Origin of the sequence: Bradyrhizobium sp. STM 3561 (assembly GCF_045571455.1) — a bacterium.
GTDB lineage: Bacteria > Pseudomonadota > Alphaproteobacteria > Rhizobiales > Xanthobacteraceae > Bradyrhizobium > Bradyrhizobium vignae.
Genome location: NZ_CP120695.1, coordinates 3,692,886 through 3,747,877 on the forward strand (window position 1 = coordinate 3,692,886; position 54,992 = coordinate 3,747,877).

Below are 54,992 nucleotides of genomic sequence, written 5' to 3' on the forward strand. Positions count from 1 at the left end.
CCGGAGACCCTACCCTCGTCGCTTCGCTGCGCGCCGGCCCGGATGGTGCTTGCCCTTGGGATCGCGGAATTCACTGCGATGGCCGCGCCGGTCCTCGGCGTTGAAGCGCTTCCGCTTTTCCGGTGAGCCGAACTGCTTGATCACCCGTTTGCCGTTGACCTTCTTGATCACGTAGCCGCCCTCGGTCATCGTGAAAGGCGCCTTGAGCGACCCCATATGATCGAACTTGGTGCCGCGGGGATGTTCGAAGGGCTCGAACCAGGACGGATAGACGAAGTTCGACATCGGAAAGCCGCTGACGATGAACGACTCCTCCTCCACGGCGTCGCAAACCTCGTAGGCATATTGGGTGTGCCGGGTCTTGTCGGCCCACAGATTGGCCATGGGGTCGAGCACCATCTCGAACAGCTCGTGCGATGCGGCGAGGCTGACCGGCTCGTCCTCGCCGAGCGTCTTCAGGAATATCTTCGATATCGGCTGTCCCTGATGCGTCAGCTCGTGCCGGCCGAGGAAGTTCTCGTGGGTGGCGTCGTCGAAATAGACCAGCTGCCAGTCCGTCGGCTTCGGCTTGCGGGTGACGTCGAGATCGACGGGATAGCCCCACACGGGGAGGAAATGCTCGTCGTAGCATTTCTGGAGCGCCGCCGTGAGCCTTCCCATCATTCGGTCGCTCATCATCTCCTCTGCGTAGTTGATACAGGCAATCCGGACCGGCTTCATAGACCTGCCGAGCAGTGCACGCCGTGCTTTCGTCATGGACATCACCGTGCTGAAAAGAAATGGGTTGAATGCTCCACTCTAGCACGCAATGGTCAACACACGTCAGGGGTGTGAGTGCTGGAAACTGCTATGAGCGTCGATTGACCACAAAGACCGCTGCGGCACAGAGCGCCATTCCGGCAATGGCAATCGCGTCGAGCTTTTCGCCGAACAGCAGATAGGCCATCAGCGCCGTCACGGGCGGCACCAGGTAGAACAGGCTCGCGACCGAGGTTGCGGCGGCATGGCGGATCAGCCAGTACAATAGCCCGATAGAGCCAATCGAGAGCGCCACGGCGAGCCAGGCGAGCGCCAGCACGAATTCCCGCGTCCAGTGCACCACGCGATCTTCGAACAGGAAGGCGCCGATTGCGAAGAAGATGGTGACGGATAGGTATTGCACGAGATTGCCAGCGCGCCAGTCGATGTGATTGCAGTAACGGCGCTGGTAGAGCGTGCCGAGCGTGATGCTGATCAGGGAGACCACCGAGGCGAGCCAACCGAGCCCGGCCTCGCCGGTCATCGGACGGTTGTGCAGGATCAGCACGACGCCGCCGAGTCCGAGCACGAGGCCAGCCCATTGCACCGGCGTCACCTTCTCGCCAAGCCACCGATTGGCGATGGTCGAAGTCAGGATCGGCTGCAGGCCCGGAATCAGGGCCGAAAGGCCGGCTGGAATCGAATGCGCGATCGCAATCGCGGTGCCGCCGAGATAGAAGCCGTGGACCAGGATGCCGGCGACCGCGCTGTGTGCAATGCCGGCGCGATCAGGCCATTTCGGCCGCGCGATGGCTGCGATGATCGCCATCAAGCCGACCACGATCGCCATGCGGATGGCGAGATAGGTCAACGGATCGGCGTTGTTGACGACGTATTTGGTGCCGATGAAGCCGGTACTCCAGAGCAGCACGAACAGGATCGGCGCGGCGCGGGCGGTCAGGGCTTCTTGATTATGATTCATTGCCGCCCTCATTGCCTCACCGGCGGCTATGCGGCAATGCGAATTTCGTCCTGATGATGCTGCGCTGCGACGGACGACAGCGGCCTAGCTCAGCCGTTCACCACTCTTCCGGACAGGGATTGACGATCCTCCAGAGTTCGACGCCGTTCTTGATCTTCTTCATGTCGGTGGTGAGCCCGCCATTGCGACGAATCCAGTCCTTCACCGTGTCGGGGTAGTAGGACATGAGATCGGAGGTGCCCTCGGCGCTGGTGACCTTGATGCCGAAGGTGAAGGCCTTGTCGTAATAGGCCTGATGGAAGCCGAGGCTGGCGCGCGGCGTCACGCAGATCTTGTTCATCGGCACGATGCCGAGCACGAGCGTGCAGGCCGAATTGCAGATGCCGTCGATGATGACGCGCTCGCCCTTCTCGCGCACGCGCTTGTACTTGGCCTTGTACTCCTCGACGTAGCCGCCATGGTCGCGGGTAATGTGCAGCTCGGCGCGTGCTGGCGCGGCAGCGGCGAGGCAGAGCAACAGCAGGCTCAGAAGCGTGATGTGCATGGCGAGGTGACGGCGATGGCCTTCAGGAATGGATCGGCTCGAAGGACCCCTCAATATGATCCCTGGCGCCGACGACAGGATTCTCAACCGAATAGTCTTTGGTCATACTTGTGTGGGGAATTCGTTAAGCATCCCGAAAAGGCCAAAAATGGGCAGCTTTCGACCGCATGTCCGGCAACTCTGTCACACCTGTCCGGAAATCTGCGGGACTGGTCATGATTTCGGGCCTTCGGAGCGGTGCCTGACTGCCCGAAATTGCTATATATAAATGACTGACTTATTCGAGCGGGTTCCGGAGAATCGAGATGAGCAAGTTGACGCTTGTAGCCGCGGTTGCGGCCCTGACGGCTGCAGTCCTGGCCCCTGGCCTCGCGGAGGCACGCGGACATCACCGGTACCACCGCTCCTACGCCAACCCGCTGCCCTACCCGATCAGCTATCTGCACAATTACGGACCCGGCATCACCCCCGGCACCTTCGCCTATTACGACGGTCCGTCGACCAACCACTGCTACCGCGGCGCGGCCGCCTATATCGGCCAGGACGGCCGGCGGCACCCCTGCTACTGAGGCGCCGCGCGTCCCTTCCGCGGGCGTCCCTATTTCGCGGCGCCAGACCGCAGCAATTGCTTCTCGATCTCGTAGACCGGCAGCTTGACGAGGTCCTTGCTGATCTCGCCCTGAAGCGCTTTGCGCACCAGATCCGAATAGTCGGCGCGGATCATGCCGAGCGCGCGCGGTGAGGCGACCAAGGTCAGGGCCTTGGTCTCGCCGGAGCTGACCGCAGTATCGAGCCGGCCGGCCAATCCCCGCAAGAAGGCGCGCTCGGCCTCGTCGTGCCAATCGGTCTGCTCGACCGAGCTGCGCGACCCGCCGGCCGCCGGGTGCACCCGGCCTGGCGCATCGCTGCCTTGCGCGGCGGTCGAGGGGTTGGACTGCTCGTGCACTTCTCTGGTGTGGAGGTTCGGAAACATCTCGTCGCCGAGGTTTTCCAGAATGAGCGCCTTGCGCCCGTCGCACACGACCAGCCAGTCACCCTTTTCCATTCTCATCTTGTCCATCACAACTTCTCCTTGACGCTTGCAGACGCCGCATCCGGCCTCAGAGCTGTTCTCCGAATTCCTCGAAGGACTTGCCGAACTGCGTCATCGCCTCTTCCAAATAGTCGGCGGGCATTGGCGTGCCGATCGGGTAGGAGGCAGTGCGCTGGTTGTGCGCCTGCGCGGCCTGAGCGCGCAGTTCGCGCCAATCGGAGAGATCGCCGTCGCCGCGGCCGAGCCATGTCAGCGCATCCAGCTCACCTTGCTCGGCAGCAGGCACTACGCCGCCGCCAGGTCGGCAACACTTAGAGCCAAGGCAAACTTGCGAATTGCGCAAGATCAAGGTCTAAGAGACCGCCTGGCCCTGCAGCCTACGCCAGCTGGCGGGCTGGGATCAGGGCCGACCAGCTGGCTGAAGGTTTGTTCATCAGTATTACATTTCGGTTCCGCCACAATTTGAGCAGAACAGCTTCGATAGTCTGCATCGTGCAAGCGGAGGAAGACATCATGAATTTCAAGACTGGCCTCGTCGCCGCGTCCCTGTTCGGCGGCCTCGCGGCAACGTCGGCGGCATCCGCCATGCCCATCGCGCCTGCACCTGCCAGACCGCAGGCCTCCGGCGTCGAGCAGGTCCGCATGGTCTGCGACGCCTGGGGACAGTGCTGGTGGCGCCCGAACTACTATGGGTATTACGGGCCACGGCCATATTACGGCCCGCGGTATTATGGGCCGCGCTATTACGGTCCGCGCTATTATGGCCATTACGGCTATCGCCGCTGGTGACGTTTGAAGGGGCCCGCTGGGCCCCTTCGCTTTTGCGAGTCCTGCGGCCGCCACCGGCCTGGAGCCCTCAGATCTGATCTAGATCAAAGATGAGATCAGCCGACACTGTCGTTCCAAAATAACGAAGCGTGCGAGCGCGCGATCAAGCTCGTGCAGGGCATCGACGACTACGTCGCGACCTATCCGACGGCTCCGATCCATACGGCCGATCTCGCCCGCGAGTTTGACGTTTCAATCCGGACTGTCGGCGGCTACGTTTCGTTACCCATGTCTCCGGGCCGGACAATTGAGCGGCCCGAGACATAGGTGACAGAACGTACCGGGCACATGGGTTACACTTTCCGCTTTTGTTCTGCGGGAGGTGTGGATGCCGTGGAAAGCGAGTTCGGTAATGGAGGAGCGCCTTCGCTTTGTCGCCCGCCTGTTGGACGGGGAAGCCATGACGGATGTCTGCCGGGAGTTCGGCATCTCCCGTAAGACCGGCTACAAGATTTTCGATCGCTACAAGGAACATGGCCTGGAGGCGCTGAGCGACCGCTCCAGGCGGCCGGTTCGCTACGCCAATCAACTGCCGGCCCAGATCGAGACGCTGATTGTCCAGCTCAAGGCCGAGAAGCCGCATTGGGGGGCCCGCAAGATCCGCGAACTCCTGGTGCGACGGCTCGACGGCGATGTCCGGGTGCCGGCCAAAAGCACCATTCATGCGGTGCTCGATCGCCACGGCCTGGTCAGGCGGGGCGGCGGGCCGCGCCATCGCGCGCGCGGCACGTCGCTATCGCAAGGGACTGCCCCGAACGATGTCTGGTGCGCCGACTTCAAAGGCGAGTTCAAGCTTGGCAACAGCCATTACTGCTTCCCGCTGACCGTCAGCGATCATGCCGCGCGCTTCCTGCTGCTGTGCGAGGCGCTCGACTCCACGCGCGAGGAGCCTGCCATGACCGCCTTCGAGCGCCTGTTCCGCGAGCGCGGCCTGCCGCTTGCCATTCGGTCCGACAATGGCGTGCCGTTTGCCAGTCCCAATGCCTTGTTCAATCTTTCCAAGCTCTCGGTATGGTGGCTCCGCCTCGGTATCGCCATCGAGCGCATCAAGCCAGGTCATCCGCAACAAAATGGCCGGCACGAGCGCATGCACCTCACCCTCAAGAAGGAGGCCACCAGGCCGCCTGGCTTCAACAGCCTGCAACAGCAGGAGCGCTTCGATGCCTTCGTGCACGAGTTCAATACCGAGCGCCCCCACGAGGCGCTCGGCATGAAGTGCCCTGCCGAGGTCTACACGGCCTCAGCGCGGGCCTATGCCGGCCTGCCGGAGTTGAGCTATCCCTTCCACGACCGCGACGTCGTCGTCACTGCCTGCGGCCGCCTCTGCCTGCATCGCAAGAGGATCAACATCTCAACCGTCCTGGCTGGCCAGAAGCTCGGCATCAAGGAGGTCGACGAGGGCATCTGGCTCGTCAGCTTCATGCATTACGATCTCGGCTATTTCGATCTCGAACGAAGACCTTGCAACCTCTCGACAACCCGTTCGGTCCGAGGCCCATCACCGATGTCCCCGCCACGACCACGGCGCCCTGACGGAGACGCGCTCTTGTGCATTCTTGGCATGGAAGGCCACTTGCTTGGCTCCGCTGTCGCGGTCAACCCCCGAAGCCCGAAGGGGCGCGGCACGCGCGGGGTTGACGGCGATAGCGCGAGCCGAGCAAAAATAGCCGTGCCATGAATGCGTCACGCTGAAATGCAGCAGATTGCAGGCCATCTCAATTTGAAGCGAACTTGGAGCAGATGACTTTGAAACCCCGCGACAACCCGATCGGCACGAGGTTGTCACCCATCTCTTAGGTACGTTTCGTTACCCATGTCTCCGGGCCGGACACAATTGAGGACTGGCGCGCTCGGAAGGATTCGAACCTCCGACCCTCGGAATCGAAATCCGCCCAGTCGCTGAGCATCGCCAACGATCATTCTGAACTTTCCCGATCCGTTCACGCATTGACGGGATTGGGGAAATTCCAGCGTTCAGAACAGGAGCAAAGCGATGAGCGACAACAGTTCGATCTCTGAGATGGCAGCCGCAAAGCCCGATGAGGCTCCAAAGATCAACCACGTCCTGCTGCAGAACGTCCAGATATTCCGGGAAGGGGACAAGGCCTATGTCGCGTTTCATGGGATGACTGAGCGCATCTGTATGCCGCTCGAGATGTTGGGGTGGCTGCACCAGGAGCTGGATCGTTTGGCAATTGCCCTCGCCGGAACGCTCGACCCGCTCCAGAAAGCAAATATAGCCACCCCGAAGACGTGGCGGACTGCAAGCACACAGGAGGGCCTGCCGACGCTCGTGATTGATCACGGGCTACCTTCGCAACAGGCCTTCGCCATGGATCCCGATGTCGCGGTGGAGTTGGGCGAGCAATTGGCGGCGATCGGTGCTCAGGGCTTAAGGCCGATCCATACCCACTAGATCACTCGGGAACGCTCAAACGAGGACGGGTACGCGGGACGGCGAGACGCCCGCGAGAGCTTTGGTAGTTGTTGTGAGCGTCGGCATGATCTGCGACCGGCAATCCCGGACACGCCATCTTGGCTGCGGTAGAGGCCGCCGTTACTGACTAACAGGACACCCGCAGAGGGGAATTAGGACACTAAGCCCAGGGATGTTTTTGTGAGCGATTGAGTCCGCTGGGTTGAAGAAGTCCGAAGTTCGTGCCTATTTGGTGTGGGTCGGGACGGTATTTCTAGCTTCACTTTCGGAGAGGCTTCTTTTCAGTCTGATATCGTGCCCAGTGTTTTGGATCACGATTCGGTATGCTTCTCCCGGTAACCACGCCTCTGGTGAGATTCCCTCATCTTCGCCCTCCATGGGTTGGCGGCGAAACTGTCTACGTCTGCGGCCGATATGGGCATCTGAACGGAACAGAACTTGAAGGCGGTCACGCAAAAGCTCGCAAGACGTTCTACCAAAAAGCGAAATTCGCTTGTGATTACGAGTCTGCGGACCGGATTGTCGAAGCCATGCTTTCTGACCGGGTTTTGGATCGCCTTATCGATGATCTAACGCCGTATATGGCTAATGGAGTTCCCCTGATCTGTGCGGTTCCCCACCCCCCATTCGATGATGCGCAGGGGGATGGTGCCGATTTGGTCGGCAGACGCAAAGTTCGAAATGCCCTGCCGCTCCAGTACATGGCTAGATTGAGCGTCGAGTTAGGCGCGGACATGGATCAGGAGATCGTTCAAAAAGGCAGAGTAAGCCGCACGAAATTAAAGCATTTTCCACGATTTCTGTGGCAGCCTTGCTTTGATGGTGCGGTGCGCCAAGATGCTGCCTATATCCTCGTTGATGATGTCTTAACGACTGGTGGAACGCTTGCGGCTCTTCGCAGTCATATCATTCGAAATGGTGGCAAGGTGGCTGCCGTTACGACTTTGGCGCATGGTCTTGGCGAGTGGCGCCCCCTTGCACTTCTGGCCGCGACATGGCACGAATTGCAGGCGCATTTTGGTGTCGATTTTAACGCATTTTGGAGAAAGGAGATTGGTCATGACGCGACATGCCTTACTGAAGCCGAAGGCCACATCCTTCTCAAATGGCGTACAGGTGAGCCTGGACCCTGGGACACCCCACTTCAACGACTCCGAGATCGCCTCGCTGCGGCGGCAGCTAAAAACGAATAGTGAAGAGGCCCGAAAGGTCGCGCTGCAAAGGGGAGCGAGGCTCAACCCAAGGGTAGCTGCGATCAAAGGTCAGTAGAAGACAAAGGCCCCTCGATGGGGCCTTTTCGTTTCATGCCGTGTACCCATCGATTACGGTGAAGCTCACTCAGACCGGTCGATTCGGCTCCAGCGGCAGCACCGGATCAATCAGGTCCCAATCGTCCCGCCCTGGACCGAATGAGGCCTACCGCCCTTGCCCTAGGCTGCGCATTCCGACGAAGTCGGCCGCGGATTCCGAGCGAAGCCGGCCGCCTGTACCGATTGAAGCCGGCCAGGGATTCCGATGATCCCGGCCGCCTACCGAGGCGGGCTCTCGCGACGACGTCGTCATCAGGTCAGTTGGCGGGCTCGTCGTCAAGCGTCTGACGCTTGGCGGCGGCTTTGCGTAGGCTCTCGCCCTTGAGGGTGAGCCTGTGGGCGTTGTGCACGAGGCGATCGAGGATAGCGTCGGCAATGGTTGGGTTGCCGATGAGCTCGTGCCAATGCTCGACCGGGAGCTGGCTTGTCACCACGGTCGAGCCGCGGCCATGGCGATCCTCCATCATCTCCAAGAGGTCGCGTTGCTGCTCGGCAGTCATCGGGGCAAGTCCCCAGTCGTCGAGGACCAGAAGCTCGACGCGCGCCAAGGTCCTGAGGAGGCGAGCATGGCGGCCGTCGCCCCGCGCGAGGGTGAGCGCCTCGAACAGCCGCGGCAGCCGTTGATAGAGCACGGAGCGGTTATCCCGGCAGGCCTTGTGGCCCAAGGCGCAAGCGATCCAGCTCTTGCCGACGCCGGTTGGGCCGATGATGAGCAGGTTCTGATGCCGGTCGATCCATTCGCCGGCGACGAGCTTTTGGAACAGCGGCTTGTCGAGCCCGCGCGGCGCCTTCATGTCGATGTCCTCGACGACGGCGTTCTGCCGGAGGCTGGCGAACCGCAACCGAGCGATGAGCCGCTTGTTCTCGCGTTCGGTCGCCTCACGGTCGACCAGCAGTGCGAGGCGCTCCTCGAAGGCCAGCGTGGCGATGTCGGGCTGTCGCTGCTGTTCGTCGAGGGCCTTCGCCATGCCGTTAAGCCCGAGTGCGACGAGGCGGTTGTGGGTTGGATGTGTCAACATCGTCTCTCCTTTCTTCAGTGGTAGTAATCGGTGCCGCGGATATTGCCGTGGCGGATCGGTGGGTCGTCCGGCGGCCTCTCGTTTGCGTAAGCGCGATCGAGCCCGTGCTGCAGGATCGACTTGATCGAGCCGTAGGAGGTCGCGCCGATGTCGTTACCGCGCCGGCAGGCGGCCTCGATGCGGGCCGCGCCGTAACTGCGCGCGAGCCGCAGAATGCCGAGACAAGCCCGGAAGCCCTGCTCGGGATGTGGCTTGGCTTTCATGATCGCCTCGAGGAGAGCGATCGTGGCGGGGCCGATCTTGGCGGCTTCTCGTTTGATCCGTGCTGGCGTCCATTCGGCATAGCGCCGGTGCGCGCTCGGCATGTGCTCCGGGATCGTGGTGTGGCGATGGGGCACGTCAGAGCGGGCGTGGCTGGCGACCCGGACTCCCTTGTGCAGGATCTCGATCGTCCGGTCGGTAATGCGCGCCTCAAGCTCTTCGCGGATCAGACGCGAAGGCACCGAGTAGTAGTGACCGGCGATCTCGACGTGATAGTCCGGCGCGACGCGGCACTTCTTCCATTCGGCGTACTGATACGGCAGCGGCGGCAAGGCTTTGAGCGCCGTCTTGTCGATCTGTGCGAACAACTCGTTGCGGCTCACACCGAGCTTGCGCATGATCCTGGCGTTGAGGTCGGCAACCGCCTCGCGGATGGCCGCGTTGAGCTCGTCAAGCGAGAAGAAGCGCCGGTTGCGCAGCCGCGCCAGCACGAACCGCTGGACGATTTGCACCGCCACTTCCACCTTCGCCTTGTCGCGCGGCTTCCTCGGACGCGCGGGCAGGTGTCAAGCGACGTCCGGATTTAACCCCGTAGCGACGTGAAGAAGTGACCCCCTTGTTGTTTTGGTGGATGTGGCAAGCCGCTCGCGGAGCGCGCCCCCATAGCGCCGTAGCGAGCGAGCGGCTTGCTTCACGGCTTTTTCTCCGATTTAGCTTCTGGCGCGGCGGCCTTCTGCAAAAGCCCGCTACGACGCTTTTCTTTCAAGCGGTAGCTGTCGCCGCGGATTGTGATCACGTGACTGTGGTGTAACAGGCGATCAAGGATCGCGGTGGCGACCACAGGGTCGCCGAAGACTGAGCCCCACTCGCCGACGCTGCGGTTGCTGGTGAGCAGGATCGCGCCTCTCTCGTAACGGCGGCTGACGAGCTGGAAGAAGAGATGTGCGGCATTGGGCTCAAAGGGCAGATAGCCGAGTTCGTCGATGATCAGGAGCTTTGGCTTGGCAAATTGCGCGAGCCGCTCGTCAAGCCTGCCTTCGCTGTGTCCTTTGGCGAGTTGCGCAACGACCGTCGTGGCTGCGACGAACTGCACGGAATGCCCAGCCAGGATCGCTTCACGCCCCAGCGCGACCGCCAGGTGCGTCTTGCCAACGCCAGGCGGCCCAAGCAGCAGCACGTTCTCGCCATTGGCAATCCAGCGCGCACCGGCAAGCTCACGTACCTGCTTGGGGTCTAGGGACGGCTGGGCCGAGAAGTCGAAGCCGGAGAGATCGCGAACGAACGGGAAGCGAGCGAGTTTGAGGGTCATCTCGATGCGCCGCTCGTCCTTGCGGGCGATCTCGCGCTCGCACAGTAGCACCAGGGTCTCGCGCAGGCTCAGCTCTTGTCGGCCGGCCTCGTCCAATAGCCCATCCAACTGGTCGCGGACGGCGGTCAGCTTCAGGCGGGTCAGCATATCGCTCAGGCGATCGGGGACAGCGGCGCGCATCAGAAGCCCCCTCCGACGATTGCCTCATACTCGCCGAGCGGCCGCAGCAGCGCCGGCGAGTGCGGCGCAACGGACGATCCTGCGAGCGCGGCAGCTCGGTTCGATCTAAAGCCAGTCAGGCCCGCAAAATGCTCGGGGTCGACGACGCGGCGGCGACGACCGGCACAAATCGGATGGACGGCCACCTCATGGATCCCATGGTGGATGCGCACCAGCCCGTCGGCGATCATCACTCGCACCATCTCGCCGATTAGCCGCCAGGGCACCGAGTAGGCGTTGCCATCGATCTCGACGGCACAGTCGGCCTGCACACGGCGGATCACTTCACGTGCAGCCTGGAAGGGCGGCCTCCCAACGATGGGCTTGAGTGCCTGCGCTTCCGCCCGCCTGAACCGCTCGATCGGAGGCTCGCCGGTCGTGCCATGCTGGCGCAGGTCGGCGACCTCCCGCGTCCAAGCCTCAAGATGCGCCTCAAGGGCGTCCCAGCTCGGGAAGGCGCGGCCCGCGATCGCGTTTCGTTTTACGTAACCAACGCCGTTCTCGGTCTTGCCCTTGGTCCGGGCTCGGTATGGCGCGCAGGCACGGGGCCGGAAGCCCCAGTGCTTGGCAAATGCGCTCAGCTTGTCGTTGAAGACCACTGTGCGCGTGATGGCGTCATGCTCTACGACCAAGGCACGGGCATTGTCGAACAGCACTTCTTCGGGCACGCCGCCGAACTTCATGAACGCGCTTTCCAGGCCGTCGAACCAGTTCTCTTGCCGTTCGTTGCGGAAGGCTCTGACATGATGCCGGCGCGAGTAGCCCAACGTGGCGACGAACAGGTAGACGCGAACCTTGGCGCCGCCGATCTCAACCAGCCGTTCACCAAAATCGATTTGCAGTTGCTTGCCAGGCGCTGTCTCGAACCGCACCGTCGCGCGCGCTTCCGCCGCAAGCTCCTGGCGATAGCGCTGTACCGCCCGCTCAACTGTGCGCAGGCAGACAACGATGCCTTTCTCGGCTGCCAACTCCTGGCGGATCACGTCAGCATTGCCGCGGTGCTGCCGCAGACGCTCCTTGAGCCAGCTCTCCTGGCCCTCAAGTGCCTTTTTGCGCTGCGGTTGCCGATAAGGTGTCCAGCCGCCGGCCGCGATGTACTCCTTCACCGTGTTGCGGCTGATCCCGAGCTCCCGGGCAATCCGTTTGCTACCCCACCCCAGCTCGTTGAGCCGGAGTATCGCCGAAACCTCGTCCGGCTCCAGCATGGCCTCCCTCCGCGGATCTTTGAACCGCAGAGGACCTGAACTGAGTCGCTGCATAAAACCCCCGTTTTGATCGTGTCGCGAGGGGGTCAATTCCTCGTGTCGTCAGGGGGGCAATTTCCCATGTCGCCCGACAGGCAGGATCGCAGTGCGGTAATGCTCGGCCAGTTCCTGGTAGGTGCGATTGATGCCCGGTTCATAGCGGCAGGTGGCGGTGACGCCGGCCTTCAGATTGTCGCAGACGATCGCCTTCGGCACGCCGCCGATCATGCGCAGGGCATTGACATGTAACCCGATCCAGTCGGCCAGCCCTTCCGACCAGCGCGCCTCGGCAAAGGTGTAGTTGGATGCTCCCAGCACCGCGACGAAGACATGGGCCAGCCGCTGCGCGCCGGTCGCGGCATCGAACACCGGCACGGTATCGCCCGCGAAGTCGACGAACAGCTTCTCTCCGGGCCCGTGCACCTGCCGCATGGTCGGCGAGATCGTCTCGCTCCATTTCCGGTAGAGATCGCAGAACCGGCTGTAGCCATAGCCGTCGGCGTGCTCGGCGCGATATTCCTCCCACAGCAGGAGCAGCGTCACACCGCGCCGCTTCAGCTCCCGGTGCACCGCCGTCCAGTCGGGCAACGGCCGCGCAGGTTTCTCCTCGAACGTCGGCGGTGTGAACAGCCGGCGCTCGAGCTCGCCGTCGTCCATCCTCCGGCACCGGCCAGGTGATGCCGATCACCGCAGCCCGCCGCAGATACTCGCCAACCGTCGATCGGCTGATGCCGACGGTGACCGCGATCTGCCGTTCGCTCACGCCAAGGGCGTGCCGCAGTCTCAAGACTTCTCGAACCTTCCGCATCGGCGCTCTCTCGGCGGGCATCAGACCTCCCCTTGCTTGACCGCAAAGGAGGGCTGGTCCGCGATTCGGTCGCCGTCTTCGAGAGCGTCAGGCTGGTCTCAACAGGGTGGCCGGCTTCGATCGGAATGGGTGGCCGACTTCCGTCGGAATCGGTGGCCGGATTGCCTCGGAATCAGTGGCCGGCTTGCATCGGATTACGCACCCTAGGCCCAAGTCCTAGCGGCTTGCCTCCGACCGCCATCCTCGGAATCAATTGGAACGTGCCGCACCGCTTACCTGCTTGGTCATGCCCCGCCGACGCCATGGGCCCACCCACCCCGACGGCCGGCCGATGAAGATCACGTTTGGCCAGATGCGGGCGATGGGCTTGCGCGGCATCCTGGTCTACTGCCACTGCGGCCACCATGTCGCCTTGGACGGTGCCCCGTGGCCCGACGAGGTGCGGCTGTCGGACATTGAGCCCCACTTCGTATGTCAGGGCTGTGGCGCCCGCGGCGCCGACGTCCGGCCTGACTTTGAGCGAGGTAATCCGAAGTTGGCAATCACGGGCCACCGATCCGAGAGCGATGAAAGATGACGAAGTTCGCTGTCCCACGTGCCTATGCAGATCCCGAAGCCGCCGCCCGGCAGCTCGTCCAGCTAGCCGCCAGCATCGAGCCCGTCCAGGACGGTCGCATTCATATCGAGAAGATCAACGCGCCGTTTCTCTACACACTCAAAGCCAGCGGAGCCGAGTTTGGCGTCGGCATCAAGCACGCGGTCGAACGCGGCTGGCTGATGATCCACGAGAGCGCGACGTACGTGAAGCTACTGACGTGACTGCTCTCGCGGCATCTTCACTATTGCCGCCCTTTTGCTTTTGGGTCATTCATCGTGGCGCCGGGGTTAGCCGACCTGGGACTGCTTGACGCACCTTGGCCGGTAGTGAGAGCCGACGAGTCGGTCTGGCCACCCCCTCCGGCACTGGCTCCGCCGGTTCCGCCTGCTCCGCCGTCTCCGCTTCCACCAGCGCCCGCGCCGGCACCCGCGCCGGCGCCCGCTCCGGCACCCGCGCCGCCCGCACCACCTGCCCCGCCCCCAGCTCCGCCTTGCGCCGAGGCGGCGGCAATCGATCCGAACACCAACGCGGCTGCTAAGGCAATCGTAGCGATTTTCATGTTGGTACCTCCTTGCTGAAGTTTGCAGAAACTGAACGTCGCAAGGATCGTTCCTAAGGCGCGGTATGTGTGCTGCACTTTTGCGGTCGAGGCGATCATCGATAGGTGCCTTGAAGCCACCAGAGCTCGGCCACTTAGGATCTGCGATCGTCAAGTCACCGGTCGGGCCGCTTCCTTGACGGCCTGGCCCGTGGTTGCCACGCCGGCGGCGTAGGCTGCTCCCGCGCCAAGAAGAAGGGCGCAGAAGCTTGCAAACATCGCGTAGGCGAAGTGCTTCCGGGCTGCATCAATTTGAGCGGGCGTTGCAGCTGTCGTTGTCGCGCCCACGGTTTCCCGTCCCGTATTGTGCGTCCAGTACGCGACGCGCGTGCTGGCGGAATATGACGGCCCGACGAGGTTGCTGGCGATGCTGGTCGCCGAAGCCGGCAACATCGCCGCCGCAGCGACCACCACCACGGTTGCGACCGCCCAGGCGGCCATCGCATGCCCGACCCGACCGAGGCCAGTCTGATCCGGCGAATTGGCTGCCGCAATGGCCCCACCTAGAAATGCGGCGATGATCCCAGAGACCGCCCACCACACGAATGCGGCCCAGCCTGCGCCGGCAGGCGCCGATGAAGCAGTGGGAATGTCGATTGCAAGCAGACCGATGCCGAACCCCAACATAGTCAGCAGGATCTGGACAACCAACGAAGTGAACACGCCGGCCAGTACGGCTGACCATGTCCAGGCGAAAAACATATTGGGAAGGGTGCGTGTAGCCATGGCGGACTCCTCGTGCTGCCGGTTCCAACGCGCGGTTAAATCGTCCGTTCCTGTTGCAGGAACTCCCGATGGGTTCTGGATTTGTGTTCTAAGTAACAACAGGAGGATGTGCGCCATGACGTTTGGCAGAGGAGCCTTATTGTGGCTGCTCGGTATTCCTCTTCCGGTGATCCTGCTGCTTGCACTGTTCTGGCGCTAGCTCGCAATCGATCGGAGAAAATGCCGCGAAGCCGATTAGTCGGCTGACAATGCCGCAAGATGAAGTAGGCCAGCCAGGCCGCCCGGCTGGACGCTGTGGGCGGGCCGTTTGTCTGTGAGATTTGCGGCCACCGCGCGCCGGCAGCGAGTTTAGACGGTACCCCACAATAAAGGCGGCCTCAGCTGGGCGGCTGAGGCCGTTGGGGTCCGCTCCGGCGTCGGGGGGGGGGGGTTACTTGGATAGGCCGGAGCAAAGAAGCAATTCGCCAGACTGCCGCTTGTTCCTGCCTCGTAAACGCGGCGCGGCCCGCTAACTGGTCGAACTCGCGAAGAGCATCGAGCCCGTTCAGGACAGCCGCATCCATATCGAGAAGATCAACGCTCCGTCCCTCTACACGCTTAAGGCCACCGGCGAGGAGTTTGGCGCCAGCATCAGGTATGCCGTCGAACGCGGCTGGCTCGAGTTGCACGAGAGCGGCACCTATGTCCGGCTTTCCCAAAAAACAGAGACCGCCAACTGAGGCGGCCTCCGCGTATTCTTATGCTCTTAGCGCTTGAGCTTACCGGGCGCGTAGCCCGAGGCGCCGGGATGGCCAGCTACCGATCCATTCAAGCGCATCTGATGGCCGGGAGAATAACCCGATGCGCCATGATACCCGGAAACGGGACCATTGCTCTGAAACGAATGACCCGGCGAGAAGCTGGAGGCGCCGCCACCAAACCCTCCTCCTGGGCCGCGCGCATGGGCCGCCGATGTGACAGCGACCAATGCAGCCGCGACTACGAACACGCTTTTCATTGCCACCCCTTTTTCTCCTTTTGATCCGCCGTTCGACTATTCGACGGCTGTCCCAGATCGGGAAAAACTAGAAATGGGCTGACGTGTTCAAAATAAGTCGCCGCAATGTCCTCAAAATGAAGGAGACAGTTAGCTACCTCTTGAGCGGCTAGTGAGAAGACACGATGGCCGCTAAACCGAATGCCAGTATACAAGCGGCGGCCAATGACCAGAGGGCAATCGCAATCTGCTTAGGCATGGCGATCTCCAGTTCGCCCTAGGTTCAGGCGTTCCTGGCTCGGCTCTCGACCCGACGCGGCAGCAGTTGCTGCAGGCGTTTTTCGAGCATGACCTTTCTCTTGATAAGGATGCGCGCCAGCTTCGCGTCGACGACTTCCCGCAATGACCACAGCTCTTTGGCGGATAGGCGCCGCAATTCGTGTTTTTGCTCCATGGTTGTCTCCACAATCGGATGACACACGCTGCAACTAACATGCAGGTTAATAGTTCCAGGGACGGAACCCCTCCGGGAGTCGCGGCTTGAAACCTAAAAAATCACATATGAAGGAACGTTCAGAAAGGAACTGATTTCTCCCCGTGGACCCTCCTCCTGACAGACAGCGCGACGAGGCCTCGGCTCTCCTCCCTCAGAGCTGGGGCCTTTTCGTCGGCAGGTGAGGGACTCGGTCAGATTTTTCAGGGCTGTTCCATTGAACCTTTGCTTCGAGCCGCCGGACGAACCCTCAATCGGGGGGAAGCCGGAGCTAAAGGTTTCCCATGCGCACGATCCTAACTGCATTCGCGGCCGTTACCTTCCTCGGTGCTGCAACGACCTTGCTGTGGTCCTACCCGCCGTCGACCAAGCTTCATGTCGCCAGCATAGCCATTGGTCACTGCAAGAATTTCCACAGCCTGGCCGGAGTAAAAGCGCCCGAGCTACTGCCCGACTAAGCAAGGGGACAAGGCTTCCGCCTGGCGGAATCCCCGCGGCCCTTTCCGGAGATTTTGCCGGCATGGAATGGCGGGCTCGCCCTTGCACCGCCCCTGCTCACGCCCGGAGCCGTTTGGATTCGCTTTTTCCGGCGTCTGCGCCTATTTCGTCGTCATGCGGATGGCTTACGAGCTTTGTTTGGCGACGGCCGGCAAGCAGGTCCCCGACGGGCCGGACTGGATTCACGAAGTGAAGCACGACGGCTACCGGATGCTGGTCATCCGGGAGAATGAGCGCGTGCGCCTGCTGTCTCGCAATGGTAGCAACTGGACGAACCGCTATCCTTGGATTGCCGAGGCCGCGCTCAAGAACCGGCAGAAGCACTTCGTTATTGATGGCGAGGCTGTAATCCTCGGCGTCGACGGCATCTCCGATTTTAACGCGCTGCACTCTCGCAAGCACGACCCCGAGGTGCAACTCTACGCCTTCGACATCCTCACAATGGGGAACGACGATCTGCGGTCGCTGCCCCTCCACATGCGCAAGGCCAAGCTGGAGAAGCTACTGGCACGCCGGCCCGATGGGATTTCTGTGGCGCCCTTCGAGCGCGGCGAAATTGGGCCGGACCTCTTCCGGGCAGCCTGCCGGATGGGACTTGAGGGGCTAGTCTCCAAGCATCGCGATCGGCCATACCGCGGCGGCCGGCAAAAGTTCTGGATCAAGGTCAAGAACCGCAGCCACCCCGCGATGGAGCGCGAGCTTTGACGCGCCGTCCTGCTGGGGCCGGAAAACTCGAAATAGGAGGAACAAACAGGGCGCGCAGGAATCGTTAATCGGTCAGCCGACATCCTCTTAGTGTGCAGGACCCATGCGTTACGTGGCATATGCAATCGATCTCTGGGGCGTCGCCCATGCGACCTATGAGCTGGAGTGCGGCTGCGATGATGATGCTAAGCGTCGAGCTGTGAAATTCCTCGACGCGCACCCGGTGATCGAGGTTTGGAGCGGCCCTCGACGGATCGCAAGATTTACCGCCGATACCACGGGCGGGGCGCCGGCTACGGCGGAAGCCAACCAGCGCCGAAGAACCGGGTAGGACTTTGCTTCCTACCTGATATCCTCCCAAGCAGCGGCCGATCCGGCCCCCCGCCCTAACTTTCCTATCGATCTTGAAACCAGATCAGGCCTCTCTAAATCTTGCGCCGGAGGGGGCTCCTCCAACCTCTTTTGGAAAGGATTGCCTGTAACCGTCGAGGACGACGATGATGACACTCGAAGAAAAGCTCGCCCGCTTGCGCACCCACCGCAACAACATTCACCGCTACCACCGGCTGCTCAAGACCCGCCTTTCCGATCTGGAGCGCGAGTACATCGAAAGCCGTCTCTCCGAGGAGCGAGCGGCGCTGGCAAGCCTCGCGCGCACGCCGTTCCCCATTCCTTTCAAAATGCCACCACCAGAGCAGCAGCCCCAGACCTTCAAGCCTGAGGTGGCTTGAGCTTGCCGGTGCGCATCAGGAGGTCGCTCCCGTGCGACAGCGGCCCATTAACGGCGTCGAGCCGGAAAGAACGGAGGATGACATTACGCGTGAGCTGCTCGGCCCGCGGGGCGTTCCGGGCGCTCCCGACCCCGCTCGCATGGTCCCGCAGGTCGAGAAGAACACGCCAAAGTACATAAGGTGGACCCCAAGCTCCGGCAATGAGCCGGGCGCCAGAAACCGAAACCTTGTTGACCTGGTCAAGTGCGGAGAGGTGGAGCAGCCAGGGACCAAGCACCACTATTCCGAATTGCGGGACGCCTTTGATGGCGGTGGAAAGATGCAGAACGCTCAGAAGTACATCAACATCGCCGCTCTAATCGCGCTCGCTGGTTGGTTTGGTCTCTGTTTCAAGATGGGCTGGTACTGATGGAATGGCTTGCGCCCGGCGTAGACCACATCGCCCCCAGCCTGGAGGTCTTCGGTTCGAAAACGAGCTGGGACCGAGCGCTCTGCCGCTGTCTAGATCGGCAAACGCTGTTTCATCCCGCAAAACCATCCCTTGTGCATTCAAATTTGTAAATCGGACGCAAAATGAAGGCCCCAGTCCAGGGGACAAACTGGGGCCTAGTCGGACTCCACGCACGCAAAGACGGATCATAGAACCCGCTGCGGGAGCGCTCGTTCCTAAAAGGCGTGCGGCCAGCGAGCGTCATCCTAAGCGCCGGTGGTGAGGGGATCATGATGGCTATCCGCCCGCCGAAAAAGACCACCAACTGAGGCGGCATTACTCGTTCGGCCCCTCCTGGAACGGTTCTTGAGTCTTGCGGCCCAGGAAGGTGTCCGGCATGGGCTGAACAAGGCCCGCTAGCGTTAACCGGCGAGCCTCAGCGCGTCTACATCGGGGCCTTGTCCCAAATGCTGCGGGTCGCCCGATCCGCTAGGGTTGTTGCCCCGTCATCGTAGACCGGCGCGTCAAGGGACCATGGCGTCTTGATGTCGCCATAAGCCTTCGAAGGATTCTCGCGGTTATAGTCTGCGATGAATTGCTTGATGTTGGCCTTCGCCTTGGTGATGCCGAAAGGTTTTCCGCGATATCGGCGCATGGCGTGGGCCTCGTAAATGGCGCCGATGATCTGGATTTTGATCTTCAGGGGCATGCGCGGCGGCAGCAGCGACATGATCTCGTTGTATCGCTTCTGCTGCACGGTCCTCTTATTCGCCGCGCCGGCCCGAGTCTTCGCGCCCGAGGCCCACACATGGTGCACCTTGGCAAATTCAGGCACTTTGCGAACGGTGCGATAGAATGCCGTCGTGTCGGGTAGGATTTTCTTGATCGCTGCGAGGTTTCGGCCGCGCTTCATCGCGTCGGTCAACTCTGCGAGCTTCTGCGGCGAAGGTAGCGGCCCCGTCTCCATCTGGCGCATGTGCTCGCATTTCTTGCACTGGCGCTGGGTGTAGCCGCGATACCGGCGCACCCGGATGTTGTCGGCAGACAGCTCGTGCCCGCGCGCGCAGTGCGTCATCGCTCTCCGACGAAAAACACCGAGCTTCTCCAGCTTCCGCTTTTTGCCTGCCTCGGCGTTGCGCTCGACCAGAGCCTTCGCCCTCGCGGCCCTTTCCGGGAACAGCTTGCAGTGAGAGTGATACCCCTCATAGGAGGCGCCCGGCATCAGCGCATCCTTCAAAGGAAGACCACTCTCCAGCCGCTGCATGACGGTGTCAGCGTTCGCCATTCCCTTTGGTTCGCTCGGCGAGCGGCCCCTGCGAGATGCGTAAACGTTGGAGAGAAGCTGTTCACATGGTGCAGCACTCGCACACTGAGCGCTTGTCTGTTGTTGGATGTTCATAGCCAAGCCTTTCTCGTTGAGGTGATGTCGGTCCAATCACCGACGCCCCGATGGAGAGCCTGAGTCGGGGCTTGTCGGTGGTGCCGCACGTCATCAGAATGGCGCAGTTGCAGAGGACAGGTTGATGAGTCGCGAGGGCCGAGAGCCCCGCAGCTCATCCCATCAGCGTGTTTGTCCAGTCCCGCATGCCCACCTGCTCCAGAAGGCCTTCCCAGTCGGCAATGCCGGATTCGGTCGGGTCTTCCTCAAGGTCGCTACGGTTACCTGACGCCCAGCGCTCTTGGCTGTGGTTATGGTCGAGACTTCCTAGGGACGGCTCGAGATCGCTGTCGTCGCACTCGGCATCGTCGCAGCTGCCTGCCGACCACCTGGTTTGATCTGGCCCGCGATCAACTGAGCCAAGAGAGGGCTCACGCTCTTCCGGCTCCCGCTCGTCGTCGTCCTCCAGTTCGGTCATGACATAGGGGTCCGACTGATCGAGGAATTGGATCAGCCGCGATATTTCATCCCGGGCTTCGCGCCGAAGCCTCTGGAGCGTAGATATCGCCGCCCGGCGGCGTCGCTCTTGAGCAATCAGGTTTGCGTTCAGCATGACCGCACTCCCGATGGCGTGACGACTAGGCCAAGACGCTGGGCATTTCTGCGAATTGTAATGGAGTCTGCGGGCGCACGGGACACAATTCCCCCTTGCCTCGCGATGGTTACCGCGTTGCTCATTTGGTCTCTCAATTGGGATTGGTGGAAAGTCAGCAGGCGACCGAACGGAAGTCCCGCCCTCGCTCGGCCGCCGAGGTTAGTGGCTAAGGTTGCGTCACCTCCTTTCCGGCCGCCCAACCGAACAGTTGGGGCCACATGGGATCGAAGTGATCGCAAAGTGTCTGAAATGCTTCGCGTGCCGCACTCTCGATCAATTGGATCTGGAGACGCGGCCAAACCGCCGTCTCCTGCACTTGGGGCGTCCAATGGCTGGACATGAAGCCCTTGCGCACCTCTTCAATCGTCTCGTGGAAATACTCCTCACACTGTCCGACCGTGCCGAAGCGGAGCGCGATGATGCCAATCTCCCGCTGTTGCTCGGGGGTAAGGCAATCCCACGCCTTGCCAGCGTCGAAAGATGCCAATTCATGAAAGGTGGGCAAACGATCAGAGAGCGGAATGGCGGTCGCTTCCTGGGTGGTGTCTGCTGTCTTCATCTTTACTGTCTCCCGTTGGATGTTGATGGTTGATCCGGCACCCCAAAGAGCGATTCGGCGCCGGTCGTTCTTTTCCAGCAGGACCTCGATCTTGCCCCTAGGGGTTCGGCTCCCGGTACTCACAGCAATTACGACCTCTCCCGAGCCAACGATGTCTCCACGGAGCAGATGGCGAGCGGGAACCTTCATTTTGGACAGCATTGCCGTGTCCCGCTAGAACGCGGAGCGGCGGACGCCATCGGCGGGAGCGCCGAAGGCGGAAACCAGCGAGGTTTCGACGTGGAGGCCGTTGCGCTGGCGCCAAGCGGTCATTTGTTGGGCTACGTGATCGCGGTACTGCTTCGCAGCTTCGCGGAGATAGCGAGGAGCGGTCGAGCCGAAGGTCCGCATTGCCTCGCGACGCACCAGCGCCTCGTAGACATCGCGGTTGAGCTTGCCTGTCTGGGAATCCGTGAGGTTCGCTACGGTGAGGATTGCTGAAGGCATAGCTCCGCCGTTCACCAGGAGGGTGTTGTTCGTCATGTTGGGTTGCCTTCTGGAATCAGCCGTGCAATACCTGAGGTATTAAATCAACAGCGCATGCCAGTCAATACCTGAGGTATTAAACTTGTGGACCTGACAAGTGAGCAAGTTCGAGCAGCGAGGATGTTGCTACGGTGGGAGCAGAAGGATCTTGCCGAGGCTTCTGGCGTGTCGCTGCCGAGCATAAAGCGTTTGGAGACTCAACCTGGCGCCCTAGGCGCGCAGGAGCGCACTATTGAGGCCCTGGTCGCTGCCCTCGAAAAGGCCGGCGTGGAGTTCATCCCAGAGAATGGCGGCGGGGCCGGGGTGAGATTGGCTAAGCGAGCGAAGCATAAGTAAAGCCGGTTCTCGTTCTCGCCAAGTTGGTTGGTGGGGGCGCGCGACGCCTACCATGGGTTGCTCGGGATGGTGGTGGGTGGTAGACCTCCTCAATGGGCTGGGGAATCTCATCGTGGTGCTAAAGCTGTTCAGTCGGCCGCCGGAAAGTTCGCTCCTCCGGGCAGTCAAAGAATCCTTACGTCCGTTCGAAGTCGAGGATGTTTGTAACTGTGTTCACATTATCACCCAGTGTCTTGGTCCTGGGTTTGCGCCCATTTCCGTTTGGGTATGGCCGAATGAGTCCTACTATCTAGCATGCGACGGGGGCGTCGCATTCAGGAACTATCGTCTCGGCAAAAACGCAGAAATGGCTAAGCAACTCATCGAGCAGGTAACTACCGACTTCGGAGTAGAACTTTCGCCTCACGACGTGCACGGATATCAAATCCAACGCTTAGCTCCCGATATAGATCACCTACGAACTTCAATCGTATGCGTCGCGAACGCCACCATGATCAGCATGCGCTCGCTCCTGCACCTATCCCCCTGACTATGCGAAGTGTCCAAATGAAAAGACTATTGAGGAACCGCGCCGTCATTGCCCTGCTGATCCTTGTCATTGTTCTTGGCGCTTTGCTGCTTTTGTCAGACGACGCGGTAACTTCGCGTTTCAACTACAAATTCTTCTGATCATGCGCGCTTTGCGGGCAGCGACTGGATTGATTGTCTTCCTGTGCGCTGCGGAAGCACTCTTTTTCGCCTTCGGCTTCATTTCGATGCACAACGGCAACAAGTATCTCTTGTACGACCTCGAGCGGCTCCGATCGGGGATCAAAGCGAATTTGGAGGGAGAGCGGAATGGCTCCATCACCGGATGGCCGCAAGCTGGCCAATTCCCGCTCAGGTCACATCCCTCGATTGAACTACCTGTCTGCGGGTCGGCATGGGGCGGCTCTTTCACCTACTCCGATGACGTGTCGGACGCCGAGGCGTGGCCCCACGTCTTGTCCGTTGCCCTGGGTTGTCAGGTCGACAATCGAGGCGTGGACGGCTTCGGCGTCGATCAAACCCTGCTTCACTACAAAGAGCATACCGGAGACGAGCGGTTTGTGATCCTTGGACTGGTTGAGCCAATGATCACAGTCAATCAGGTTTCCTCTTGGACTTTCGTCTCGCTCGGTCTCGACAAGCAGCCTCGTGCCAATAAGCCCTTTTTCACTTTGAACGCTGACCGACTGCAACTGATACTCCGTCCTACGGCAGACCCAACTGCGATTGAGCAGCACTATGCCAAGGATGAGGCTTCGAAAGACTGGAGCGTCTTTGAATTTCCATATTCCTGGAGCGTCAGCCGAGCGATCTACCGAAAATTCACGCGCGTGCCATTCAGCAATGTCAGCCCTGCAAGTCCAAGCGCTGCCCCGCAGCGCCAACTGGCTGCGCTGTTGATTGCTGAAATGGCGCGACTTGCGCGAGATCGGAATCAGCGGTTCGTCTTATTGGTCATCCCACGACCAGAAGACGTGCTTAATCCTCATCTTCTTTTCCGGAATGTCTTGGACAGCCTGCCGGCGCCTATTCCTGAACTCTGCACGATAGATCCGGCAGATGAACTTCGTACGATCGCGCTGAAGACGCCAAGCGGGGTCATGACAAAGAGCGGTCACTACTCGGCGGCCGGGAATGCTGCGATCGCGACAGCTGCGGCGCGCGGTCTAAGAGCCTGTGGATTGGCCTCATGACTGAACGTGTCGCCTCCCTGGACTTCCTGCGAGGCTCAGCGGCCTTCGCGGTCGCGGTGCCGCACTTCTACATGCACTTTTACCCGGACAGCACATTCGGCGAGACGATCTCGATCCTAGGAGTCGAAGTCTTTTTTGTCCTGAGCGGCTTCGTGTTGGCGCCGCAGATCTTCGAATTTTGTATTTCAAAGCCGAGCTTGCGGAATTACGGCATCTTCTTGGTGCGCCGATGGATGCGCACCGTTCCGCCCTACCTGATCGCGCTGATCTTGTTCTCGGTCAGCACACATCAGCTATTCAGTGCCGACTTTTTCAGGTACTTACTTTATCTGCAGAACTTGACGGGCCAGCACAACGCTCACGACTACTTCTCCATTGCATGGAGCTTGTCCGTCGAAGAGTGGTTTTACCTCTCCTTTCCTGCAGTATGCTTGTTTATCGCATATGTTGTGCCCGGCAAGCTGAGGCCGGCGCTGATCGCTGCTTCCATCTACATTTTGGCTGTATGCGCCGCCCGCATGCTGTGGGCTGACAATTCGCAATGGGGTTCTGCCGTTCGCCGAGTGGTGGTCTTCCGTGTCGATGCGATTGCCTGGGGCTTCCTGCTCGCGATTGCGATGCCATCTCTTAGGAAGGTCAGGCTGCCGCTCGTGCTGTTTCTCTGCGTTTCGGCCGCGAGCTTTGCCGTCTGGCTGACATCTCTTGCGGCGAAAGAGCCCTCGTTTGCGATGGAGACTGCATTCCCGTTCTACGCGCCTGCTTTGGGCGCCGCTGCAATTTTGTTTGCGTTCAAACTGGAAGCCGCGTTCCGCAATCCCACCCTCTCCCGCATTGGCGTCTTTCTCGGTCGCATATCTTATTCGACATACCTGTTTCATCTGCTGGTACTGTCCGCGATCGTCCCCTTGAGCAATCGGCTGCCCATGTCGATTCTGCTCATGGCTTACCTCGTCGTGACCGCTGGCATCGCTGCATTGATGTATCAGGCGGTTGAAGCGCCGATACTAGCGGCCCGTCCGCGTTTTCGAGACAAGGAAAGGGCTCTCTCATTATCGCGTCCGGTCGCTCTCGCGGAGCTTGGAGGTGAGCGTGGCCGGCCTTAATCGACTGGATTAAGGGCGATATCGGTATACCGAGATCGCTCGAAAGCTCCTGCGCGAAAGTCTTTGAAGCCCGGACTGGGCCGACCGACTTGCTTACTCCTTGAAAATCAAATCATACGACGCTACATTGTAGCCACTGCTGATCGCGATCAGTGCGCTGCCACCCAGCTCGCCAGCCAGTCTTCCCCTCTCGCGGAGTGGGATCCGCTGGAAGATTTTGGAGAGCACATGGGTCGCCCTACTCCTCCCCATTCCATCTCGAGCCTGCGCTTTAGCGAGTTGCTGCGCGTTCGCTGCCCCGCGTCCCTTCCGGCGGCCATAGAGCGCGGCGCCACCAAAAACCTCATGACCGCAAGCGAATACGTTCGCAGATCGGTAGTCGACCGCCTCAAGGCGGACGGCATCTCTCTTAGCGTGGAGAGTTGAGTCATGAGCTGGAACGGAAGTGGCACTTTCAATCGTTCGTTCAGCTGGCAGGCCGACAAAGCCGCTGGACTTAATATCAGCTCCTCGCGCATGGATTCCGATACAAACGATCTTGCATCCAATGGCTTTGGAAACTGTTTGACCCGGGACGGGCAGGGCTCGGCGTCAGCCAACTTGCCCATGAACGGCTTCCGCCACACCGGAGTGGCGAACGGCAGCGCGCGCACGGACTATGCCGCTCTTGGGCAGCTGCAGGATGGCTTGACCAACTGGACGATCGCGGGCGGTAGCAGTGATGCGATCACTGCTACGTATACGCCGGCATTGACCACTCTCGTCGAAGGCCAACTTTGCTTCGTCCGCGCCATCGCGGCGAACGCGACGACTACTCCGACTTTCTCCCCGAATGGTCTCACGGCACATACAATCACAAAGGCTGGCGGTCAGCCCCTCGCCGTCGGTGATATTGCGGGCAATCGCTACGAAATGATCCTCCGGTACAACTCGACTGGGGTTAATCAGTGGGAGCTCATGAACCCATCAAACGTGGCCGCGTTGCAGGGTACGGCCACGACCGGAGACATCAAGCCAACCTTCAAAGCGTCGGCTGATCCCGGCTGGCTGATGCTGAACGATAGCACTATGGGCTCGGCTGCATCGGGAGCGAGTTCCAGCTCGGACGCGAATCAAGCGCTTTTTATCGTTCTATTCAACAACATCAGCGACACCAGCTGCCCGCTACTAACATCGACAGGATCCGCGACGACGCGTGCCGCCCAGGGCACTGCGGCGGCAGCATGGGCTGCCAATTGCCGTATGACTCTTCCCAAGGCGCTTGGCCGGGCATTGGCCGCGGCCGGATCTGGCAGCGGGCTTACGGCACGTGCCCTTGGCTCAACTACTGGAAACGAAACTGCGACTTTGGCGACAGCGAACCTCCCGCCCTACACTCCCTCAGTTTCGCTTTCTGGTGGGCAGATCCAACTTGGCTGGGCCACCAACAACGCGAATTGGGGCGGCGGCAGCAATCAAACCGTGACGGCGCTCGCGAACGTCGGAACGGGCAACACGCTCACGATTACAACGAGCAATGGCTTTACTTTGCCGACTGTCAACGTTGGAGCACAAGGCGGCACAAGCACGCCATTCGGGCTCATGCAACCGACGTTCTTCACCAATTTCATGATCAAGTTGTGACAGAGTACAGCGATGCCAAACTTCTGGGAGAATGACCCTGTTGCATTGCCCGCTTCCGCGAATTTCTGGCACGGAGATCCGGTCACGGATCCAGCTTTGCTTGCACAGTTGAACGATAGCAAACTCGTCACCGATCCAGAGCTTTTAGCGAAACTCAACGAAGAGCCTTCGATCGCGGCAGATGTCGGCAAAGGCGGCTTAGCGGGAATTGGCCGGGGAGCAGTCGGCTCTCTTGGAGTGGCGGGTGACCTGCGGCACGCCGCCTCCGCTGCAGCTGACTATATCGGGAGCAAGATCGGCTATTCGCCCGACGAGGTGAGGTCCGTCAAGGACACTCTCCACAAAGCCGCGCAATGGACGTTGCCATCAGCAGTGCTTTCCAACGCCCCCTCCTCCGAAGACATAAGCCACTTCGTTGGTGGCGAACGGGGGGCGCGAAATCCGGTTGGCCAGGCGCTCGACTACAAGCCTAAGACTGCAGCGGGCAAACTGGCTTATACGGCCGGCGAATTTGCTCCAGGGCTGCTGGGTGGTGGCGAGGGCCTCATGGCAAGGCTAGCCACGCGGGTTGCCATTCCGGCGGCCGCCAGCGAGGCTGCCGGAGCCGCCACTGCAGGGACTGCTGCGGAGCCGTACGCGCGCCTGGCGGCCTCTCTGATGTCCCCTGCAGTGACTTCAATGAGCCGTCGAGTCATCACGCCCCTACCCGCCTCCGCCGAGCGAAATGCTCTCGTCGACACGCTCCGGAACGAAGGCATCAATCTAACGGCGGGACAGGCAACCGGAAGCAAGCCGTTGCAGTGGGCCGAAAGCGCCCTCAGCGACCTTCCTGGAGCGGGTGGCGGCGCGGCGCATAGAATGACGGCCCAGGGAGAGCAATTCACGAGTGCGGCTCTAAGGCGTGCTGGTGAGCAAGCCGAGCGCGCTACCCCCGAGGTCATCAACAACGCCTTTGATCGCATTGGCAGCCAGTTCGAGGCGATTGGGAGGCGCAACAACGTGGTTCCGGATGGTCAGTTGGTGCAGGATCTCCGGACGGCTCGCAATGAGTATCAGAACCTCGTCGGCCCCCACGCACGCGCACCCGTCATCGACAACACGATTGCCGACATCGCTGACCAGATGCAGCGAAATGGCGGCGTTCTGACGGGTGAGCAGTACAACGCCCTGACCTCGCGGCTCGCCCGACAGGCCCGTGATATGGCCGACCCCCAGTTACGGAATGCCCTGCATGGCATTCGAGATTCGCTGGATGACGCCTTCGAGCGGTCACTCACCCGGGCTGGCAACACCCAGGACGCCGCAGCCCTCCGTGAGGCGCGGAATCAATATCGAAACCTAATGGTGCTCGAGAGGGCCGCCACGGGTGCTGGGTCGGCGACAGCCGAAGGTCTGATCAGCCCTTCGCAGCTCCGCAATGCGGTAGTCCAGCAGGACCGTCGCGGCTATGCCCGAGGCCGGGGCGACTTCTCCGACGTTGCTAGGGCGGCAGAAGCGATCATGAGGCCGCTCCCGCAGTCCGGGACGGCGCCCCGGCAGTATGTCCAGCACGTCGTGAGTCTACTAGGCGCGGGTCTGGGAGGCGCTACGGCCGGATTTCCGGGAGCGGCGGCGGGCCTCGCCGCACCTGTGCTCGCCGGACGGCTCCTGATGTCACGTCCCGTGCAAGGTTACCTGTCCAACCAGGTGCTCGGTCAGGCAGGACCAGAGAGCAGGGTCTCTCGGCTCGCCCGGACGCTTGCCGCCACTCGCGCCGCTTCGCTGCCGCCACCTGCACAAGATCAATTAGCCCCGTAAGGGCGACGGTGACCAGTAGCGCGGCAATGAACGCCAGAATGGACGCCAAGTAAAAATTTGGCGTCCACTGCCAGTGAATGTTCGAGGCCACGACCAGAAACGCGACGCTTCCTTGAAGCACCTTCCACATGGCCCCTCCGGCGACGCAGCGGCCCCCATCGGGCGATTGCCTCAGGGGTAATCTCTGCATCCAAAACACTGATTTCACAACGATCTATGGAGTAAAATAGTGATCGGTAGACCCCCTGGCTCCCAAAACAAGGATAAACCATTCCGGGACGCAATCCGCATGGAGGCTTCCTTGGCTGAGGCTGGAGAGGAAACGCCAGCCAAAGAGGGCTCACTGCGTTGGATCGCCCGCCAGTTGCTCATCCGGGCTGGCACCGAGACGGCAGCCGCCAAAGAGGTCGCTGACAGACTTGACGGGAAGCCGTCGCAGGCGATCCAGCACAGCGGATCGGTCGCTGATTTCGATCTCACCAAACTGAGCGACGAGGAGCTCGAGCGTCTTGAGATAATCTTGCGCGCCGCGTCGGCCACAGCCGGGGCTGAAGATCCGCTCAATGGCTAAGGTGCAGAGCTCGGGGCCACTCCTGAGGGATTTGAAGCTCATCGAACTCGGCGCAGCGCGGACGATAGCTGAGCGGCTACTGGCGCAGCTTGAGGCGCCGACAGTGGATGCTGCTGCTCTGGAGCGCCTTGCAAGCCTCATCAGGTATCACGGAGAGGAGCACACCACGCTCGTCATCCGCACGATCATCGAGTCAGATGAAAATGAGCTCGCGCTGATCGAGCCGGTGATCAGTGCCGTCTCGCAGCTGATGACGGTGCGCCCCAATTGGCCCGACAAGGGCCTGGCCTGGATCGAGGCTTTCGACTCGCTTCCACTGCTTCAAATCGTAGAGACGATGCGGAGCCTGAGCTTGTTCAAAGAAAGCTCACTCGCCACCTATCTGACGACTATCCTGCATAACAAGCTAATGCCGGTTTTCGAGTCGCCGCGGGTCCCCTCAAAGCCAAAGCGATCCTACCGACGACGCCAGGCGGGAGAGCCACCGCCTAAACGGGTACGGATTAGAAAGAAAGCCAACGCCTTCGGGCCAAGAAGTCCGAAGAGGAGTGCTGCACTTTAGACCTATTCATCCTTGGCGATTGGTTGCGCCGTCTCGCGACTTTCGTATTCTCGTACCTTCTGTTGGAGCTCTCTCACTCGCGCGACAAGCCGTTGCTTGGGTGCTATACGGATTTCGTGAACTTTTTTTAGGAACTGCGTCATTGGTTCGACAGCGTCAACAATGCTCTCCGCGAAGCTGACCGTTTCGGCAAAGCTCATCCTTTTCTTCTTTACCCACTTTTTCCGTGAATCGGCTTTGTACGGCTCCAAGCTTGGCAAAAAGTCATCTGTGTTAAACTCCGTGATGTCCACCGGGACATCCAAGATATCCTTTCCTGAGCTAACACCGTGGTGTGCAAGCCTAACTCGAACATCATTCAAGGCGAACAACAGCTTACTTATTCTATCCCAGTCACGGCCGAGACCTCGAAACCGCTCATCCACGCGGATGATCTCGCCGATAACTTCCAACATCTTTGCAAAAGGAAAATTGTAGAAGATCACACCTCCAATTTCACTTTCCACGTCAATAATCGCCGAAGCGATCTCTACAACTATCCCCTCTAAAGACGACCACGTCGTGATCGCAAACCCGATCGCTGCATGCAGTGACTTCTGGACCTTGTCCGCCGTATCAGCGATCTCCGCCCTCGTCTGCTCTATTTCGCGAATAGCCGCGAGGTCTTCCTCGTCGAAGGGACCTCCCTGTTCGATCAGACTGCGAATGGTCTCGAGCGCTTTCTCGTCAGACATTAGTGCACCTGTTTTAAAATGGGGGATACTCTACCGTCGGGCAGTTTGTCATTATTGACCGCTTGGCAGGGGGTCTCCGAGAGCCCATACTTTCGGCCTGCTTGCGGGGGCTTGCATGAATGAATTGATAGGCAGCGGGCTGCTCTTGGCCGGTATCGCAGTCCTTCTGGTCATCGGCCGGCTGAAGGGATCGAAGCCTGCCAGCGCGGCGCCGATCGCAGTGCCCCCTCCCCTGCCAATTGTGGAATCGGACTCCCTGATTTTCGATCAACTCGAGCGTTTCGCGGAAGCGGAGCGAATTGAGGATCAGCGGAAGCGGCGCACTCGGATCTGGCTCAGGCCCGTGGGTTTCGTGACTCGGCTCATGACCTACGCTGCTCTGCTCCTTCTCCTGTACATAAATTGCCCCGATGATATCTCACATAGACCGCTCGGCAGCCTTACGCTTTCAGAAATCATCAAGACGGCCTTTTTCATTGGTGCAGGGCTCGTCCTGGTGCGTGCACTATTCAATCCGGTCGACGACGAAACCGTGAGGGATGCTTGGGGCTGGCTTGGTGTGTGGGCCGCGGCCGCGCTCGGCTGCGCCGTTCTGTACTTTCGGTCTCATTAGTTGAAAGAGCTGCCGTTACTTCAGCCAAACAGTCTCCTCGCCCAAGAGCACGGCTGATGATCCTCCACCTATGCCTGATGGGGCTGGAATGATTTCAGCAGTCTTGGAGGCCGCCTCGATCAGATCAAGGGCGGCGGCGGCCGCCAGATCTGACCCTACATCCCCAACTGTCTTCTTCAGCAAAATCTGGAAATAGGCACCGGTCAAATACATCCGGCCGTGACCAAAAAGCACGTGCTGCTCGAGATAGGACACCTCCCCAAAGGGAAGAATGACACGCTCACTCGCCGGGCCCAAATTGGTCCCTTTTACCGTCGTTGCTGCCGTGACCGGCGTCGGTTGGAGAAGAAAGCCGCCCTCAATGGTGAGATCGATTCCGAATGCGATAACGCTGCTGGTGTGACTTGCCGGATCGTAGCTCGCGATGATGATTTGTGCGATCCGGCTTCCAGCAAAGCCGCTTAACTTTCCTGCGGCGAGATAGGGGCTGATATCGGCGAAAATAGCATCGGCAAATCTCTGCCCGTTGAAGTCCGCTACGGGCGTGTTCTCCGCGTTTAGGTACGAGAGTGTTGATCGGCCGAAGTCAATCGGCGCCGGCATCTTTGCCAGGTGCTCACACAGGTCGTGGCCGGAAAGATCGGGCATGTCCTGCAAGGTGATGAGCCCGGTGACAACGACCGCCGTGCGCGCGGGCCGGGTTGGGAGCAGGATCTTGTTTATCCCGTCGCAGAACGTTCCTTTCGGCGTTTGTCGCATATCAGCAGCAATGACGAGGCCGCTGCTCGACGGCACCAGGACCGCCAGCGTCCCACCCATACCTTGAAAATTGCCGTCGTGCTCGAATTTCATGCTGCACCATACCTTCATCAAAGTATCGAAATAGACCCGCGCCGCTCAACCGCTTGCCGGCGCGCGCGAATCTCGGGATTTGGCGCATGTTTCCTATGAGAGACAACACAGATCTACGTCGGGGCAAGACCTGACGAGCCGGTCGGCAGCTCAGGGCGCCCCCCGAATGCGCGATGTCTCATTCGGCGAGCAGCGCATGCCGGTTTTATTGATGCCTTAGCTCAAAAAGGTATCGATACCAAGGACTTGGCCGCGCGCATCAGAAACCCGATCAAAGCCCGCCTTTTATGGCCTGACAAAATTCAGGATCAATTGCGAGCGCGCGCGAGGCGAAACGACAGTCGCGGCAACTGGTTGAGAGCTAAACTCCGTCAGCCGGCGGTGCCATCCGGAGCAATTATGTCACTCAGGATGGCCGCTGATAAAACAGACCAGAAACAGCGCGGTAAACCCTTTCAGCTTTCATTCATGCACGCTTAGAGTCCCGCGTACGAAGCGGCGTTCTCGTCGTGCAGCTGCGCCTCCTCGATGTAGCCGGCCGTCGTGTCGTATTTCCGATGTCGGAGCTGCTTCTGAATGAGGTGACCCGGCGCCTTGTTGCGGGCCGCCGAGGTGGCGAGGCCGCGGCGGAGTGAATGCCCGGCGAATTTCTTGGCGACAGCCTCAGCGTCGGACTGGGAAGCGCCGCTGGCGAGCTCGCCCGCGATCGCAGCACGCTTCACGATGAGCGCGATGGAATGAGCGCAGAGCGGATCCTCACTCATGCGGCCGTGCCGATCGATCGAGCGGAAAGCCGGCCCCGCGGTGATCCCTGATGCTTCGAGCCAGGCACGCCAAGCGCGTACGGGGCAGGTCGACCGGTGCATGCCCGGCGGAATACCGATTGCCTGCCCCTCACCTTCTTGGTCGCCTTTGGATCGGACCAAATGGATTGTGAGCCCGTCGGGGCCCTCCTCAATCCAATCCGCGCCCGGGCGCGCCAGCACCTCGATCGCGGCGAGCTCGTTCCGGCGCAGACCTCCTGCAAACCCGATCAGGAGCAGCGCCCGGTCGCGTACGCCTGTCAGCCCAGACGGCACGGCGCCGAGCGCGCGACGCAGTTGGGCTGGCATCAGCGGTGATTTCTTGGCGGGCGGCCGACCATGCGCGCGCCGGATGCCCTTCCACACTGACCGGAACGGCTCAGCACTGGTATCGAGCGCCAGCCCGAAGTGGCGCAGGCGGCTCTTGATGGCCGCCAATCGGCGGCGTTGAGTCGACACTGTCACCTTGCCCGCCGTGTCGACAAGGAAAGCCAGCACGATGCCTGCATCCGCGGCGTGCGACGCTACGCCCTGCCGCCCGCACCACTCCTCAAAGACCGCCCAATCCGACGCATAGGCGCTCCTGGTGTTCTCCGCCTGCGCCTGATCGGCATAGCCCTTCGCCTTGGCAGCGATCTCGACAGCAGTGGCGGGGAGCGCGGAATTGAGGACGGCGGGAACCGGCGACATGGCTGGCTTTCAATAATTTCTGTTATGGTGAGCCAGAATGTACATGCAAGAATGCATGCATGCAAGCGTGTTTACAGGAGGGGGGTCGCAGGCATATCTTGACCGGAATGATCCACGCGCAGGAGCGAACCCGTGTCCCCAAAGAAGCCCGTCCGACCTGCAGCCAAGAAGGTCGCCCTGTCGAAGGCGCAACGCCACATGCAGGTCAGGCTCGCCGAGGAGAGCTGGAAAGCCCTCAGGATGCTCTCGATCGAAACCGGCCGGCCAACGCAAGGCCTCGCCTTGGAGGCCCTCACGGACCTGATGCGCAAGCACGGAAAGCAAGTCGAAATTACCGGGCCAGACACTGACGAATAGCCCGATTCACCTCTCGCGCGGCTAGGTCGACGGACCGAAAACCTGGCGCACACCAGGCTGCCGCGCGAGGCCGCAGTGTGCTCGCGCCGGTGCAGCGTATGAACGATTTCATTGAAGAGTGGTGGTCGCTGCCCATGGCAATCGCCTGGGTGATCACGGGGGACGTTAGTTTTGTGCGCTCTTTGAAGGGCCGCACAGATCTCGGCGCTGATCTCGCCATTGCAGACTATTGCCACGATCACAAGCTTGCTGACAGCTATTCCGGCGAGATGCCGTCGTCTCCATCGGCACAGAGCCGTCTCCAGCACGAGATTAATTCGGGCAACATTAAGAGCACAGGCGAGTTGTCACCTGGGAATGGTCCAGCGATCGAGATCGCAGCACACGAGCTCGCTCGTCTTGAGATTGAGGGCGATAGACTGGTCGGAAAGGGCCGCGCATATGCTGAGGTTTTGGTTTTGGCTCAGGACATCCAGAGGGCCTTTCCAGCCATGGCAAACACGGGAGCGATCATCGATCGCGCACAGCCCGATCGCGAAGCGCTGAACGATCAGCACTTCTTCCATGTCATTCCGACAGAGGACGATGACAGCGCGCCCGGGCGCGTTCGGCGAGCAATGAGGCTGGAGTGGCCGCAACGGAAAATACCCAAAGGTCTGTCCTGGAAAGAAATAGCAGACCGCGTTGGCCCTCGATTGCGAACCATGGGCGTCAATAAGCTTCCGAAGGAAGACTCTATCCGACGAGCGCTAGGCCTAAAGAAGTAATTCGGGCGCATCCCGCCTTTTCGGCACTCCCTCCGGCAAATCCGGCGAATCCGGCGAATCCGGCAAATCGTTTCTCGAGTTCAGGACCTGGTCCACTATCGCCGTCATTCGCTGGCGACCGCTTACGGTCGCCCAGCTTTTGACGGAGGATAGCTGCATGTCGGACCGCATTTCCTACAGCGTGCAAGAAGTCGCCGAGTTGACTGGCGTAGGTCTCACGAAGCTGCGGGAAGAGATTCAGGCCAATCGCCTTGTCGCTCGAAAGCTGGGCAAACGCACTCTCATCACAGCGAGTGATCTCGCCGCGTGGGCCCATGGCCTACCGCGGTTCGAGACGAGGGCGGCCGCCGCGTAACTCTGTCGACCTTAACTCAGTATCCCTTCAACAGAAACCCGGCCGTTGGCGCGGCCGGGTCATGCAAAGAGATGGAATTAGACTTGAGCAACGCAGAAATAACGATTCACCGGGCGGGTGACAATACCGCCGAGCAAATTTATCGACTCAACCCGCATGAATGCTTACGGGCCCGTGTGCTGAGCCAGGGCCGGCGCCCCGTTATCAGGATCGAACGCTGCAAAATCACTGGAACGGGCCTTGCCCCGACCGGTGTAAAATTTGAGATCGGCCTGCACAGGGCATCTGCATTGGCACAGCTGATCCTTGACGCAGCCACCATGAACGTCCTCTCCGAACAAGGAGTTGACGCATGAGCCGAACGACCCACCGAAAGAAGTCTGCGATCGTGCCTCCCGCCGATTGGCGCGTGGCTGTGATGCACGCTCCGACGCTGTCGCGCGCAGGCCGCTTCATCTCTCGCCGGTTTGGGCACCATCCGCACACGGCGGAGGTGATCGCCCATCTCGCCGGTCTCGGTGAACGGGAGATGAGGCAATGAGCGTTCATCTGGCGCCAGACGGGGATATGAACGAACAAAAGGCAGAACTAACGCTCTTGCCTCCTCAGGACGAGATTGTAGCCTATTTCAACGATGGTAGCGATCTCATCCTTCGGCAAAAGTGCCGGCCTGATGACGACCAAGTTATCTGCGTACACAAAGATCTAATTTCTCAATTCATCGATCGACTCACGGAATTGGCCGGTATTCCCTCGTTCGGAGGCCCAGAGCGATGAAGCGGGTGGATCCGGAACAGTTGGTGCGAGATATCTGGAATCTCGCGTGCGGGCCGTATCCCGATAAGCCAGGCGCGAAAGAACGCGGCGGCACTTCCGAGGAGTCTGCAAATAGAATTGCACCGCTTGCGGCTGATTTGCGCGGAAGATTCGCCAAGTTCTTTTTCGAGACACATCCGCGAGCGTGGACGGCGGATGAATGCGCAGAGAGGTTCGGGGTTAGTCCTCTTTCCGCTCGCCCGCGAATTTCCGAGCTCCGAAACGCCGGCCTGATCAAGCCTAGCGGTGAGCGACGACGCAATCGGGCGTCCACGCATTTCGCTGCCGCTTGGATCGCCACGGATTTGTTGGTCGGACCAACCTCCACAGCGGACAAGAGTGGGGTTAACCCCTGCCTTACCCCAGACGCCTCCCTTGACGGAGGCGCCACATGACCCGCTTTGCCGAGTGGCAACCGATCTATGCTCGTCATGGGCTTCCCACCTTTCCGGTTCGCATTGACGGCGCCCTGAAGAAGCCAATGGCCAAGAACTACTTGAGCGCCGGCCGGCCATACAGCGATCGCTTGGCCAAGCGCTTTCCGGATGCGAATGCGTTCGGTTTTGCCCTTGGATCAAGGACCAAAATCACGGTCCTTGATTGCGACTCCAATGACGAACGGGTGCTTGCCGATGCAATGGCTCGGCATGGCAAGTCGCCGCTTATCGTTCGTTCCGGATCGGGCAACTACCAGGCCTGGTTTCGCCACAACGGTGAGCGTCGCCATATTCGCCCCGATCCGGCTCGTCCGATCGATGTTCTCGGAAGTGGCTTTGTGGTGGCGCCACCGAGCCAAGGGGCCAAATCGGACTATCAGATCATCGCCGGCACGCTTGATGATCTCGATCGTTTGCCGCGGTTGCAAAACTTCGTCGCGCAGAGCGATGTACGCGACCCAGTGATCCCTATTGGTCAGCGAAATGATGCGCTTTTCCGCCACTGTATGCAGCAGGCTAGAGCCTGCGACGACTTTGAGGCTCTCCATGACGTCGCCGAGACATTCGCAGCACAGTGCGAGCAGTCGCATGCGGCTCCGATGTCGGCGGACGAGGTGAGAAAGACAGCACTTTCAGCATGGAGCTACACGCAGCAAGGACGGAATTGGGTAGGCGGTCGCCATCACGACTTCGATCGCGCAGTCTTCCCGCCTTCAAATCTCGCCGCAGATCCGTTCCTCTACACGCTGCTTTGCTGGCTCCGCGACCACGACGCGTCTGGACGCTCGCTTATGGTTGCCGATGCCCTGGCCGAGGTCTTGGGTTGGTCGAAACACCAATTGAGAGAAGCGAGACGCCGCGCCCTCGAGGGAGGCTGGATCGTGCTGGTCGAGCCTCCTACGCGGTGCCGCGCGGCAAGGTTCACCTGGGGAGCGTCATCGATCCGATATGGCCTCTGTAATTCGGAGGCCATCCTCTCAGATGGTCCAAGGCTGGGAAGGGAGAGTGTTTATAGTCAGGTCCGGAATCCGGAGGCCATTCACTGCCCTGTGAACCATGAGCCTGCGGAGGTGGCGGCATGAGCGGGCTCAACTGGAATAAGCGGCGTCCAATTTATGAACCCTGGTATGCCCGCCTCGACCGCGATCCGTTTGCGCGTGATGCCTCGAAGATCATCCGACATGGCGTGCAGCCCTCCGCAGCGAAACCGGCAAAGCCGGCGCGGCCGAAGCAGCCCGCCAAAACCGCCATCAAACCGTTTTTGATGGCCACTGGCGCATTCGCCGGAAAGCCGAAACTTCGCACGTCCGACGCTGTGAAAGCGCGCGAGGCGCTTGCACGCGTGGCTGAGGCCAGGATCTGGTGCGATGGGGGCTGCGCGCCGACAAATCCTGGCACAGTCGGCATGGGCGCCGTCATCCTTGCCGAGGGAATCCGGGTCGAGCTGTTCGGCGGCGGCTGGCGCGGCACGAATAACGCAGCCGAATTGGCGGCCGCAATCCTGGCTCTGGAGGCGCTTCCATACGGATGCCCCGCGACCGTGGTTGCGGACTCGCAGTATTTGGTCAATGGCATGCTCAAATGGCGGCACGGCTGGCGCCAGCGCGATTTCAAGCGCGATGGAGGTGACATTCCGAACGCCGATCGATGGCGCAAGCTGGATGCACTCGCCCAAAGAGGCTCCTTGAAGTGGGTCTGGCAACGCGGCCATTGCGGCGAACCAGGCAATGAATTGGCTGATCGCTTAGCGGCATTAGGCCGGGGATGCGCATGACGAATCCTTCAGCACATCAGTCTGGCGGTAGGCGTCCTGCATCAATCCCAGCTGGATCTTGGCCGCGCCGCATGTCGGCGGACCTGGCCGCTGGATACGTGGGGGAGAAGACGGTCGGGGACTTCCTGAAGCGCGTCGGAAAGGATTATCCTTTGCCGCGCATAGCAGAAGGGCGTAGGCGACTATGGCTGATCGACGATCTGGATCGGGCGATAGCGCCGGACAGCGCGCACGGCGACCTCGCAGAGGATTTGTGAGCGTGGAGCTTCCGCGGCACGTCATTCCTAAGCGCCTCGCGAGCGGCGCGACGGCCTATTATTACAATGTGCCGACGAAGTACCGGGCGCTGAAGTGCCCGGTCCAGAACGAACCGCTCGGCGCCGACTTCGCGAAGATGCAGGAGCGGGCCAAGACTCTGAACGGTCAGTTCGATGAGTGGGACCAGGCGCGCAAAGGGCTGCCGGTCTCTGGCGCTCCGATGATGCCGAAATACGGCACGGTCGACTGGCTGTTCCGGGAATACAAGATCAGCGACGCGTACCTGAAGAAGGTCGCCGTTAGGTCGCGTTCGGACTACGAATGGGCGATGGACCAGATCTGCAACGTCGTCACCAAGAAGGGCGACAGGGTTGGCGATCGGCTGGTCAAGACCATCACCCCGCGCGCCGCAGACAAGCTCTACGGCTATTTCCTCGCCAGCAAGGGCAAGAAGCTGCCGGAGGGGCAGAAGCGGCAGCGCACGGCTGAGAAGATGATCGGACTGTGCCGCAAGGCCTGGCGCGTCGTTCACCGGCTATTCCCGCACGAGTTCGACGCCAAGGTGCCGAATCCGTGGCTTGGTGTGACGCTTGAGGTGAGGGCCAAGGCCAAGAAGCAGGCCGTCACCAGAGATGAGGTCTACGCCTTCGCCTGGGGCGCGATTGATGCCGGCTACCCAGAAGCGGCCGCCACGGCAGTTATCTGCTTCGAATGGCTCCAGCGGCCGGAGAACGTGGTCGCCGGGCATATGAAGTGGTCGGACTACCGGGCGCCGGGCGCGCCATCGATCATCATGGTCGAGCACCACAAGACCGGCACGGTCGCCCCTCACCCGCTGGAGGAAGCCGGCCCCGACGGCCCCGTGCGGTTCTACGCGGAGGCTGAGGACGTGCTGGCGAAGCTGCCCCGGCTGGGCGTGCCCATGATCCTGCGCGACCTCGGGGACGGCCTGGCGAAGCCTTGGATCTACAGTTCCCTCAACCATGTCGTGGTGCGGCTTCGCGGCAAGATCGAAGGCGTCCCGGCGCACTTCACCTTGGACGCCTGTCGGCATGGCGGGATGACCGAACTCGAAGAGGCGGAGCTGACGGACGGCCAGGGCCGCGCCCTGTCCACCCACAAGACCCAGAAGGCCTATGAGGGGTACGCCAAGCGGACGGCCAAGCGCATGCTCTCGGCCACCCGGAAGCGCTACGCTCATCGGATCGCGAACGAAACGGCGACAGCTATTCAGAATGCCGCATCTGACGGCGTTCAGAATGAAAACAGCGAGGTCGCCAAAAGTGCTTAATCTTCAGGATGATAGTTGGCGCGCTCGGAAGGATTCGAACCTCCGACCCTCGGAATCGAAATCCGATGCTCTATCCAGCTGAGCTACGAGCGCCCTGGCCCGGCAACGGGCCACCGAGATTCGTCCGACCGGCGCTGGCGACGAACCAGCGCACCGGACGGCGTTCGGATCGGTTCGAATTAGCAGAGTGGCCGGCCAATAAAAAGCCCTTCCCGCCTCCATCGAGGTGGGTCGACGACGCCGTCACCAGGTGGTGTTGAAGAGGCCGAAATGCGGTTGCTGAGCGACCAGCATCATGGGACGACCGGGCTGCGGCGCCGGACGCGCCCTGACGATCTTGCGCCTGGGCTGAGCGTGCACCGGAGAAGCTTGAGCCTGAGAAACCCGCGTCTTGGCCGACATCTCGGCCAACGCCGGCGACAGACCCTCCTGTACCGGCGGCTGGGGCGCAGCCGCAACAGCGGCGGTCCTTGCCGCGGGTGCGGCAATCGTCGGCTGGCTGGTGTCGAGCACGACGCGCTCAGGCAGATGACGGTCGGACCGGATTCGGATCAGAGGCTGCTCGTTGCTTGCGGTCGCGACGGCTTGCGCTACGGGCGCCGCCGGGAAAACGAAATCCGCCATGAACAGCAGTGCGAGCAAGGCTCCACCGACAAAAATGAAATACCTAAAGATGGGCATCGGCCGCGCTCCGCCCCCCGCATCCCCGCGTGGGCTCTCTCCGCCTCAACAGGCGATCCTTCAATTGGTTCCTGGCCCCAGCCGTTCGGTTCAAATGGCGATGCATGGTTTTTCGGCCAAGGACCACGAGGGTAACTTTTCCGCTACCGGAACACGCCGCAGTTAAGCGCGACGTGCTGCAACCAGCGAACATTTCGCTTGATCGGCATTCACGTTAACGAAGCCGATGGGGATATGCACAAATGTCTTGCGGCTCTTCATGCTGACCGGATCCACCAGCACGCGGCTCCGGTCGGTAAGATGACTGCCGTCCCGCCGCGTAAAGGCGCAGACGACCTCGATATCTTTTACGGCATAGTCATTGTCGTTTCGCAGCGTGAACGTCACCAGGACTTTGGAGCCAAGGCCGCCGCGGCGCCAAGTCTGCGATGAAATCCTGAGACGACCGAGTTCTGCTGCGACCGGTACCTGAGCTTCGGACGCCGGCGACGCCACTGCGGACGTATCGCCTGCGGGAGCGGTCTCAACAGCCGCCAGTTCCGGCCTCGCCGGCTCGGCACTGTTGCCTTTGGAAAGAGGCAGCAGCATCCAGATGCCGCAGCCGACGATAATTGCCGCCAGCAGCCACAGAAGGCTACGGCCGAACGAGACGCTCGCGATCGTTACGGCTCGCGCCAGTCGTTCGCCGGCCCTCGCGAAGCGCCCCAATCCGATCCGGTCGAGCCTGGCACTCATGGTTGCATCACCGATCGCGGCCGAACGCCATCAACGACGGACCCGGTCACTGCTTACCTTAATCCGGCGGACGAATTAAGGTTCCCGCGCTTCATGCGAGTCGGCAAGGCCATAGCGACCATCGGCCGTGGCCACTAACATACGCCGCAACATCGAACGACCCGGCTGGGAGAATACGAAATGCCATTCGCCGTTACTTGGGATCACGTCCATCTGCGCAGCCCCGATCCGGAGACCACGGCGGCCTGGCTCCGGGATATCCTCGGTGGTGAAATCGTGCGCGCGCCAGGCCGGCTCGAGGTGAACCTCGGCGGCGCCAGGATCTTCTTGGCGTCGCTGGACGGCGATAATGCCGTCAACCCGCCACCTCCACATCCGCATCACGGTCTCGACCATTTTGGTCTGACGGTGAAGGACATCGACGCCGTCGCCGCCGAGATCAAGGCCAGGGGCGTCACATTCACACGCGAGCCGACGACCATCCGGCCGGGCGTGCGCATCTGCTTCATCCGTGGCCCCGAAGGCATCTCCATCGAGCTGCTCGAGCGCGACAAGAAATACACCTGACGTGACGCGGCGTGGGCCGTCTCAGGCATGCCACCGGGGCGACGTGAGCCCCCGGCGGCTAAGTCATGCTACCGGGCATAAAGCAGCGGATGGTGACGCCCATGTAGCCGTAGATCGGCCAGACCATGGTGCGCCCCACCCGGTTCGGCTCGGAGATCACGGCCTCTTCGGGCACGTCGACCCAGACGAGCTCCTGCTGCTGACCATCGAGCGCGTAGCCATAGCGCGGGATGCGGACGCGATAGTGTCCATTCTTGCTGTCCCAGTCGGAGTCCTGGAGCGCCGAGCCGTCGGCATCGGAGCAGCAAGGTCCCTTGCCGCTGCGCAGACTGTCGAACCATGCCTTCAATTCGGCATTGGTGTTGACGAACTGCCCACGGTCGCGCGCGTGCCCAAACGGGGCCGCGAGCGCAATCAAGGCCAAGGTGGACGTCAGCCTCGTCAAGTTTCGTCGGCGTATCGCACCGCCAATCCGCCGTTGCTCGCTCCTGCAATTCGTGGGAAGCGCACTGTACAGACGCGGCTCATCGCCGCCGGAATCGATCCAGTTGGTCACGTTCGTCTTGCTCCAGCACCCCGCGGCCAGTGCAACAATGGTTATGCATTTCGCGGGCCAACTCTGATTCGTAACGGCGGCCCTCGCCTCACCATCAGAGGGCCATGACGACCTCACGCACAAGCCGGGACAACTACGGCTCGCGCTGCAGGCTCTCGCAACCGACCGGCAAACTGCCGCGTTGCGCGAGGGGATCGGCTTTGGCATAAAAAGCGGACCGGTGACGCCGTTGGGCGATGGCGGCCGGCCTACGGGACGTTATGAAGAACGGCCTCTATTCAATTCACGTGACCTTGCTCGATGGTCGAGTCGGCAAGGGCAGCGGCGTGATTCTCTTCCGGGACGGCAAGATTCTTGGCGGCGATGCCTACCTCTATTACACCGGCAGCTACACGGTGAAGGACAACAACACCTTCAAAGGCGAGATGCTGGTGCAACGGCACACGTCGCCTCGGGGCGACGACAATCCGCTGTTCGGCGGCCCTGCTCCGGTCGGCATCGGCGTCAGCGGCACCCATACGGATACGCGCGCGGAGATGACGGGCACGGCGCTGGTCGGCAAGGCCAGCCTGATTTTCGGCGCGACGCTGCACAAGCTCGCCGACGTCGACTGATTATTCCGCCGCCTGTTCGAGCGGCGCTACGCGCGGCAGGATGATCTGGATACGGGTGCCGCCGCCCGGTTCGGAAACGAGATCGAGTCGCCCGCCGAGCCGATTGGTGACGATGCTGTAGACGATGTGCAGGCCGAGGCCGGTGCCGCCCTGGTCGCGCCGTGTCGTGAAGAACGGATCAAAGGCGCGGCGGCGGACATCGAGCGACATGCCGCAACCATTGTCAGAGAAGATGATCTCGACATTGTCCTTGCCGGACTCGCGCACCTGGATGTCGATGGTCCCCGGCCGACCGTCCGGGAAGGCGTGCGCGACCGAATTGAGGAACAGATTGGTCAGCACCTGGCCGTACGGACCGGGATAGCTGTTCATGGTCAGGTCCGGCTGACACTCGACATTGAGCGTCAGATTGTGTTTGCGCAGGCCCGGCCGCAGGCTCATCACCACCTGCTCGGTGAGGTCGCCGAGATCGAAGGTGCGCTGATCCGAATAATTGCGATCGGCGGCGACCTGCTTGAACGACTGGATCAGCTCAGCGGCGCGGTTGAGATTGGAGACGAGCTGCGAGGACGCATCGCGGCTGGTGTTGAGGAAGTCGTTGAGCGTGGAGCGCCGAAGCTCGCCGCGCTCGACTTCGGCAGTGAATATCGCGGTCTTGCGCTCCAGCGCGGAGGCGACCGTGAGGCTGATGCCGACGGGATTGTTGACCTCGTGGGCGACACCGGCGACGAGCCGCCCAAGCGCGGCGAGCTTCTCCGCCTCGATCAGCGAGGCCTGCGTCTCGCGCAGATTGCGCAGCGCGGTTTCGGCGGCTTCCTTGGCCTTGCGCATCTCCTGCTCGCCGCGTTTGCGCTCGCCGATGTCGAGCGCAACGGTCACGATCCGCTCGATCTCGCCCTCGGCATCGAGCAGCGGCAGCTTGTTGACCAGCCATTGCCGCATGTTGCCGGAGGCATCCTGGTACTCCTCCTCGTAGAAGCCGAGCCCTTTGCGCAGCTTGAGCACCCTCTTGTCGTTCTCGTCGGACTTGGCCGCACCATAGCGCGCCATCAGGTCGGCTGTGGTCCGGCCGAGCGCGTCACCGGGCTCGATGCCGAAGATGCCCGCCATGTAGCGGTTCATCAGCACGTAGCGCAGATTGCGATCCTTGACGTTGATCACCGCGGGCACGGTGTCGATAACCTGCTGGAGCAGGCGCCGGCCTTCGGCGATGGCGTCTTCCGCGCGTTTCTGGTCGGTGATGTCGCGCAGCGTACCCTCGTAGCGGACGATGTTGCCCTGCTCGTCGCGCACGCCCGTGGCGCTGTCGGAGAGCCAGAGGATGTTGCCGCTGCGCTGGCGCACCTGATACTCGAATTCGCGGACCATGCCGTCGCGCGCCATCAGCCGCTGGTATTCGGCGCGCGCCTCGGGATGGACATAGACCGTGTGGGCGATGTCGTTGATGCTGTCGATAAGGTGCTGCGGGCTGTCATAGCCCATCATTCGCGCCAGGGCCGGATTGGCGTTGAGGAGGTCACCGGCCGGCGTCGTCACATAGATGCCGTCGACCGAGCCCTCGAACAGTTTTCGGTAGCTCTCCTCGGCGAGACGCTGCTCGGTGAGCGCGCGCACGGCCGCTTCGCGCGCCGTGTCGGCCTCCTCCAGCGCGCGGCGGAACACTTCGGCCGCCCGTGCGATGTCGCCGATCTCGTTTTCGAGATCGGCGGACGGAATTGACGTGTCTTTCCGGCCGGCCGCAAGCGCGCGAATGGATCGCGCGATCTGGGCGAGCGGACGCACCGTCCTGCGCACAACGAACAACGCAGCGCCGATGCCGATCAGCACGCCGACCGTACCGAGGACGATGCTCTGCCATCGCGCCTCCGTCAGCGTGCGGGCAAAATCGCGCGACAGCACGTGCCCGCGGCGGGCGCTGACCTCGCGCAACAATTCGGTGACGCGACCGATCAGCCGGCCCTCGGTGCCGAGCACCTCGCGGTCGATATCGGCGATCTGACGCTCGCGGACGGCGACCGCCATGATCGCCTCGGCATAATCATTCACCGCCACCTTGAGCTTGGGATCGGTGATATCCATCGCGCGCATGCCCTGTGCGGCCTGCTCGGCCGCCGACGGGTTACGCGCGAGCAATCCGAGCGCGATCCGGCTCTGCGCCTCTGACAGGCGCGAGGCCAGCTCGCGGTCCGCGGTGGCTGCGACCGCCGCGTCGAACCGGTCGCGCAGCGGCGGCAGGCCGGCGAGCAGCTGGCCGCGGCGGTCGATCAGCGTCGAGATCCGCTCGAGGCCGTTGCGATAGGTCGCAAGCCGCTCGGTGACCCCGTCGATCATGTCCTGCTGCTCGGGTGCGAGCTCGATGCGGGTCTTCTTCAGGATGTCACTCAGCGTCGAGGCCGCCTCGCCCACCTGCTGGAACTGGATGCCGGCGCCGGGATCTGTGACGAAATCGCGCGCGGCGAGCCGCAGCTCGTTCATGCGGCGGTCGATGTCCTCGGCGAGGTCGCCGACGCTCTGCAGCCGCTGCAACTCGGCGAAGGTCGTGTCGATGTGCCGGATCGCGATCACGCTCGCGGTCGAGGTGACGATGATCACCGCCAGCACCAACAGAAAGCTGCCGAAGGTGAGCTGACCGATGGAGAGCGAGAATGTTCGCCTTTTCTCAGGGAGCGGCGTCAATTCGGCGGACATTGGTGGTTTGAGGACCGGGCTACTGGAGACCCAATATACGACGTATTGCCGCCCGGGGGGAACATGGCTCGGGACGCGGAATATCCTTAATATCGGGGCCGCCGCCCTCTTCAGCCTCTGCCTTACGACAGTTTGACGCCGGCTGCCCTGCGGGCCGGGATGGTCATGGCGGCGACGCCCACGACGACGCAGGCCGAGCCGGTCCAGGCGGTCCGGCTCAAGGTCTCGCCGAGGAAGGCGACGCTGATGGCGACCCCGATGGGCACCCGCAAGTAAGCCTGCACGGTGGTGCCGACCGAGCCCAGGGTCTGGATCAGGCGGAAGTAGATCGCGAACGCTGCTGCGGTCGAGAACACCGCGAGCGCGGACAGCGCCAGCACTGAGCTCAGCGAAGGCGACAGCATCCAGGGTTGCTCGACGACCAGCGCGGCCTCGCAGGCACCAATAGTTCGTTGCGTGTCGAAGTGTCTTAGCCGACCGCGCCGACCTCGAACACCTCGCCATCATAGCCGGCCTCGCGGGGGATCCGGAGCTGGCGGCCGGTGTCGGTCTTGGTCATGATCGGCATCACCGTGACGATCGACAGGCCGCGGGCGTGCTCCAGCGCCGCGCTCACGTTCGGCTGCTTGGCGAGGCGGATCAAATTGCGTGTGGTTGGAAACGGCAGCTTGAAGCGGCCGCTCTCGCCACCCGCCACCGCCTCGCGCGGCGAGACCCAGATCGAATCGGTGGATTCGCGCCCGTCGTGGGCACCGAGCTGGTCCGGCGGTGCGGCGGCCAGGAAGAACCAGGTGTCGAAACGCTTCGGCATGCCTTCCGGCGTGATCCAGTGCGCGTAAGGCACGAGCGTGTCGAGCGCGAGCTGGAGGCCATTGTCCGCGAGGATGCTGAGGAAGCTGATCTTGTGCTCGTTGAGCGCAACGCGGTGCGCATCGGCGATCTCGCCGGCGCGCTTGGCATCGATTGGCGTGCCCGTGTCCTTGGACCGCGCCAAGAGGATGCCGCTTTCCTCAAACGTCTCGCGGATCGCGGCGATCCGAAAACCGCGGTCCGCTTCGCTCAATCCCTCGCCGCCCGAATAGAGGTCGGAGCGGGCGACGATCTCCTTGTCGCCAGCATCGACGCTGCCGCCGGGAAACACCAGCGCGCCCGAGTTGAACTCGATCTGATGATGGCGAACCATCATGAAGACCTCGATTTCCTGTGCCGCGCCGTCGCGCAGCAGGAGGATCGTCGATGCCGGACGTGATGTTGATGTCTCGGCCATTCAACTAACCTGCGGCGCTGGATTGCGGGCCGAGATTGGCGCGTTTGTCGACACGGGCAACGCGCGACAGCAGGTACTCGACCTCGGCCTTTGCCGCCGCCGTGATGGTCGCGCCGGGCTTGCGCTGGGCGCTGGAGGCGATGACGCCGCGCTTCTGCAGCACGTATTTGCGCACAGCAAGGCCGGCGCCGGGCTGCTGTTCGTAGCGGATCAGCGGCAGGTGCGCGTCGAACAGATCGTGCGCAGTATCGCGCTTGCCTTGCTTCGACAGGCGCACGACGTCGATGAGAAGCTCGGGAAAGGCGTAACCAGTCATGGCGCCGTCGGCGCCGCGCTCCATCTCGAAATCCAGGAACAGGCCGCCATTGCCGCAGAGGATCGAGAGCGGGCGAAGCGAGCCGTCCTTCTGGAAATTGCGGACCGCCGAGATCTTCTCCAGGCCCGGCCAGTCCTCGTGCTTGAGCATCACGCAGTTCGGATTGTCCATGACGATCTTGCGGATCACGGCAGGCGTGAACACCACCGAGAGCGTCAGCGGATAGTCCTGGAGCACCCAGGGCACGTCGGGGCCGATCGCTTCCGCCGCCTGCTTGAAATAGCCGACGATCTGATCGTCGGTGCGAAGCGAGAGCGGCGGCGCGATCATCACGCCGGCCGCGCCGGCATCCATCGAGGCCTTCGCCAGCGAGCGCATGGTGGCAAAGCCCGGCGCGGAGACGCCGACGATCACCTGCATCTTCTTGGCACGCTTGACGAAGCGCACGGCCACCTGCTCGGCCTCGGCGGCATCGAGCTTGGGGGCCTCACCCATGATGCCGAGCACCGTGACGCCGTCGCAGCCGACCTCCTCGTAGAAGTCGGTCAGGCGGTCGATCGAGCGCTCGTCGATCCGGCCATCGTCGTGGAACGGCGTCGGCGCGATTGCGAAGGTGCCCTTGGCATCGGCGGTGAGTTTCATCTAGTGCCTCTTTCATCTGTCGTCATTCCGGGGCGGCTCGCAGAGCCGAACCCTGGTGCGCAATTGCGCACCTTAGTTCGTGCTTCGCACGCCCCGGAATGACAGAAAAGCTAAAACCGCCTCGCCCCCATCTTGATCTGCTCCTCGGAGAAGAAGATCTCCTTGGCATGATCGACGATGTCCTGGGCCTTCCAGCCCGAGTGCGGCGGCTTCCAGCCTTCCATTTCCATCATCCGCATTTCACGCACGCCGCGCGGCCCGGACACGCCCAGCACCTTGCCGGTCTGGTCGCCCGACAAGTCGCTGACCATGTATAGCACGGCCGGCGCGATGCCGTCCGGCCCCAGCGCCGCGCCGGGGTTCTCCTTATAGCGGGGCAGGTCTGCGGTCATACGGGTCAGGGCGCCCGGGGCCAGCGTCCAGATCCGGATGTTGTACTTCCGGCCCTCGATCGCCAGCACGTTGGACAGGCCCCAGATGCCACCCTTGGCCGCGCCGTAATTGGTCTGGCCGAAATTGCCGATCAGCCCTGATGTCGAGGAGGTGTTGACGATGACGCCGCCGCCATTTTCCCGCATCCAGCGAAACACCGGCAGGGTGCAACAAAAGGTGCCCTTGAGGTGGACCTTGATGACCTTGTCCCAGTCGGCCTCCGAGGCTTTTGCGAAGGTCTGGTCGCGCAAAATGCCGGCGTTGTTGACCAGGATGTCGGCGCGGCCAAAGTGCTTGATGGCATCGTCGAACACCGACTGGCCGCCCTCCATGGTGGAGATGTCGGCGCCATTGGCAACCGCCTTGCCGCCGTCGGCCTTGATCGCGTCCACCACCTTCTGGGCCATCGAGGTGTCGGCGCCGGAGCCGTCGCGGGGCCCGCCGAGGTCGTTGACGACGATGGAGGCCCCTTCCCGCGCAAACAGTTTTGCGTAGGCCTCACCGAGCCCGCCGCCCGCGCCGGTGATCAGCGCAACCTTGCCGTCGAGTAGTCCCATGGTGGCTTCTCCCTGTTTGTTGTTCTTCGTGTCCCGGACGCGATGCAGCGTGAAACGCTGCGTCGCAGAGCCGGGACCCAGTTTGTTGGTCGCAGCCTATGGGCCCCGGCTCTGCACGCACTGCCAAGGAGCGCTGCGCTGCTTCCGGGGCACGAGAGCGGCTAACCCAGCACCGTCTTGCCGTTCTTGATCACGGTGACGCTGCGCGACTTCACCTTGGCTTCGAACGAGATCACGTTGCCGTCTTTCCAGAGATCCATGGTCACGGTCTCGCCGGGATAGACCGGCGAAGAGAACCGCGCGACGTGCTGGCGGAAGGCAGAAGGGTCGTAGTCGGCATAGGTCTGGAGCACGCCGCGGCAGGTGATGCCGTAGGTGCACATGCCGTGCAGGATCGGGCGCGGGAAGCCGGCCTTCTTCGCAAACTCCGGATCTGAATGCAGCGGGTTACGGTCGCCGCAGAGGCGATAGACGAGTGCCTGATCCGGACGCGTCGTGATGTCGATGGTCTTGTCCGGGCTGCGCGACGGGATCCTGTGCGGATCGGGCTGGGTCAAGTTCGGGCCACCGAAGCCGCCGTCGCCGCGCGCGAAACGCGAAGCAACGAGCGTCGCGAGCTTCTCGCCCTTCTCGTTCTTCAGCACGGTTTGATGGCTGATGACGACGCCCTTGTCCTTGCCCTTGTCGTAGACCTCGAGCACGGAGGAGTCGGCAGTGATGTTGGCGGCGACCGGCAGCGGCTGGTGGAAGGTGATGTCGCGCTCGCCGTCCACCACCATGACGCGGTTGAGGTTCATCTCGCCAGGGCCCGAACCCCAGGCAGCGACGGAGGCGAACGTCGGCACCACCTTCAGCGGCCGCGGCGTCAGCGTGCCCTCGTTGACGAAGGCGAGCTCCTTCTCGTCCATGGGATCGGCGCCGAGTCCGATGCCGTAGGCATAGAGCATGACCTCGCGGTCGGTGTAGGCATATTTCTGGCCGAGGTTTTTCAGGCCTTTGAGTTCTTCGTATCTGGCGGACATTTTCTCTGGTTTCCTCTGGTTCTCATCCTCATGGTGAGGAGGCGCTCTTGCGCCGTCTCGAACCATGAGGATGCCCGAAACGCTTCTTTGTCGTGGCCATCCTTCGAGACGCTTTGCTTCGCAAGCTCCTCAGGATGAGGACCGTCCTATGCCACCGTGAAGAAAGGCAGCGGTGCGCCATCCGTTGGCTTGAACACCACCTTCACCTTCTGGCCGATCTTGAGCTTCTCGAGATCGCAGTCGACGAAATTGGTCTGCACCGATGGCCCCTCCTTCAGCGTGACGTAGCCGATGGCGTAAGGCCCGGTCGGCGACTTCCGCATCAGGCTGTAGGTGTAGATCGTGCCCTCACCGGACGCCTGCTCCCACACCGTCTTGTCGGAGTAGCAGAACGGGCAGATCGAGCGCGGGAAGTAATGCGCTTCGCCGCAGGCGGTGCAGCGCTTGATCATGAACTTGCCCTCTTTCGCCGCGTCCCAGAACGCGGCGGTTTCGGGGTTCGTCACGGGGGCCGGATACTTTTTCACTTCGCTCATCACACGCGCTCCAGAATGGCCGTCGAGGCGGCATGGCGAACGCCCAAAAGGCCGCCGGTGCCGTGGGCGATGGCGAGATCGCAGTTCTTGACCTGCACCTTCGGATGCGCCTCGCCGCGCAGCTGCCGCACAGCCTCGAGGATCTTGGTCATGCCGCCGCGGTTGACCGGATGGTTGCTGCAGAGGCCGCCGCCATCGGTGTTGAACGGCAGCTTGCCGACACCCGAGATCAGGTTCCCGTCGGCGACGAACTTGCCGCCCTCGCCCTTCTTGCAGAAGCCGAGGTCCTCGAGCTGCATCAGCACCGTGATGGTGAAGCTGTCGTAGATCGAGGCGTATTTGATGTCCTTCGGCGTGATCCCGGCTTCCTCGAACGCACGCGGGCCGGACCAGACGCCCGCGGAGTAAGTGAGATCGAGATCCTTGCCGCCGCGCGGGCCCTTCATGGCTTCGCCATGACCGATCAACCTGACCAGCGGCTTCTTCAGGCTCTTCGCGATCTCCGGCGTGGTCACGATCAGCGCACCGCCGCCGTCGGAAACGACGCAGCAATCCATGCGATGCAGGGGATCGGAGATCATTGGCGAGTTCAGCACGTCCTCGACCCTGACGACGTCCTTGAGCATCGCATGCGGATTGTATTGCGCGTGATGCGAGGCTGCGACCTTGATCCAGGCGAGCTGCTCCGAGGTGGTGCCATAGTCGTGCATATGACGCATGGCACACATGCCGTAAGCATTGTGCGTCGTTGCGCCGTAGGCAGACTCGAAATCGACCTCGGCTCCGGCGGCGCGCGGCGGCATCACGCCGGTGCGCGGCTTGCCGGCCAACGTGATCAGCGCGATCGAGCACTTGCCCGCCGCGATCGCCTCCGCCGCATGGCCGAGATGGATGATGTAGGAGCAGCCGCCGGTCTCGGTGGAATCGACGTGGCGGAGCTTCTTGGTGTTCAGGCCGAGATAATCGACCATCGGCCAGGCGCCGCCGGGCGCATCGCCCGCGCAGAAATAGCCGTCGACATCGTCCTTGCTTATCCCGGCATCCTCGATCGCTCCCTTGGCGACCTCGGCGTGGAGCTGGGCGGTGGATTTGTCCGGCGCATGCCGGGTCGGGTGTTCGTAGATCCCGGCAATGTAGGCTTTGCCCTTGATGGTCAAAACAGAGTCTCCGCTCGCGTTTCTTCTTGGCTCTTTTTTCTGAACCGCGGTGGCCTGATTGGCAAGCGTGGAAATATTCCGTCGCGCGAGAGGGCAGCGGGTCGGCGCAACTGGGGCACATCCGAAATCCGGGCCCCGGATGGGAGGCGAACCTGCGTGCCGCGTCGTCATTGCGAGGAGCCCGCGACAAATTGCGAAGCAATTTTGCGGTGGCGACGAAGCAATCCAGAGTCCCTCCGCGGAAGGATTCTGGATTGCTTCGCTGCGCTCGCCATGACGGAGTTCGCGGATCGCTCTTTCCCCTCACAGCTCAATCGCAGACACACGCCCGCAGCCTCGCGGCTCACGTCGCCCGAGTTTTGCTCCCGTCTTGCTCCCCCTCCAAACAGAGGGCGCAGGGAAGACCGCATAGGCGTTAAGGTAGCGCGAGCATCGATTGATACGGACGTTTTCGAGGAGGCTCGCGCAGGTGCCGCCCAAGCGCTCGCTTTCTGCGGCGAAAGCAACGGATGGTTGGTTGTGGAATGATCGCTTGTAGCAAGGATGCAACGAGTTGTTGCAAAACACGCCAAGCGCCAGGTGCCGTCAGGCGGCCTGCGTCCAGCGGGGAGAGTCCTCGAAGTCGCGGGCAAGCGGCTCGAGCAGCAGGATGATCAAGAGGTGTGCCAGCAAGTAGGGCTTGGCGGAGCGCGGATCGGTTCCAGGTGGCGTCTTGAGACCAATCAGACTCTTCAGTCGCTTGAAGCCAAGTTCGATGCGCCATCGCAGTCGATAGAGCGCGAGTACATCCTTGGTGGAGAACTCGTCCCGCGCGAGCGACGTGACCAGAATGACCCAATCCGCGGCTTCCAGAGTTTCTTTGGAGATGACGCGGTTTTCGTCTTGTGCGTCGCGCCGGGCTTTACGGCGCGAAGCCGCGACTGCACCGGCGGGCTTCTTGACTGCGACCAGACGCATAGCCAGAGGCGCACCGTCCTTGCGTTTGATCCAAATCCTCCGATCGATCAGTCCGTGCGCCTTCGCCGCACGCAATTGGGCCATCAGATCGAACGCAAGGCCTTTGGCATCAAGCCAACGTGCGTTCTTCCAGCCCGCTCGGATCAAAACGTCTGCCCCGGCGTCGCGCACAGCGGCGATGCGGTCAGGTTGTAGATAAGCGCGGTCAGCAATGCGGATCTCGTTCTTGACCACCGGTATCCGGTCAAACGTTTCGCCTTCTTGCTGATCTGTCAGCTCGAAGTGACCAAAGCGCTCATATGGCAGATCGAATGCACTATGAACGCGCCAAAGCTCACTGTTCCTGCGCGCAGCCGGTCCTGCCTGAGGCACTGTCGTCGCATCGATAATGCGGATCAGGCGGCCTCGGCTCGCTTTCGGGGCTGCCGCAGCGAGCAAGCCCTCCACCAGCACTGCAAACCAATCGCCACATTGACGCAGGCGATAGAACAACGCCACGCTGCTGAGGTCGGCAAGGCCAACAGAAGCGGCCCACGCGGCTGTCGATCTCAACCCTCTTTCACCCAGACAATAGGCCAGCATCAGCCGAAGTAACGCCACCGCATCTGGAATTTGGCGCCGCCGCACGAAAGCCTTCGTCTGGCGCGCACTTATTTCAAGCTGCGCAGCCCCGCCGAGCTGCGTAACCACTCTCGTCCAGTCCTCGTTCAGAAGCGATTCGTCTGCCATCCCGCCTTGGAATCACGTGTGATTCCAACACTCAAGAACAAACTTAACGCCTATGGGGAAGACCGGGTGCCGGCCGGGCACCCACGGTCCGCTGTGCGCGAATGCGCGAAGAACAGATGCACAGCGGCATACAGGTGAAGCCAAACATCCGGCCTTCCCTGCGCAGTGGCTTTACGGCTTATGTCATGCTCTTGTGTCCAGAAAATCTGCCAGAATGTGCGAACGGGCGGTTCTCGCAAAACCGCCCGTCGCTGGATCTGAGCCCGTTCGTGCTCAAAGGCCTTGAGCCTGTCGGGGAGCGAGGGACAGATCCGGTGGTCTTCCTCAACCCGAACAGTTGCATGGGCTTCGAGCCCGAACCGAGCAAGGAAGGGAGTAGATGATGGCACAAAACGACGTCCTTGTCGCTGGCATCGACGTGGCCAAGGACAAGGTGGATGTGTGCATTCGCTCATTGTCACAACGGCAGACGTTCGCGAGCAGCCCAGAAGGTCGGCGAGCGCTGATCCGCTGGCTTCGCAAGCACAAGGTCGGCAAAGCCGCCATGGAGGCTTCCGGTGGTTATGAGCGGGAGTGGGCCAAGGTGCTACGCCAGGATGGTATCGAAGGCTTGGTGGTGGATCCAAAGCGGGTGCGCAACTTCGCCAAATCGGCTGGACAGCTCGCCAAGAACGATCCGATCGATGCGGAGATGATTGCCTGGTTCGCCGAGACCTTCATTGAGGCAAGGGGGCAAGCCTACGATGCGGCACGCGAGAAGCTGGCGCAGATCGTGAGTGCGCGCCAGGCTCTGATTGACGTGCAGACGAGCTTGCGAAACAGGACGGAGCATTCCACTCCTGACGTCGTGCAGAAGATGCAAAATCGCCTGCTGAAGCGGCTCGCCGCCGAAATTGCCAAGCTGGAAGCAGCGATCGCAGCCCTGATCAAGACCACACCGCGTTTTGCCGAACTCGCCGAGATCATCGAGAGCGTACCAGGTCTTGCCGGGGGCACATCCGCCGGACTGATCGGGGCGATGCCGGAACTCGGCCAGATAGGCAACAAAGTGGCCGCGGCCCTGCTGGGTGCTGCGCCTTATACGACGACGACAGCGGCAAACGTCGGGGCGTCCGTCATATCCAGGGCGGACGCCGCAAGGTCCGCAACGTCTTCTACATGGCGTCCATGGGAGCCGCGACCCGGCATAACCCCGTGCTCAAGGCCTTTTACGATCGCCTGATCGCCAAAGGCAAGGAGCCGAAGGTTGCGCTCACCGCCTGCATGCGCAAGCTCATCGTGATCCTGAACGTCATGATCGCACGCGGCGAGAAATGGGACGCCGGCCGGTACGAAGTGAGCAACTCCGCTCGGCTTCCGCCGAGCGCTTGCACGCCCTGAAGACCGGCGAGCGGACGGGGTCAAGGCCGGAAGCCGCCGGAGGCGGTGGCGCGCCAGCGCCAGCCTTGAGGCCGGCCGATCGCCGGGCTACTTCAACACAGTTGCTCCCCGGGGAGCGATGCACTATTGCCCCCGTCGCCTTGCGAGCGATCGCAAGACTTGACGCACAGACCCCGGGCGTCAGGACCACACGATTTTGCCGTACGCGAGACCGCGCCCGTCGTGCCGCGAGACAATTGCTCGCGTGACGCAGTCCACGTCCACCGCCGCTCACCCCGCGTTTCGTGACGATCGCGATACGCCCCTCTGACCGGGATGAGGTGAGCGAGGGTTACGACAATTCCGAATTTCGGTAAAGTGGAATATTTTTGCGGTTACGATTGACCTACGGTATGGGTGTTTTGCCCGGCGGGCAGCACAAGGCATGGTGTCGCAGGGTGGGCAAAACGGAAGCGTGCCCACGTCTTCTTCGTGATCAATGGCAGGTGGCGGGCACGGCGCTTGCGCCTTTGCCCACCCTGCGAGACCTTCCTACTCCGCCGCGATCTGCCGAGGCGCCGGCGGCGGGTTTGCGAGATCGGCGGCGAGCTGGGCGTAGCGGGCCTTGGCGTCGTTCACCGCCTTCTCCTTCACCGGGCCGTAGCCGCGGATGCGGTCGGGCAATGAGAGCAGTTCGACCGCGGTATCGATCGTGACCGGCGACAACAGGCCGAGCACAGTGGCGACGTCCTTCTCGTAGCCGGCGATCAGATCGCGCTCGAGCTTGCGGTCGGCGCTGCGGCCGAAAATGTCGAACGGCGTGCCGCGCAGGAATTTGAACCTTGCCAGCACGCGGAAGACGTTCAGCATCCATGGGCCGAAGGCGCGCTTCTTCGGGCGGCCGAGCGCGTCGACGCCGGACGCCAGGATCGGCGGCGCCAGGTTGAAGCTGAACTTGAAATCGCCCTCGAACTGGTCGCGGAGCTGCTGCTCGAAGGCGCCGTCGGTGAAGAGGCGCGCGACCTCGTATTCGTCCTTGTAGGCCAGCAGCTTGGCGTAGTTCACCGCGACCGCACGCGGCAGCGCATCGCCGTAACCGCCCTTCGCGGCGGC

At 61.7% G+C, this 54,992-nt stretch carries 60 protein-coding genes, 1 tRNA gene and 4 pseudogenes (1 of these 65 only partly in view); 31 read left to right on the forward strand and 34 right to left on the reverse strand.

Annotation, left to right across the window (positions count from 1 at the left end; genetic code table 11):
- Positions 1-9: 9 nt before the first annotated feature.
- The 3 genes from P6U28_RS17450 to P6U28_RS17460 form a co-directional block, all read right to left on the reverse strand.
- On the reverse strand, positions 10-756 hold the full coding sequence (locus tag P6U28_RS17450) for a hypothetical protein (protein ID WP_162500234.1): 747 nt from the start codon (positions 754-756) through the stop codon (positions 10-12).
- Positions 757-847: 91 nt separating this feature from the next.
- Complete coding sequence (locus tag P6U28_RS17455) at positions 848-1,720, reverse strand: DMT family transporter (RefSeq protein ID WP_407122810.1); 873 nt, start codon at positions 1,718-1,720, stop codon at positions 848-850.
- Between the two features lie 97 nt (positions 1,721-1,817).
- Positions 1,818-2,264 (reverse strand): hypothetical protein, encoded by a 447-nt coding sequence (locus tag P6U28_RS17460; RefSeq protein WP_407122811.1) that lies wholly within the window; start codon positions 2,262-2,264, stop codon positions 1,818-1,820.
- Positions 2,265-2,569: 305 nt separating this feature from the next.
- Between P6U28_RS17460 and P6U28_RS17465 the strand changes: the two genes are divergently transcribed.
- Positions 2,570-2,833 (forward strand): hypothetical protein, encoded by a 264-nt coding sequence (locus tag P6U28_RS17465; protein WP_122402753.1) that lies wholly within the window; start codon positions 2,570-2,572, stop codon positions 2,831-2,833.
- Positions 2,834-2,862: 29 nt separating this feature from the next.
- On the opposite strand, the gene P6U28_RS17470 is transcribed toward P6U28_RS17465, so the two are convergent.
- The gene (locus P6U28_RS17470) at positions 2,863-3,324 is read right to left on the reverse strand and encodes a host attachment protein (RefSeq protein WP_122402752.1); all 462 of its coding nucleotides are present in this window, start codon (positions 3,322-3,324) and stop codon (positions 2,863-2,865) included.
- A gap of 40 nt (positions 3,325-3,364) precedes the next feature.
- A complete protein-coding gene (locus tag P6U28_RS17475) occupies positions 3,365-3,583 on the reverse strand; it encodes a DUF3775 domain-containing protein (RefSeq protein WP_376707320.1) in 219 nt (72 codons plus the stop codon).
- Positions 3,584-3,810: 227 nt separating this feature from the next.
- On the opposite strand from P6U28_RS17475, the gene P6U28_RS17480 reads away from it, so the two are divergent.
- The 4 genes and pseudogenes from P6U28_RS17480 (at position 3,811) to P6U28_RS17495 (ending at position 7,755) form a co-directional block, all read left to right on the forward strand.
- A complete protein-coding gene (locus P6U28_RS17480; RefSeq protein ID WP_122406606.1) occupies positions 3,811-4,086 on the forward strand; it encodes a hypothetical protein in 276 nt (91 codons plus the stop codon).
- 367 nt (positions 4,087-4,453) lie between these two features.
- A pseudogene (locus P6U28_RS17485) lies at positions 4,454-5,658 on the forward strand (integrase core domain-containing protein).
- Between the two features lie 460 nt (positions 5,659-6,118).
- Entirely contained in the window at positions 6,119-6,541 is a 423-nt protein-coding gene (locus P6U28_RS17490) for a hypothetical protein (RefSeq protein WP_407122813.1), read from the forward strand.
- 344 nt (positions 6,542-6,885) lie between these two features.
- Positions 6,886-7,755 (forward strand): phosphoribosyltransferase, encoded by an 870-nt coding sequence (locus tag P6U28_RS17495; RefSeq protein WP_407122814.1) that lies wholly within the window; start codon positions 6,886-6,888, stop codon positions 7,753-7,755.
- Positions 7,756-8,129: 374 nt separating this feature from the next.
- On the opposite strand, the gene istB (P6U28_RS17500) is transcribed toward P6U28_RS17495, so the two are convergent.
- The 6 genes and pseudogenes from istB (P6U28_RS17500) to P6U28_RS17525 form a co-directional block, all read right to left on the reverse strand.
- Positions 8,130-8,891 (reverse strand): IS21-like element helper ATPase IstB, encoded by a 762-nt coding sequence (istB, locus tag P6U28_RS17500; protein ID WP_122404610.1) that lies wholly within the window; start codon positions 8,889-8,891, stop codon positions 8,130-8,132.
- A gap of 14 nt (positions 8,892-8,905) precedes the next feature.
- A pseudogene (locus P6U28_RS17505) lies at positions 8,906-9,715 on the reverse strand (Mu transposase domain-containing protein); the annotation flags it as partial.
- A gap of 128 nt (positions 9,716-9,843) precedes the next feature.
- Positions 9,844-10,641, reverse strand: a complete 798-nt coding sequence (gene istB / locus P6U28_RS17510; protein ID WP_122401602.1) for an IS21-like element helper ATPase IstB — start codon at positions 10,639-10,641, stop codon at positions 9,844-9,846.
- Positions 10,641-11,885 carry an IS21 family transposase gene (gene istA, locus P6U28_RS17515; protein WP_347338424.1) on the reverse strand — a complete coding sequence of 415 codons (1,245 nt, stop codon included), beginning with the start codon at positions 11,883-11,885 and terminating at the stop codon, positions 10,641-10,643. The genes istB (P6U28_RS17510) and istA (P6U28_RS17515) overlap by 1 nt, the downstream gene beginning before the upstream one ends.
- 102 nt (positions 11,886-11,987) lie before the next feature.
- Positions 11,988-12,581 carry an IS21 family transposase gene (istA, locus tag P6U28_RS17520; RefSeq protein ID WP_407122816.1) on the reverse strand — a complete coding sequence of 198 codons (594 nt, stop codon included), beginning with the start codon at positions 12,579-12,581 and terminating at the stop codon, positions 11,988-11,990.
- An 85-nt stretch (positions 12,582-12,666) separates the two neighbouring features.
- Positions 12,667-12,753 (reverse strand): annotated as a pseudogene (locus P6U28_RS17525) (hypothetical protein); the annotation flags it as partial.
- A gap of 552 nt (positions 12,754-13,305) precedes the next feature.
- Between P6U28_RS17525 and P6U28_RS17530 the strand changes: the two are divergent.
- Entirely contained in the window at positions 13,306-13,551 is a 246-nt protein-coding gene (locus P6U28_RS17530) for a hypothetical protein (protein WP_407122817.1), read from the forward strand.
- 488 nt (positions 13,552-14,039) lie between these two features.
- Here P6U28_RS17530 and P6U28_RS17535 read toward each other — a convergent pair whose 3' ends face one another.
- Both P6U28_RS17535 and P6U28_RS17540 read right to left on the reverse strand, forming a co-directional pair.
- Positions 14,040-14,654 (reverse strand): hypothetical protein, encoded by a 615-nt coding sequence (locus P6U28_RS17535; protein ID WP_209296577.1) that lies wholly within the window; start codon positions 14,652-14,654, stop codon positions 14,040-14,042.
- Positions 14,655-15,913: 1,259 nt separating this feature from the next.
- Positions 15,914-16,084: a hypothetical protein gene (locus P6U28_RS17540; RefSeq protein WP_407122818.1), complete on the reverse strand. Its 171-nt coding sequence runs from the start codon at positions 16,082-16,084 to the stop codon at positions 15,914-15,916.
- A gap of 657 nt (positions 16,085-16,741) precedes the next feature.
- On the opposite strand from P6U28_RS17540, the gene P6U28_RS17545 reads away from it, so the two are divergent.
- From P6U28_RS17545 to P6U28_RS17555, 3 genes are all read left to right on the forward strand, one after another.
- Positions 16,742-17,326 (forward strand): RNA ligase family protein, encoded by a 585-nt coding sequence (locus P6U28_RS17545; protein ID WP_407122819.1) that lies wholly within the window; start codon positions 16,742-16,744, stop codon positions 17,324-17,326.
- Between the two features lie 497 nt (positions 17,327-17,823).
- Entirely contained in the window at positions 17,824-18,057 is a 234-nt protein-coding gene (locus P6U28_RS17550; protein WP_407122820.1) for a hypothetical protein, read from the forward strand.
- A gap of 31 nt (positions 18,058-18,088) precedes the next feature.
- Positions 18,089-18,466: a hypothetical protein gene (locus P6U28_RS17555; protein WP_407123222.1), complete on the forward strand. Its 378-nt coding sequence runs from the start codon at positions 18,089-18,091 to the stop codon at positions 18,464-18,466.
- Positions 18,467-18,932: 466 nt separating this feature from the next.
- Here P6U28_RS17555 and P6U28_RS17560 read toward each other — a convergent pair whose 3' ends face one another.
- The 4 genes from P6U28_RS17560 to P6U28_RS17575 form a co-directional block, all read right to left on the reverse strand.
- The gene (locus P6U28_RS17560) at positions 18,933-19,922 is read right to left on the reverse strand and encodes a hypothetical protein (RefSeq protein WP_407122822.1); all 990 of its coding nucleotides are present in this window, start codon (positions 19,920-19,922) and stop codon (positions 18,933-18,935) included.
- Positions 19,923-20,040: 118 nt separating this feature from the next.
- Complete coding sequence (locus P6U28_RS17565) at positions 20,041-20,478, reverse strand: hypothetical protein (RefSeq protein WP_407122823.1); 438 nt, start codon at positions 20,476-20,478, stop codon at positions 20,041-20,043.
- A 208-nt stretch (positions 20,479-20,686) separates the two neighbouring features.
- On the reverse strand, positions 20,687-21,280 hold the full coding sequence (locus P6U28_RS17570) for a hypothetical protein (protein ID WP_407122824.1): 594 nt from the start codon (positions 21,278-21,280) through the stop codon (positions 20,687-20,689).
- Positions 21,281-21,292: 12 nt separating this feature from the next.
- Positions 21,293-21,601, reverse strand: a complete 309-nt coding sequence (locus tag P6U28_RS17575; protein ID WP_407122825.1) for a hypothetical protein — start codon at positions 21,599-21,601, stop codon at positions 21,293-21,295.
- Positions 21,602-21,724: 123 nt separating this feature from the next.
- On the opposite strand from P6U28_RS17575, the gene P6U28_RS17580 reads away from it, so the two are divergent.
- The 7 genes from P6U28_RS17580 (at position 21,725) to P6U28_RS17610 (ending at position 29,317) form a co-directional block, all read left to right on the forward strand.
- The gene (locus tag P6U28_RS17580) at positions 21,725-21,940 is read left to right on the forward strand and encodes a helix-turn-helix domain-containing protein (protein ID WP_407122827.1); all 216 of its coding nucleotides are present in this window, start codon (positions 21,725-21,727) and stop codon (positions 21,938-21,940) included.
- 698 nt (positions 21,941-22,638) lie between these two features.
- Entirely contained in the window at positions 22,639-23,661 is a 1,023-nt protein-coding gene (locus P6U28_RS17585; RefSeq protein WP_407122828.1) for a hypothetical protein, read from the forward strand.
- Entirely contained in the window at positions 23,658-24,764 is a 1,107-nt protein-coding gene (locus P6U28_RS17590; RefSeq protein WP_407122830.1) for an acyltransferase family protein, read from the forward strand. The genes P6U28_RS17585 and P6U28_RS17590 overlap by 4 nt, the downstream gene beginning before the upstream one ends.
- A 429-nt stretch (positions 24,765-25,193) precedes the next feature.
- Complete coding sequence (locus P6U28_RS17595; RefSeq protein WP_407122832.1) at positions 25,194-26,387, forward strand: hypothetical protein; 1,194 nt, start codon at positions 25,194-25,196, stop codon at positions 26,385-26,387.
- Positions 26,388-26,399: 12 nt separating this feature from the next.
- Positions 26,400-28,184, forward strand: coding sequence for a hypothetical protein (locus tag P6U28_RS17600; protein ID WP_407122834.1), 1,785 nt, complete (start codon positions 26,400-26,402; stop codon positions 28,182-28,184).
- A gap of 301 nt (positions 28,185-28,485) precedes the next feature.
- Entirely contained in the window at positions 28,486-28,755 is a 270-nt protein-coding gene (locus P6U28_RS17605; RefSeq protein WP_407122836.1) for a hypothetical protein, read from the forward strand.
- Positions 28,748-29,317, forward strand: coding sequence for a hypothetical protein (locus P6U28_RS17610; RefSeq protein ID WP_407122837.1), 570 nt, complete (start codon positions 28,748-28,750; stop codon positions 29,315-29,317). The genes P6U28_RS17605 and P6U28_RS17610 overlap by 8 nt, the downstream gene beginning before the upstream one ends.
- A gap of 2 nt (positions 29,318-29,319) precedes the next feature.
- On the opposite strand, the gene P6U28_RS17615 is transcribed toward P6U28_RS17610, so the two are convergent.
- A complete protein-coding gene (locus P6U28_RS17615) occupies positions 29,320-30,051 on the reverse strand; it encodes a hypothetical protein (protein ID WP_407122838.1) in 732 nt (243 codons plus the stop codon).
- A 115-nt stretch (positions 30,052-30,166) separates the two neighbouring features.
- On the opposite strand from P6U28_RS17615, the gene P6U28_RS17620 reads away from it, so the two are divergent.
- Positions 30,167-30,664, forward strand: a complete 498-nt coding sequence (locus P6U28_RS17620; RefSeq protein ID WP_407122839.1) for a hypothetical protein — start codon at positions 30,167-30,169, stop codon at positions 30,662-30,664.
- Positions 30,665-30,679: 15 nt separating this feature from the next.
- On the opposite strand, the gene P6U28_RS17625 is transcribed toward P6U28_RS17620, so the two are convergent.
- Complete coding sequence (locus tag P6U28_RS17625) at positions 30,680-31,516, reverse strand: hypothetical protein (protein WP_407122841.1); 837 nt, start codon at positions 31,514-31,516, stop codon at positions 30,680-30,682.
- 476 nt (positions 31,517-31,992) lie between these two features.
- Positions 31,993-33,009, reverse strand: a complete 1,017-nt coding sequence (locus P6U28_RS17630) for a hypothetical protein (RefSeq protein WP_407122843.1) — start codon at positions 33,007-33,009, stop codon at positions 31,993-31,995.
- A 132-nt stretch (positions 33,010-33,141) separates the two neighbouring features.
- Between P6U28_RS17630 and P6U28_RS17635 the strand changes: the two genes are divergently transcribed.
- The 9 genes from P6U28_RS17635 to P6U28_RS17675 all read left to right on the forward strand — a co-directional run bounded on the left by P6U28_RS17635 (position 33,142) and on the right by P6U28_RS17675 (position 39,064).
- Positions 33,142-33,366: a ribbon-helix-helix domain-containing protein gene (locus P6U28_RS17635; RefSeq protein WP_407122844.1), complete on the forward strand. Its 225-nt coding sequence runs from the start codon at positions 33,142-33,144 to the stop codon at positions 33,364-33,366.
- A gap of 98 nt (positions 33,367-33,464) precedes the next feature.
- On the forward strand, positions 33,465-34,133 hold the full coding sequence (locus tag P6U28_RS17640) for a hypothetical protein (protein WP_407122846.1): 669 nt from the start codon (positions 33,465-33,467) through the stop codon (positions 34,131-34,133).
- Positions 34,134-34,290: 157 nt separating this feature from the next.
- On the forward strand, positions 34,291-34,488 hold the full coding sequence (locus tag P6U28_RS17645; protein WP_407122847.1) for a helix-turn-helix domain-containing protein: 198 nt from the start codon (positions 34,291-34,293) through the stop codon (positions 34,486-34,488).
- An 83-nt stretch (positions 34,489-34,571) separates the two neighbouring features.
- Entirely contained in the window at positions 34,572-34,844 is a 273-nt protein-coding gene (locus P6U28_RS17650; RefSeq protein WP_407122848.1) for a hypothetical protein, read from the forward strand.
- Positions 34,841-35,029 (forward strand): hypothetical protein, encoded by a 189-nt coding sequence (locus P6U28_RS17655; RefSeq protein ID WP_407122850.1) that lies wholly within the window; start codon positions 34,841-34,843, stop codon positions 35,027-35,029. The genes P6U28_RS17650 and P6U28_RS17655 overlap by 4 nt, the downstream gene beginning before the upstream one ends.
- Entirely contained in the window at positions 35,026-35,265 is a 240-nt protein-coding gene (locus P6U28_RS17660; RefSeq protein WP_407122851.1) for a hypothetical protein, read from the forward strand. Before P6U28_RS17655 ends, P6U28_RS17660 begins: the two co-directional genes overlap by 4 nt.
- Positions 35,266-35,695: 430 nt before the next feature.
- Complete coding sequence (locus P6U28_RS17665; RefSeq protein WP_407122853.1) at positions 35,696-36,823, forward strand: bifunctional DNA primase/polymerase; 1,128 nt, start codon at positions 35,696-35,698, stop codon at positions 36,821-36,823.
- The gene (locus P6U28_RS17670) at positions 36,820-37,515 is read left to right on the forward strand and encodes a ribonuclease H (protein ID WP_407122855.1); all 696 of its coding nucleotides are present in this window, start codon (positions 36,820-36,822) and stop codon (positions 37,513-37,515) included. Before P6U28_RS17665 ends, P6U28_RS17670 begins: the two co-directional genes overlap by 4 nt.
- Positions 37,516-37,774: 259 nt before the next feature.
- Positions 37,775-39,064 (forward strand): hypothetical protein, encoded by a 1,290-nt coding sequence (locus tag P6U28_RS17675; RefSeq protein ID WP_407122856.1) that lies wholly within the window; start codon positions 37,775-37,777, stop codon positions 39,062-39,064.
- 16 nt (positions 39,065-39,080) lie between these two features.
- On the opposite strand, the gene P6U28_RS17680 is transcribed toward P6U28_RS17675, so the two are convergent.
- The 3 genes from P6U28_RS17680 to P6U28_RS17690 form a co-directional block, all read right to left on the reverse strand.
- A tRNA-Arg gene (locus tag P6U28_RS17680) sits at positions 39,081-39,157 on the reverse strand.
- 150 nt (positions 39,158-39,307) lie between these two features.
- A complete protein-coding gene (locus P6U28_RS17685; RefSeq protein WP_129146377.1) occupies positions 39,308-39,745 on the reverse strand; it encodes a hypothetical protein in 438 nt (145 codons plus the stop codon).
- A 162-nt stretch (positions 39,746-39,907) separates the two neighbouring features.
- On the reverse strand, positions 39,908-40,480 hold the full coding sequence (locus P6U28_RS17690; protein ID WP_122402749.1) for a hypothetical protein: 573 nt from the start codon (positions 40,478-40,480) through the stop codon (positions 39,908-39,910).
- A gap of 180 nt (positions 40,481-40,660) precedes the next feature.
- On the opposite strand from P6U28_RS17690, the gene P6U28_RS17695 reads away from it, so the two are divergent.
- Positions 40,661-41,047 (forward strand): VOC family protein, encoded by a 387-nt coding sequence (locus P6U28_RS17695; RefSeq protein ID WP_407122858.1) that lies wholly within the window; start codon positions 40,661-40,663, stop codon positions 41,045-41,047.
- 58 nt (positions 41,048-41,105) lie between these two features.
- Here P6U28_RS17695 and P6U28_RS17700 read toward each other — a convergent pair whose 3' ends face one another.
- Positions 41,106-41,603: a hypothetical protein gene (locus P6U28_RS17700; RefSeq protein ID WP_122402747.1), complete on the reverse strand. Its 498-nt coding sequence runs from the start codon at positions 41,601-41,603 to the stop codon at positions 41,106-41,108.
- Between the two features lie 260 nt (positions 41,604-41,863).
- Between P6U28_RS17700 and P6U28_RS17705 the strand changes: the two genes are divergently transcribed.
- The gene (locus P6U28_RS17705) at positions 41,864-42,217 is read left to right on the forward strand and encodes a GrlR family regulatory protein (protein ID WP_162500233.1); all 354 of its coding nucleotides are present in this window, start codon (positions 41,864-41,866) and stop codon (positions 42,215-42,217) included.
- On the opposite strand, the gene P6U28_RS17710 is transcribed toward P6U28_RS17705, so the two are convergent.
- The 9 genes and pseudogenes from P6U28_RS17710 to P6U28_RS17750 all read right to left on the reverse strand — a co-directional run bounded on the left by P6U28_RS17710 (position 42,218) and on the right by P6U28_RS17750 (position 52,520).
- The gene (locus P6U28_RS17710; protein WP_122402745.1) at positions 42,218-44,905 is read right to left on the reverse strand and encodes a PAS domain S-box protein; all 2,688 of its coding nucleotides are present in this window, start codon (positions 44,903-44,905) and stop codon (positions 42,218-42,220) included.
- Between the two features lie 122 nt (positions 44,906-45,027).
- Positions 45,028-45,336: pseudogene (locus P6U28_RS17715) on the reverse strand (EamA family transporter); the annotation flags it as partial.
- A gap of 38 nt (positions 45,337-45,374) precedes the next feature.
- The gene (locus tag P6U28_RS17720) at positions 45,375-46,172 is read right to left on the reverse strand and encodes an NUDIX hydrolase (protein ID WP_122402744.1); all 798 of its coding nucleotides are present in this window, start codon (positions 46,170-46,172) and stop codon (positions 45,375-45,377) included.
- A 4-nt stretch (positions 46,173-46,176) separates the two neighbouring features.
- Positions 46,177-47,130, reverse strand: a complete 954-nt coding sequence (locus tag P6U28_RS17725) for a dihydrodipicolinate synthase family protein (protein WP_122402743.1) — start codon at positions 47,128-47,130, stop codon at positions 46,177-46,179.
- A 110-nt stretch (positions 47,131-47,240) separates the two neighbouring features.
- Positions 47,241-48,119 carry an SDR family oxidoreductase gene (locus tag P6U28_RS17730; RefSeq protein WP_122402742.1) on the reverse strand — a complete coding sequence of 293 codons (879 nt, stop codon included), beginning with the start codon at positions 48,117-48,119 and terminating at the stop codon, positions 47,241-47,243.
- 161 nt (positions 48,120-48,280) lie between these two features.
- A complete protein-coding gene (locus P6U28_RS17735) occupies positions 48,281-49,141 on the reverse strand; it encodes a MaoC family dehydratase (RefSeq protein ID WP_122402741.1) in 861 nt (286 codons plus the stop codon).
- A gap of 146 nt (positions 49,142-49,287) precedes the next feature.
- Entirely contained in the window at positions 49,288-49,677 is a 390-nt protein-coding gene (locus P6U28_RS17740; RefSeq protein ID WP_122402740.1) for a Zn-ribbon domain-containing OB-fold protein, read from the reverse strand.
- Entirely contained in the window at positions 49,677-50,834 is a 1,158-nt protein-coding gene (locus P6U28_RS17745) for a thiolase domain-containing protein (RefSeq protein WP_407122859.1), read from the reverse strand. The genes P6U28_RS17740 and P6U28_RS17745 overlap by 1 nt, the downstream gene beginning before the upstream one ends.
- Positions 50,835-51,419: 585 nt before the next feature.
- Entirely contained in the window at positions 51,420-52,520 is a 1,101-nt protein-coding gene (locus P6U28_RS17750) for an IS4 family transposase (RefSeq protein WP_122404748.1), read from the reverse strand.
- Positions 52,521-52,621: 101 nt separating this feature from the next.
- Between P6U28_RS17750 and P6U28_RS17755 the strand changes: the two genes are divergently transcribed.
- Genes P6U28_RS17755 through P6U28_RS17765 form a run of 3 tightly spaced genes read left to right on the forward strand, consistent with a single transcriptional unit; the run spans position 52,622 to position 53,900 of the window.
- On the forward strand, positions 52,622-52,903 hold the full coding sequence (locus P6U28_RS17755; protein ID WP_407122861.1) for a hypothetical protein: 282 nt from the start codon (positions 52,622-52,624) through the stop codon (positions 52,901-52,903).
- Positions 52,900-53,742, forward strand: a complete 843-nt coding sequence (locus tag P6U28_RS17760; protein WP_407122863.1) for a transposase — start codon at positions 52,900-52,902, stop codon at positions 53,740-53,742. The genes P6U28_RS17755 and P6U28_RS17760 overlap by 4 nt, the downstream gene beginning before the upstream one ends.
- Positions 53,640-53,900, forward strand: a complete 261-nt coding sequence (locus tag P6U28_RS17765) for a hypothetical protein (RefSeq protein WP_407123081.1) — start codon at positions 53,640-53,642, stop codon at positions 53,898-53,900. Before P6U28_RS17760 ends, P6U28_RS17765 begins: the two co-directional genes overlap by 103 nt.
- Before the next feature lie 531 nt (positions 53,901-54,431).
- Here the strand turns inward: P6U28_RS17765 and P6U28_RS17770 are convergent.
- A protein-coding gene (locus P6U28_RS17770) for an indolepyruvate ferredoxin oxidoreductase family protein (RefSeq protein WP_407122864.1) crosses the window boundary here: on the reverse strand, positions 54,432-54,992 show its final stretch. The gene runs 2,931 nt beyond the window's last position; only the last 561 of its 3,492 coding nucleotides appear in the window; its start codon lies beyond the right edge, outside the window — the gene reads right to left on this strand; it ends in the stop codon at positions 54,432-54,434.

Coding starts and splice junctions, on each gene's coding strand:
- P6U28_RS17450 (WP_162500234.1), bottom strand. CDS start 756: ATGACGAAAGCACGGCGTGCACTGCTCGGCAGGTCTATGAAGCCGGTC.
- P6U28_RS17455 (WP_407122810.1), bottom strand. CDS start 1,720: ATGAATCATAATCAAGAAGCCCTGACCGCCCGCGCCGCGCCGATCCTG.
- P6U28_RS17460 (WP_407122811.1), bottom strand. CDS start 2,264: ATGCACATCACGCTTCTGAGCCTGCTGTTGCTCTGCCTCGCCGCTGCC.
- P6U28_RS17465 (WP_122402753.1), top strand. CDS start 2,570: ATGAGCAAGTTGACGCTTGTAGCCGCGGTTGCGGCCCTGACGGCTGCA.
- P6U28_RS17470 (WP_122402752.1), bottom strand. CDS start 3,324: ATGGACAAGATGAGAATGGAAAAGGGTGACTGGCTGGTCGTGTGCGAC.
- P6U28_RS17480 (WP_122406606.1), top strand. CDS start 3,811: ATGAATTTCAAGACTGGCCTCGTCGCCGCGTCCCTGTTCGGCGGCCTC.
- P6U28_RS17490 (WP_407122813.1), top strand. CDS start 6,119: ATGAGCGACAACAGTTCGATCTCTGAGATGGCAGCCGCAAAGCCCGAT.
- P6U28_RS17495 (WP_407122814.1), top strand. CDS start 6,886: ATGCTTCTCCCGGTAACCACGCCTCTGGTGAGATTCCCTCATCTTCGC.
- istB (WP_122404610.1), bottom strand. CDS start 8,891: ATGTTGACACATCCAACCCACAACCGCCTCGTCGCACTCGGGCTTAAC.
- istB (WP_122401602.1), bottom strand. CDS start 10,641: ATGCGCGCCGCTGTCCCCGATCGCCTGAGCGATATGCTGACCCGCCTG.
- istA (WP_347338424.1), bottom strand. CDS start 11,885: ATGCTGGAGCCGGACGAGGTTTCGGCGATACTCCGGCTCAACGAGCTG.
- istA (WP_407122816.1), bottom strand. CDS start 12,581: ATGGACGACGGCGAGCTCGAGCGCCGGCTGTTCACACCGCCGACGTTC.
- P6U28_RS17530 (WP_407122817.1), top strand. CDS start 13,306: ATGACGAAGTTCGCTGTCCCACGTGCCTATGCAGATCCCGAAGCCGCC.
- P6U28_RS17535 (WP_209296577.1), bottom strand. CDS start 14,654: ATGGCTACACGCACCCTTCCCAATATGTTTTTCGCCTGGACATGGTCA.
- P6U28_RS17540 (WP_407122818.1), bottom strand. CDS start 16,084: ATGGAGCAAAAACACGAATTGCGGCGCCTATCCGCCAAAGAGCTGTGG.
- P6U28_RS17545 (WP_407122819.1), top strand. CDS start 16,742: ATGGCTTACGAGCTTTGTTTGGCGACGGCCGGCAAGCAGGTCCCCGAC.
- P6U28_RS17550 (WP_407122820.1), top strand. CDS start 17,824: ATGATGACACTCGAAGAAAAGCTCGCCCGCTTGCGCACCCACCGCAAC.
- P6U28_RS17565 (WP_407122823.1), bottom strand. CDS start 20,478: ATGCTGAACGCAAACCTGATTGCTCAAGAGCGACGCCGCCGGGCGGCG.
- P6U28_RS17570 (WP_407122824.1), bottom strand. CDS start 21,280: ATGCTGTCCAAAATGAAGGTTCCCGCTCGCCATCTGCTCCGTGGAGAC.
- P6U28_RS17575 (WP_407122825.1), bottom strand. CDS start 21,601: ATGACGAACAACACCCTCCTGGTGAACGGCGGAGCTATGCCTTCAGCA.
- P6U28_RS17580 (WP_407122827.1), top strand. CDS start 21,725: ATGTTGCTACGGTGGGAGCAGAAGGATCTTGCCGAGGCTTCTGGCGTG.
- P6U28_RS17590 (WP_407122830.1), top strand. CDS start 23,658: ATGACTGAACGTGTCGCCTCCCTGGACTTCCTGCGAGGCTCAGCGGCC.
- P6U28_RS17595 (WP_407122832.1), top strand. CDS start 25,194: ATGAGCTGGAACGGAAGTGGCACTTTCAATCGTTCGTTCAGCTGGCAG.
- P6U28_RS17600 (WP_407122834.1), top strand. CDS start 26,400: ATGCCAAACTTCTGGGAGAATGACCCTGTTGCATTGCCCGCTTCCGCG.
- P6U28_RS17610 (WP_407122837.1), top strand. CDS start 28,748: ATGGCTAAGGTGCAGAGCTCGGGGCCACTCCTGAGGGATTTGAAGCTC.
- P6U28_RS17615 (WP_407122838.1), bottom strand. CDS start 30,051: ATGTCTGACGAGAAAGCGCTCGAGACCATTCGCAGTCTGATCGAACAG.
- P6U28_RS17620 (WP_407122839.1), top strand. CDS start 30,167: ATGAATGAATTGATAGGCAGCGGGCTGCTCTTGGCCGGTATCGCAGTC.
- P6U28_RS17625 (WP_407122841.1), bottom strand. CDS start 31,516: ATGAAATTCGAGCACGACGGCAATTTTCAAGGTATGGGTGGGACGCTG.
- P6U28_RS17630 (WP_407122843.1), bottom strand. CDS start 33,009: ATGTCGCCGGTTCCCGCCGTCCTCAATTCCGCGCTCCCCGCCACTGCT.
- P6U28_RS17640 (WP_407122846.1), top strand. CDS start 33,465: ATGAACGATTTCATTGAAGAGTGGTGGTCGCTGCCCATGGCAATCGCC.
- P6U28_RS17645 (WP_407122847.1), top strand. CDS start 34,291: ATGTCGGACCGCATTTCCTACAGCGTGCAAGAAGTCGCCGAGTTGACT.
- P6U28_RS17655 (WP_407122850.1), top strand. CDS start 34,841: ATGAGCCGAACGACCCACCGAAAGAAGTCTGCGATCGTGCCTCCCGCC.
- P6U28_RS17660 (WP_407122851.1), top strand. CDS start 35,026: ATGAGCGTTCATCTGGCGCCAGACGGGGATATGAACGAACAAAAGGCA.
- P6U28_RS17665 (WP_407122853.1), top strand. CDS start 35,696: ATGACCCGCTTTGCCGAGTGGCAACCGATCTATGCTCGTCATGGGCTT.
- P6U28_RS17670 (WP_407122855.1), top strand. CDS start 36,820: ATGAGCGGGCTCAACTGGAATAAGCGGCGTCCAATTTATGAACCCTGG.
- P6U28_RS17685 (WP_129146377.1), bottom strand. CDS start 39,745: ATGCCCATCTTTAGGTATTTCATTTTTGTCGGTGGAGCCTTGCTCGCA.
- P6U28_RS17690 (WP_122402749.1), bottom strand. CDS start 40,480: ATGAGTGCCAGGCTCGACCGGATCGGATTGGGGCGCTTCGCGAGGGCC.
- P6U28_RS17695 (WP_407122858.1), top strand. CDS start 40,661: ATGCCATTCGCCGTTACTTGGGATCACGTCCATCTGCGCAGCCCCGAT.
- P6U28_RS17705 (WP_162500233.1), top strand. CDS start 41,864: ATGAAGAACGGCCTCTATTCAATTCACGTGACCTTGCTCGATGGTCGA.
- P6U28_RS17710 (WP_122402745.1), bottom strand. CDS start 44,905: ATGTCCGCCGAATTGACGCCGCTCCCTGAGAAAAGGCGAACATTCTCG.
- P6U28_RS17720 (WP_122402744.1), bottom strand. CDS start 46,172: ATGGCCGAGACATCAACATCACGTCCGGCATCGACGATCCTCCTGCTG.
- P6U28_RS17725 (WP_122402743.1), bottom strand. CDS start 47,130: ATGAAACTCACCGCCGATGCCAAGGGCACCTTCGCAATCGCGCCGACG.
- P6U28_RS17730 (WP_122402742.1), bottom strand. CDS start 48,119: ATGGGACTACTCGACGGCAAGGTTGCGCTGATCACCGGCGCGGGCGGC.
- P6U28_RS17735 (WP_122402741.1), bottom strand. CDS start 49,141: ATGTCCGCCAGATACGAAGAACTCAAAGGCCTGAAAAACCTCGGCCAG.
- P6U28_RS17740 (WP_122402740.1), bottom strand. CDS start 49,677: ATGAGCGAAGTGAAAAAGTATCCGGCCCCCGTGACGAACCCCGAAACC.
- P6U28_RS17750 (WP_122404748.1), bottom strand. CDS start 52,520: ATGGCAGACGAATCGCTTCTGAACGAGGACTGGACGAGAGTGGTTACG.
- P6U28_RS17755 (WP_407122861.1), top strand. CDS start 52,622: ATGCGCGAAGAACAGATGCACAGCGGCATACAGGTGAAGCCAAACATC.
- P6U28_RS17760 (WP_407122863.1), top strand. CDS start 52,900: ATGATGGCACAAAACGACGTCCTTGTCGCTGGCATCGACGTGGCCAAG.